Consider the following 57,671-nt stretch of genomic DNA (forward strand, 5'->3'; position numbering starts at 1 on the left):
CGTGTCGGCCGCTCGGATTAAAAATAATTAGGTAACACTATACATTATAATCCATTTATCCCAATCCACCTCTAATGCTGCCCATCTTTATAAGGAGCTCTTTTAATATATTGTATTCTTGACAGTTGTTATCTAAAATTTGAGATTCCTTACCCAATAGATGAAGAAGTATTGGTCGTGCAGTTTTCAATAGAGTATGATAAAAGTTGTTTTCGATGTTTGATTCCAGGTCAAAATTGAGATTAAGTATTTTGTTTGTAAGTTCAAAATCAACTTCATATTCTTTTCTGATATCATCAGATAGAATTCTCTTTGACACGCTGGGGTTAGCATATCTAGATGCAAATTCAAAATCACTTTTTATTTGGGGATAGAATTCCATTATTTTTTCTATTGCCCATTCTCCGTATTTGCTTTTAATCTCAATTAAAGCCCGTCCTGTTCCTAAGAATTCAGGGGGCATCCCTATGGAATACATAGATGCTGTAAATGTTATTGCTCGTGGAATTGAAGTGCTTAAATTTGTATCAATTTCTAATAATTCTTTTTTTAATTTATCATCATTAATAATTTCTATAAATCTTCTCATATCTACAAACTCTCTGTGATATGACAAACCTTTTTTAGAAGCAGCTAATCTATCACGGTTTTTGGGGATAAATAAGGATATATTAGAAACTGTTTCAGCGATTTTAATGAAGGATTGAAGATAGTGCTTTGTGAATATTCCTATGAAGTCATAAATCAGGTTAATATCTTCAGAGGTAAATTTTTTTGGCTGGTATTTGTCTATATTAGTTTTTAGATATTCAACTAATTTTTGCGTTTTCTCAAATCCATGGTCATACCTTAATGCTGATTGAATTGTTATTGTTTTTACTCCAGAATAAGTTTTTAAAAAATTATCTAAGTTTTCTAATGTAAGTTGTCCTCTAAATGGGAGGGTTCCGCATCCCATTATTGGATAAACTTTAATAGAACTTTTTTCTGACCATATATTAGACTTGTATAGAGATAATATGACGGTTAGCACACTAGATACTATTCCGTAAGAAAGAGCAGAATCAGATCTTCCTATCATGTATCGTATATATTCTGGCTTATAATCTAATGCCTTTGTGTAATCTTCTAGTAGTTTATCAACGTTTATAAGTGATGATATATCTTCGAAAAGGGGAATTATTCCTATGGAGCTTTCATCAAAGTGAATATTGAAGTTCTTGTTTCCAAGTTCAATAACTGATTTTATACGGGAGTTAACATCGATTAAATCCTTTGATGATTCACACATGGGGATGATAACTTCTTTAATTGCCTGAAGTTTTGTCTTTTCATAAATAGAGATATTGGTTTCAACCACAGCCATAATACACATTATTTGTCTGAAAATGGTTTCTTTATCGGCACTTGAAAGCCTAGGAGTAATAAAAACATCCTTTCCTGGGACTAAGTCATTGTTTAATAATTCAAGTGCTATCTGTAGTGGCTGGTGGTAAGGGGTCAATTTTCCTTCAAAATCTATCATAACCTCATCGATTCCTAATCCACCGCTGTCCTGCTTTATCAGGGAAAATACAGCCTCTTCGGGTTCCTGTTGAACAGATATATATTCCTTTGCGTTATCTGGGTGCTGAGTCATCATAGTTAGAGGTATTCTCATAAAATCACTCCTAAAAACTTTATGTTATATTATATTCAATAATGAAAGAAATGATAACGAAACTTGCAAATTTAATTTAATAATATCATTTTTGCACTTTGAAATCAATTATTTATGAAAAAAATATTTTGCTAAGATTCATTATTCGATAAGTTGTCGTTGGTTCATAAGTCAAGTTCAAATTAATTTAGAAATTGATTGATATGGTGAGATTAGGATAAATTATATCTAAAATTCTTTGATTTATAAAATTATTTAAATTTGACAAAACTATATATAGTATATAAACTTTAATAAGTGCACTAAATATTGTGTTTATTTTACATAAGAAGGGGAGAGAACGATGCTTACACAAATCAAAAAAAGAGATGGAAGAGTAGTAGGGTTTAGTAAAGAAAAAATTACAAGAGCTATTTTCCTTGCCGCGCAAAACGTTGGTGGAACGGACTACACGAAGGCTGAAGAGTTGACAGAAAAGGTAATGGGTTATATGATGAACAATCTTCCAGAAGAAGAAATTCCCACTGTAGAATTTATTCAGGATTGTGTAGAAAAGGTGTTAATTGAGCATGGGCATGCAAAGACTGCAAAGGCATATATACTTTATAGGGCAAAAAGAACAAGATATAGGGAAGCAAAGACGGAACTTATGGATGTTGTAAGAGAAATTTTAGTTGAAACAAATAGAGAGAATGCAAACATAGGAAACTCCCCATCAGCAAAGATGCTTCAGATTGCATCGGCTGCAAGTAAACAATATTATTTACATAATGTAATTCCTGAAGATATGGCTAAGGCACATGTTAAGGCAGATATACATATACATGATTTGGACTTTTATGGCAAAACTCTTAACTGTTTACAAATAGATTTAACAAAGTTAATGCTTAATGGATTTAATACTGGTTATGGTTATATAAGACCGCCAAAGAGAATATCATCAGCAACAGCACAGGCAGCTATAATTCTTCAGAGCAATCAAAATGATATGTTTGGAGGTCAAAGTTTTCCTCATTTTGATAAATCAATGGCAGAGATAATTAGAACATTTAAAGAAAAACCTTCATATGAAGAAGTATTCCAAGCAATGGAGGCGCTTGTTTATAATCTAAACAGCATGCATTCAAGAGCAGGAGCACAGGTTCCATTTAGCAGTATAAACCTTGGAACGGATACAACTGAAGAAGGAAGAATGGTAATTAGGGCTATGCTTGAGGCATTTGACAAGGGACTTGGAAGAGGTGAAAGCCCAATATTTCCTAATCTAGTTTTCAGAGTGAAAAAGGGAATTAATTTTGATGAAGGTGACCCTAACTATGATTTGTTTAAACTTGCAATGAAGGTTGCATCACATAGAATGAATCCTACTTTTAGCTTTATGGATTCAAGTTTTAACGCAAAATATGGTGATGAAATTTCTTATATGGGATGCAGAACAAGAACTATCCAAAATAGAAATGGACTCGAGATTTCTGCTGGAAGAGGAAATATAGCACCTGTTACACTAAATCTACCTAGACTTGCACTAAAGGCTGGTTATGGGAATATAGATGCTTTCTTTAAAAATCTTGATGAAATGCTTGATTTAGCAAAGAGACAACTTTTACATAGATTTGAAGTTATAGCAAATTTAAAGGTAAAAGATCTCCCATTCCTTATGGGACAAAAACTCTATATGGGTTCAGAAAACTTGAAGGATGAAGATACTATAAGAGATGCTATTAAAAATGGAACTCTCGGAATAGGATTTATTGGTCTCGCAGAGACTTTAAAGGCTCTTGTTGGTAAGCATCATGGGGAAGATAAAGAAACCCACGAATTAGGATATAGAATTATAGAATATATAAGAAAATATACAGATGCAACTTCAGAAGAAACTGGCTTAAACTTTGTTTGTTACGCGACACCTGCAGAAGGAACGGCAGGGCGATTTGTACCTTATGATAGAAATACATATGGTTTAATAGAAGGTGTTACAGATAAAGAATATTACACCAATTCATACCATGTTCCTGTATCTTATGAGATTAGCATATTTGACAAGATAGAAATAGAAGGAAGATTCCATAAGTTATGTAATGGAGGACATATAAGTTATGTTGAATTACCTTCGACTGTTGAAAACAATATAGAAGCATTTGAAAAGATACTAAGATGGATGGCAAAATGTGATATTGGGTATGCAGGAATAAATTTCCCAATAGATGAATGCAGAGTCTGCGGCCATAGAGGAATAATATACAACGAATGCCCGGAGTGTAAAAGTGAAGATATAAGAAGAATCAGAAGGATTACGGGATATCTTTCGACCATTGATAGATTTAATGATGCAAAAAAGACTGAACTTAATGAGAGGGTTAAACATAACTGGCAGTAATGAAGAGTCTTTTCACTGAAACATACTTGTTTTAAGTATATAGTTTTATTTAACTCATTATGGGAAGATGTAGAAATGTCAAAAAGTCAGGAGGCTGGCACTTATGAGAATAGCTGGCGTTGTTAGGGAAAGTTTTGTAGATGGCCCTGGTATAAGATATACTATCTTTGCTCAAGGCTGCAGCCATAGATGTGATGGCTGCCACAATCCATCAACCCATGACTTTGAGGGTGGGTATGAGATTAGCGTTGATGAGATATTTGATGAAATACTAAAATACAAACATATAGATGGTGTTACGTTTTCAGGAGGAGATCCATTTTTCCAAGCGGACGAATTTAGCCTCCTTGCAGAAAAGGCAAACGAAAAAGGGTTGAACATTATTGCTTACTCAGGTTTTTATTATGAAGATTTATTAAACAACGAAAAATTTAAAAGACTTCTTGAAAACATTGATATATTGATAGACGGACCATTTGAAAGGGATAAGAGGGATTTAAGGCTAAAATTTAGAGGTTCAACAAACCAAAGAGTTATTGATGTTAAAAGAAGCTTAGAAGTGGGAAGTTTAGTTGAGATGGAGTTTTAATATACTATTTTTGGACATTGAATTAGAATAAATATTTAAAAGTTTAATTTTAAGCCCCATGAATGATTATATTATGAAATCGCTCATGGGGCTTTGTCCTAATTGTCAAACAACTCAAGAAGTCAAGAAATCAAGTGACAGGCACCAATATATAAAATACTACGCCGTTAGGAGTGTTATTTACCCCATAGCTACCTCCGTGCATCTCTATAATGCTCTTTACAATTGAAAGGCCAACACCGGTGCCGCCAAATTTTCGATTTCTTGATTTGTCGATTTTGTAGAATAGGTCCCATATTTTATCTATTTCATCTTCAGGAATATGCGAGCCTGAGTTTTCTACTTCTAATTTTATCTTGTTGTCTTGTCTTAGCATGTTTATTATTATTTGGCCATTATCATTTGTGTGCTTTATTGCATTTGTTAAAAGGTTTGTAATAACTTGACCTATCCTGTCCCAGTCGGCATATACTTCACAATTTTCAATTAAATTAAGTTGAAGGTCGATTGATTTTTCCTGTATAGGACCAATAAATTTCTTTACTGTTGAATCAACTAATTTATCTAAGTTAAATTTTTCTTTAGAGATTTCAAGCTTTCCTGACTCCAATTTTGAAAGCTCTAACATGTCTTCTACAAGTGAAGCCATATTTTTGGTTTCGTCTAGTATTATATCTAAATAGTAATCTTTATTCTTGTCATCAAATATATCATCTTTTAAAGCTTCAGCATATCCTTCTATAAGAGCTATTGGAGTTTTTAAGTCATGGGATGCTGCGGCAATAAAGTCTCGCCTCATTTTATCCAATTTTTTTTCTTTTTCAATGTCTTCTTCAAGTTTAGCATTTGCCTCTTTAAGAGAGGTTAATGCATTATTAAGATTTTCAGACAAAACATTCAGGCTATTTGCAAGGCTGCCAATTTCATCTTTGGACTGGACAGAACATTTTTCAGAAAAGTCCAAGTTTGCCATCTTTGTTGCAACTTTATTCATTTGAACAAGAGGTTTAGTAATTATTTTAGAATAAAAATAGGAAAGTATTAATACAACAGCAAGAGCGAGAAAAATAAAGTATAAAAATATTTTATTTATTATGAAAACTGCTTCGTTAATTGGTTGAACTGATGTAGCTGATATAATAATTTCACCTTTTTCGTTGTAGTTATAAACACTGACAATTCCTTTTATAGGGCCCTGGTTATCAGATAAGAAAAAGGTTGCAATATCATCGCTTTTTCTAACAAATCTCATTTCTGAATCGCCAATGTTTTTTACAACATCAATAAGAAGTCGGTTCCTCAAAACTTTATCTCTTCCGTCAATTCTGAATATTTTGGGAACTAAATTTGAATTTAGAACAATTATCTTTGTATTGCTGTTTTCTTCAGATTCAAGCAAAACCTTTTCAATTTCATCTAATGTTTTTGCCTTTTTGTAACCCGCCACAAATTCGTTAAGAGTCCTTTCGGTTTGATAAATTTTTTGTTTTATATAAAATCTTTCAAAAAATAAGGATAAGAATAACATTGTAGAGATTATGAAAGCAACGAATATTGCTGCGTTGATAATAAATAATTTTCTACTAATGCTATTAATCTTTCTCATGTTTCACCTCGAATCTATACCCATATCCCCTGACGGTGGTTATTAAATAGCCCTTTGAGCAGAGCTTTTCTCTAAGTCTTTTAACATGGGTATCTACCGTTCTTGCATCTCCATCATAATCAAAACCCCATATAGCATCTAGTATCTTTTCACGAGTAAGCGTAATTCCTTTGTTCTTAAAAAGATAAAGCAATATTTCGTATTCTTTTGGAGATAGGAATACCTCTTCTCCATCAACTAAAACTCTGTGGGCATCTTCGTCTATTAACAATCCGTCATATGCAGCATTATTAATTATCTCTTGTGAATAGTATGTCCTTTTTATCAGAGCCTTTATGTTTGCTGAAATAACCTTTGGACTTACAGGTTTTGTAAGATATATATCTGTTCCAAGTTCAAAACCCAATAACTTATCATCATCATCGGATTTTGCTGTTAACATAATAACTGGTATTGAAGAAGTTTTTCTAATTTCATTTAAAAGACTCCAACCGTCCATGATAGGCATCATAACATCTATTACAGCAAGATGCATCCTTTGATTTTTGATTATCTTCAAAGCTTCATATCCATTTTCGGCAGTTAAAACTGTATACTTATCCCTTATTAAATAAGCTTTAATAAGTTCTCTTATCCTTTCTTCATCATCGACAACAAGAATAGTTTCGTTCATATGACCACCTCATTTAGCAGTTTTTATTTTATTATATCTTTTTTGTTTAGTTTTGAAGTTACAAAAATATGAATAAATTGTTAACTACAACTTTGATTTTAAAATCTCTTAAAAAATGATTGTAATGATGTTTTGTTGTATAATATAATTAAGCAACTTAAACTTAAGTGCCTGGCACTTTAAAGTGAGGGATAATATGGAACAAAATTGTATGCAAAAGATTAGGGATATTTTCAGTAGTTTGAAAGGAGCTGAAAAGAGAGTAGCAGAGTATATTTTGAAGCACCCTAAGGATATAATACACTTTTCTATTACAGAACTTTCAGAAGCTGCTGAGTGTGGAGAAGCGACAATTATAAGGTTTTGTAAGAAGTTGGGTTATAAGGGTTATCAGGAATTAAAGATTAAAATGGCAAGCGAAGTTATATCTCCAATTGAGGATATTCATGAAGAAATTAAAGAGAATGATGATGAGCTTGTTATAATGCAAAAGGTTTTTAACGCAAATATATATTCTTTAAACCAAACCTTGAAGTTAAACGATTATAAGCTAATAAAAAAGGCTATTGATATATTATATAATTCCGAAAGAATAGTGTTTTACGGGATGGGGGGTTCAGCTGCACTTGCATATGATTTTTATCATAAATTTCTAAGAACAGGCAAGTGGGTTGAGTTTGCTTCAGATAGCCATGTTCAAGCTATGATTTCTTCAAGACTCAATGATATGGACTGTATTTTTGCTATATCTAATACGGGAAGCAATAAAGATTTAATAGAAAATATTGGGATTGCCCGAAAAAATGGAACAAAGGTTATAAGCATCACTGCAAATAGTAAATCTCCAATTTCAAAGGTATCAGATGTTGTTTTAATATCCTATGGAAAGGAATCAAATTTTAAAAGTGAAGCAATGGAGTCAAGAATAAGTGCATTAAGTTTAATTGATACTATTTTCGTAGGATATTGTTTAAAGGATAAAGAGGAGTATCTTGATAATCTCCATAAAGTAAGAAATGCTATTGCTGTAAAAAGATATTAATCTGCCAATTTTGGCAGATTTTTTGTTATATTATATTGTATTTTTACATATAATGTTTTATAATTAAGGAGAAAAGTTTCAAAATTATCAAAAATATTTACGAATATCATTAAAAGTGAAGAAATTTTTCAAAAAAAGGGGTAAGGTTATGGGAAACTACTACATAGGATTGGATATCGGAACTACAAGCACAAAGGGTATTTTGTTTAGTGAAAAGGGGGATGCAATTAAAAAACATTTTAAAGAATATCCTATTATATCTAATGAAAAAGATTTTAAAGAACAGGATCCGGATGAAATTTTTAATGCAGCAATCATTGTTCTTAAAGAGTTAATTAATGGCAATGAAGAAGAAATAAAATTTATATCTTTTAGTTCAATGATGCATAGTATAATGGCTATTGATAAAGATGGAAATTGTTTAACTAATTGTATAATATGGGCTGATAACAGAAGCAACGAATATGTTAAAAGATATAAAGAAAATGGAATAGGGATTAAATATTATAAAAAAACAGGAACGCCAATACATCCAATGTCACCTTTATATAAGATTATGTGGCTAAAAGATAAACAAAAGGATATATTCGATAGAGCATATAAGTTTATTTCAATAAAGGAATATGTTTTTTATAAATTATTTAACGAGTTTATCGTAGATTATTCAATTGCCTCCGCAACAGGGATGTTTAATATATTTGATTTAAGGTGGGACGAAGAAATTCTTGATGATTTGGGATTGAATCAAAGTATGCTTTCGAAGCCTGTTCCAACTACGTCCTATGTTTCAGAATTGAAGGAAGAGTATAGTAATATACTCGGGCTAAAAAAGAAAATACCATTTATAGTTGGTGCAAGTGATGGATGTCTTGCAAATTTGGGTTCCGGAGCAATATTTAATAATACAGCTGCGGTCACAATTGGAACAAGCGGTGCAATACGAGTGGCTTTTGAAAAACCCTATGTTGATGAAAAGGCAAGGGTATTTAGCTATATTTTGACGGAAGATAAATACATTGTTGGGGGCGCAATAAATAATGGTGGTATTGTTTATAGATGGTTTAGAGATGCTTTTGCTGCTGAAGAAAAATCATTGGCAGACAAATTAAATATAGATTCGTATGAACTACTAAATGATTACGTGAAAAGCACACCACCTGGTAGTAATGGAATTTTGTTTTTACCATTTTTATCGGGTGAGAGAGCTCCATATTGGAATTCAGAGCTAAAGGGTGCATTTTTAGGAATAAAAAATACTAACGATAAAAAGGATTTTACAAGAGCAATATTAGAAGGTATTTGTTTTGACTTAAGGGATGTATTTGAAGTAATTAAGGGGTTTGGCGAAATAAATAGAGTATACGCCAATGGTGGCTTTGTAAGAAGCAGAGACTGGGTTCAAATGTTATCAGATGTTATGAATGTTGAGATTGAAGTATCTGAAAATTACGACAGCTCAATCACAGGTGCTTTTTTGCTTGGCCTATTGGCTATAAATAAAATAAAGAATATTGAAGAAAGCATAGATTATATAAAATTAGATGAAAAGTTTGTGCCAATAAATTTGAATAAAAAAATATATGATGATTTATTTGTGATTTACAGAGATGCTATAAACAGGCTTATGCCTGTTTTAGAAAAATTATAATTTTAAAGAGGGGGATTAAAATGACAAACGCTACTTATTTAACACTTGTAGTCATCGTAGGGGTTTTGGCGCTGTTGTTCCTTGTAATGAAACTAAAGGTTCAAGCCTTCGTGACACTCCTAATAGTCAGCATGGGGGTTGCTCTTGCTGCAGGCATGCCGCTTGATAAAATTATGGGCTCAATTCAAAACGGTATGGGAGGCACGCTTGGATTTATAGCAGTAGTAGTAGGACTTGGTGCAATGTTTGGACAAATGCTTGAAGTTTCTGGCGGTGCAGAAAGATTAGCAAGAACGCTTATTAAATGGTTTGGGAAAGAAAGAGCTTCTTGGGCACTTATGATTGCAGGTTTCATAATATCTATACCTGTATTTTTCGATGTTGGTTTTATAATCTTGGTTCCAATTGTATATTCGCTTGCAAAAGAAACAAAAAAATCATTGCTCTTTTATGGGATACCATTACTTGCAGGGCTTGCAGTAACACATACATTTGTTCCACCGACTCCTGGACCTGTTGCAGTTGCTCAGCTCTTAAATGCTGATATTGGAAAGGTAATCTTTTATGGATTAATTGCTGGTATTCCAACTGCAATCATAGCTGGTCCAGTGTTTGGAAAATATATTTCTGATAAAATTTATGTAAAAGTTCCAGAATATATATTAAAAGAAACTGAGAATGAAATAAGGGAAGATAAAGATTTACCAAGCTTTGGATTTATATTATTCACCATTCTTCTTCCGATAGTATTAATACTTTTGAATACTTGGTCAAGTGCATTTCTTCCAAAGGAAAGCTCAACAAGAATTTTATTTGGATTTATAGGACATCCTTTTGCAGCATTATTATTAGCAACACTTGTTGCTTTTATAGGACTTGGAACATATAGAGGAATGTCTAAGGAAAAAATAAATGAGATAGCAACTTCTGCATTAGCTCCTGCAGGGTTGATTATACTTGTTACTGGTGCTGGTGGTGTATTCAAGCAAGTTTTGATTGATAGTGGTGTTGGAAAACTCCTTGCTGAAAGTGTTGCACAATCAAACGTCAGTCCAATTTTCCTTGCTTTCTTAATTGCTGCAGTAGTTAGAGTTGCTCAAGGGTCTGCGACGGTTGCAATGATGACAGCAGGTGGAATTATGGCTCCAATGATGACATCATTTAATATCGATCCTGCATGGATAGTAATATCGATAGCAGCAGGTGCAACTATTTTATCACATGTTAATGACAGCGGATTCTGGTTAGTAAATAGATATTTTGGAATTTCAGAAAAGGATACGTTAAAATCCTGGACAATGATGGAAACAATTATCGCTGTCGTAGGTGTTCTTTGTGTATTTATATTTAGTTTATTTATATAATCTTAAGGGGCGGAATACCGCCCCTTAGTGACATTCACTTGACTTCTTGACTTCTTGAATTGTTTGACAATTTAAACTTATAAAATAAAATTATAATTAATATTTTGGAGGTGTTGTAAATGGAAATTGGTATCATTGGACTTGGAAAAATGGGGTATAATCTAGCACTAAATATGAAAGACAAGGGGCATAAGGTTGTGGCATATAATAAAACTCCGGACAAAACAAAAGATGCTGAAAATGAAGGAATAATTGGAGCATATAATCTTGAGGAACTTGTCAAAAAATTAAGTAAAAGAAGAGTAATTTGGCTTATGGTTCCAGCTGGGGAGATAGTAGATGAGCTTATTGAAGAACTAGCGCCACTTTTAGACGAACATGATATTATAATAGACGGTGGAAATTCATACTATAAGGATAGCATAAGAAGACATGCATTGTTAAAGAGTAGAGGTATTGATTTTCTTGATGCAGGAACAAGCGGTGGAATGGAAGGAGCAAGATATGGGGTCTGCACTATGATTGGCGGTGATGAAGAAGTATTTAGGTTTGTTGAGCCAATATTTAGGGATATTAGTGTGGAAAATGGTTATTTATATACTGGTAAAGCAGGTTCTGGTCATTTTGTTAAAATGATACATAATGGAATTGAATATGGAATGATGCAGGCCATAGCAGAGGGGTTTGAAATACTTGAAAAAAGCCAATTTGATTTGGATTTTAAGGAAGTTGCAAGGGTTTGGAACCATGGCTCTGTTATCAGAGGGTGGTTAATGGAATTGACAGAGAAGGCCTTTGAAAAGGACCCAAAACTTGATGGTATAAAGGGTGTAATGTTTTCGTCAGGTGAAGGTCTATGGACTGTTCAGGAAGCTCTTAGTTTAAAGGTTCCTGCGCCTGTTATAACTGAATCATTATATATGCGCTATCGTTCAGAAATGGAAGATACTTTCTCTGGAAAAGTTGTTGCAGCATTAAGAAATGAATTTGGAGGACATAAGGTAGTTAAGAAATAATATTATTTGGAAATTACTTAAAGAAAGTGGTGATAATGAATTGAGTGAAATATCATCAATTTTAGTTATATTTGGTGGAAATGGTGATTTAACAAAGCGAAAACTTTTTCCTGCTTTATATAATTTATTGTCTCAAGAACTGCTATTAAATAATTTTGCTGTAGTTTCAGTTTCAAGGACAAAAATGACTGATGAAGATTATATAACAAAAATGAAGGAATCAATTAAAGAGTTTTCACGTTTTGAATACGATGAAAGCGTCTTTAAGGAGCTAAAAAAGAGGGTTAAATACATCTCGTTTGATTTTTCTTCAGATGAAGGCTATAAGAATCTAAAACTTGAACTTGAAAAATTAGACAGTATATATAAAACCGATGGTAGAAGAATTTACTATTTAGCTGTTGCACCAGAATATTTTAGAATTATAGTTGAAAAATTGAAACTTCATAAAATGGCTGATGATAGTGGGAAATACAGAGTAGTTATTGAAAAACCATTTGGAAAGGATTTGCACTCAGCTAGGTGTTTGAATGAAACTATAACGGAAGCATTTTCAGAAAAAAACATTTATAGAATAGACCATTATTTGGGAAAAGAAATGATACAAAATATTATGGTTCTTAGATTTGCGAATTTTTTTATTGAATCTTTATGGAGCAACAAATATATTGATAATGTTCAAATTTCAGCTCTTGAAACCGTAGGGGTTGAAAATAGAGGAGGTTATTATGATTCCGCTGGAGCTTTGAAGGATATGGTTCAAAATCATATATTACAGCTTTTAACATTAGTAGCAATGGAACCACCTGTTAGACTCGATACAGAAAGTATAAGGGATGAAAAACTTAAGGTTTTAAAATCTCTTATGGAATTAACTCCGGAATACATAAAAGATAATGTTGTAAGAGGACAATACGATGAAGGATATATTAATGGCGTGAAGGTCCCGAAATATAGAGATGAATATAGGGTTAAACATAATTCAAATACAGAAACATATGTTGCATTAAAATTATTTGTGAATAACTATAGATGGGATGGAGTTCCCTTTTATATAAGAACAGGAAAAAGAACTAATAGAAAATTAACTGAGGTTGTTATTCAATTTAAAAATATGCCAAAGATTCTATACTATAATGAAAATAAGAATATAGTTCCTAATGTTCTGGTGATTAAGATTCAACCTGATGAGGGCATATATTTTCAGTTTAATGCGAAGGAACCAGGAAGTGTAAGTCAAATTATACCTGTAAAAATGGACTTTTGTCATAGTTGTATATTCGGTGGGAATACTCCTGAAAGTTACGAAAGGCTGCTTCTTGATAGTCTAAAGGGCGATTCAACTTTATTTACAAGGTGGGATGAGGTTGAGTATTCATGGAAATTTGTTGATGCGATCTCAACGCTCTGGTTAAATGAAAGCATTGATTTCCCAAATTATAAGGCAGGCAGCATCGGACCTAAAGAAGCAGAAAATTTGATTAAAAGAGATAATAGGGAATGGTGGTCAAGATGATAATTGATATTTCAATGGACATACATCCTGATATGCAGGTTTATAAAAATTTAGAAGCAAAAAAGCCTAAGATAATAATTCAAAATGATTTTGAAAATGACGATATGTTTGAGTCGAAAATTGAAATGAATTTGCATACTGGAACGCATATTGACGCACCACTGCACTTTATTAAAAATGGAGAAACGATTGATAGAATAAACTTAAACAACTTAATAACAAAATGCAAAGTGCTGGATTTTACTAAATGTGAAGAAAAGATTTCAATAAATGATTTAATAAATAAAGAAATTAATAAAGATGATTTTATTTTACTAAAAACCAAAAATTCATTTGGCGATGAATTTGATTTCAATTTTGTTTATTTAGATAAAAATGCAGCAGAATATTTAAGTGAAATTGGAATAAAAGGTATAGGAATTGACGGTCTTGGAATCGAAAGAGCACAACCTGGACATGAAACACATAAAATTCTTCTTAGTAATGGAATAATAATTATAGAAGGGTTAAGGCTTAAACAAATTGTGGAAGGAGAATATCAACTAATTGCCCTTCCACTAAAGATACTGAAAGCCGAGGCTTCCCCTGCAAGGGCATTATTGGTGACATTCACTTGATTTCTTGACTTCTTGAGTTGTTTAACAATTAGGACATGATAAGAATTATTTATGTTAGCTATTTTAATTAAAAAGCCGCATGAGATGATTATTATGGCATCTATAAGAAAGCATGTGCCATTATAACCATTCATGAGGCTTTGTGAGTATATTAGGTTAACTTGTCCACATAGATAGGTGGAACTCTTATATAAGGGTAATTTATTTTTGAAATTTTAATTTTTATCTGTAAATGGGTGTTTTTCTCACTGATTTTTCATTATTTGCAAAAATATTTTAGTTTTTGCAAATGATTAATTTATAGATAAATCAACACTATCGTTTTCAAATGCTTGTCTATCAAATTCATTTTCGCTTGCAGCAACTATGAGAGACGATACGGCTGCACCTGTAACATTAGTCATAGTTCTTGCCATATCAACGATTACATCTATACCAAGAAGAATAGCAAGACCTTCAACAGGGAGACCTAAGGTTGTAAGAACTACAGTTGCAGCAAGTGAAGCTGTGCCAGGAACTCCAGCAATTCCAATTGATGAAAGCGTTGTTGATGCTACAAGTAAAACGTAGTGATTGAGGGAAAGGTCAACCTTGAACATATTAGCAACAAATATTGCCACTAAAGCAGGATAAATACCTCCGCATGCGTTCATACCAGCAGTTGCACCTAGAGGGGCAACAAAACTTGCGACCTTGTCTGAAATCTTAACACCTTCGGTTAATGATTTAATTGTTACTGGTAGCGTTCCAAAACTGCTTTGAGTTGAGAATGCGACAACCTGTGCTGGGTAAATTTTCTTGAAAAATTTCAATGGATTTATTTTAGCAAATATTGCAATAAGGCTGGAATGAACTATTGCAATTTGTAACAAGCAAGCTATATAAACAGCTAATATAAAGGTAAATAAAGGAGTTAATGATGCAATACCATATTCAGTTGAAATTGAAGCAATAAGTCCAAATATACCATAAGGTGTTAATTTTAGAACCATTTTTGTAAGCCTTGACACAACTTGATTTAGTCCAAAGAAAAATTCTCTTACGCTTTTAACCTTTTCATTTCCTTTTGCAAACTCAAAGGACAATGCTACACCTATTAGAATTGAGAAAACAATTACAGGCAGTATCTTCCCATTAGCCATTTCATTTACTGGGTTTTTAGGTATCATATCTAATAATACTTGAGTCAAAGTTGGAATTTCCTTAGCTTTAAAACTTTCATCAGGAACAAATGTTGAATTAATACCTAAGTTAAATATATTTCCAATGAAAATCCCAATGATTGTTGCAATTGCAGTTGTGGATAATAGGGCTGTAACGGCCTTTAATCCTATTCTTTTTAATTCATTAGCATCATTTAATGAGTTTATGCTTGCTATTATTGAAGTAATAACCAAGGGCAATACAAGCATTTTAATTAAATTCACATAGGCTGAGCCTATGAAACTGAAAATATATTGTTCATTTTTAATTATAGCTCCAGCAAGAAGTCCAAGAATTAATGCAGCTAGAGAAATCATTGAAAAGGATAATTTTTTATTCTTTAAAAACTTAATTATTGAAAATGAAATAATTGTTGCTATTAAAGCAAGTAAAATTGACATACTATCACCTCATCAAAATTTATTTATTTTACTGCGCGCAGATTTTAACAAACAAAAAAGCCTTCTACCCCTTATTCAGAGGCAGAAGGCTAACTTCCACGGTCCCACTCTGATTAGGCAAAAAATGCCCATCTCATCTATTCTGGTGCTAACACACCATATCTCTATAACGGGAGATCCCGTAACAACCTACTTGATTTCGGTATAACACTCTCAGGCGCACTTCAGATATACTACATCATAGAATTCTCTCAGCCTTGGAATTCCTCTCTGTATGATTCATATAACCTACTTTACCTGGTCATTGTGTTTAATTCATACTATTTAACTCTGATTTGTTTTTATTATAAACAATTATTTTATTTCTGTCAACAAAAATTTTGTTTTTTGTTATAATTAATTATAACGAATTTTATTTGGAGGTTAATATGCAAACAATAAAGAAGAAGGAACCGTGTTGAGTGGTTGAAAAGAAAGAGTTCAGTTTGAACAGTGATGATTATTTGAATATTAATTTGATTGACGAGACAACTAGCGATAAGCATGTTAGACATCTTTTTGATGGGGATGTTAGCATTAATAATTTTAAAGTAAAAAGGATTAAAACTAAAATTGAGACTAAAGATAAATTAGGAACAATTAAAGTAAGGTTAGATATAGGTAGAAATGATTATGCGATTCCACCAGGATTATACGCTATAGGTAATCCGGATGAAAATTCTCTGGTTTTAGCTACTGCCAATTATAAATTGACTATTGATTCTTTAAGAAAAGAACTAGAAGGGTTGAACCTTTGGATATTAGTTTTAGATACTAAAGGAATTAATGTATGGTGTGCTGCAGGCAAAGGAACATTTGGGACAAAAGAGATGATAAACAGAATAAACAAAACTCATCTTAAGGAATTATTAAAAAGCAGAACAATTATACTTCCACAACTTGGGGCATCGAGCATGATAGCACATATTGTAACTAAAATAACAGGGTTTAAACTTATCTATGGACCTGTCAGGGCTAAAGATATTAAAAAATTTTTAGAAAATAATTTTAAAGCTACTGAAGAAATGAGAAGAGTAACTTTTAATATGTATGAAAGACTAGTACTAACACCTATAGAATTTGTTCATACTTTAAGATATTATCCATTTGTTTTTATTTTATTAATAATTTTGAACACGATTATAGGTAAAAGCAATATAGGTAAAATAATAAATGTTTCTTTTTTAAATAGTTTTGCATACTTGATAGCAGCATTTATTGGAACAATTATTTTCCCCATATTGTTACCTTATTTGCCTTTCAAAATGTTTTCTTCAAAAGGCTCGGTTTTAGGAATACTTTGGTCAGTTGTATTTTGTTTGGCATCAAATAAATTTTTGTTTAGCGGTGATGTTATAAATTTATTAGGTCACTCACTGATTATGACCACAATCGTTAGCTATTTATCGATGAATTTTACCGGCTCGACTACATTTACATCGTTTTCAGGTGTTCAAAAAGAAACGACTGTTTCAGTTCCAATAATGATTGCAACTTCCGTCGTAGGATTAATTTTAGTAATTTTAGGCATAATCATTTGAGGTGGTGATATTATGGGACTTAGTTATTTGAAAAATGTTGCTAAAATTAAAATTGATGAAAAGGAATGCGTAGGCTGTGGAATATGCAAAATAGTTTGTCCACATAGAGTTATTGATATTGTTGATGGAACAGCAATTTTGAAGGATAAAGATGCATGTATAGAGTGCGGTGCTTGTGCATCGAATTGCCCGACAAGAGCTATTACTGTAGATACAGGTGTAGGGTGAGCCTATGCCATATTAAAAGGCAAGTTTACCGGTGGTAAACCATGCTGTTAAATTATGTCACTTTACTTTTAAAAGAGGTGATTATAAATGAAAATTTATACTAAAAAAGGAGATAAGGGAACAACAAGCAACGTAATAGGAATGTCTCTTTCGAAAGCAGACATTTTTATGGAACTTCAAGGGGGAATTGACGAAATTAATGCAAATGTTGGGCATTTGAGAAGTATAATTAAAGATTCCAAAATTAAGGAAGCAAATTATATAGATGAAAAGCTCAAGAAAATACAATTTATATTATATAAAACTGGTGTTGATGTTTCGTCTCAATTTAGATATCAGCATATATCAGATGAAGATGTAAAATTTATTGAAATCGAAATAGATTATATGACAGAAAAGATGCCGATTCTTAATAGCTTTATACATTATAGTGGTTCAGCATCTTCAACATATTCACATGTGATAAGAACGATAATTAGAAGGGTAGAGAGGGTCTTTGTTAGAGTTTTGGAGGGTATGGAATACCCAGTCGATTATCAATTTATAAATAGACTTTCCGATTATTTTTTTACTTTAGCAAGATATATTAATTTTTTAGAAGGAATAGGCGATGAAGCAATGAATATGAACTAGTTTAACCAAAGACAGTTAGGAGGTTCAAAATGAGAGTAGGTCACGGATACGATGTTCACAAATTAGTAGAAGGAAGAAAACTTATTCTAGGTGGAGTTGAGATACCTCACGAGAAGGGTTTATTAGGACATTCTGATGCTGATGTTCTTGCACATGCGATAATGGATGCAATTTTAGGTGCTGCAGCCTTAGGAGATATTGGCAAGCACTTTCCGGATACAGATGATAAATTTAAAGGAGCAGATAGCATTAAACTTTTAGAACATGTTGGAATGCTTATTAATGAAAAGAAATATACAATATCAAATATAGATTCAACAATCATAGCACAAAGGCCAAAACTTGCACCGTATATTGAAAAAATGAGAAAAAACATTGCAAACGCGCTTAATATTGAGGAAGACCAAGTAAATATTAAGGCAACGACCGAAGAAGGCCTTGGATTTACAGGCAAAGGTGAGGGTATAGCTTCACATGCAGTAGCTTTGATTTTTAAAGCAAACTCTTAAAAGTAATTATTTATATGGGAAAGAGGTAAGGGTATGCGAAGGTTTGAGTTTGATATAATGCCTGAAATAAAAGAAAGATGGTCGCCCAGGTCTTTTTCAAATGAAAAAATTTCACTGGACGATGTCAAAGCTCTAATTGAAGCGGCAAGGTATGCACCTTCATGCTATAATGAGCAACCATGGAGATTTATAGTTGCTTACAATTATAAAGAATTGGAATTGGTAAGAAGTATTCTTGTTGAACAGAATAGGATTTGGGCGGATAATGCACCAGTATTATTGGTTATATTATCTAAAAAGTTCTTTGAGAATGGCAAAGAGAACCCATGGCATATGTTTGACGCAGGAACTGCCTGGGGATATTTAAGCCTGGAAGCTCAAAGAAGAGGCCTCATTACTCACGCTATGGGTGGATTTAAACGTAAGGAAGCAATGGATAGATTAAATATTTCCGATGACTATGAAATTGCTGTTGTTGTTGCTATAGGTAAAATGGGGGATAAAGAAAAATTGCCAGAAGAGCTTAAAAAGCGAGAAAATCCTGGAGAGAGAAAAGATGTTAAGGATTTAATTTATAATATATAAGAATACACCCGTGAAATGATTTGTATTATATTTCATAAGAATGATGTATTAACGAAATTGATAACGAAAACATTCATTCACGGGTGCTTTATTTTAATAATTTATATTTATTATCCGTGATTAAATAGTATATTCCTTGATAAGATTTAAATACAATAAATTTTTCTTTTGAAATGTGATTGGTAAATTCTTCTAAAGCCCAGTTATTTCGATATAACAGTTCTGCAAATGGTTCTCCAACATATCTTAAGTGCCATGGTTCAAATGAGATACCAGTAATTTTTGTTTTGTCTTTTGGATATCTTATAATAAAACCATATTTCCAGGAATTTTGCTTTAACCATTTATAATGGTTTGTTTGTTCAAAGGATGAGTAATTATTCCTACTTTTTGAAGAAATATCAATAGCAAGACCAGTTTGATGTTCGCTCATTCCAGGTTTTTGAACGTATTTTGCTGTAATAATCCTATAATCATTTGGATATATCTTTTTAAATCTGTTTAAATATGAAGTGTATATATTGGTTTGGTCATTGTAACTTCTATATGCACTTCTGATAACAAAATCTCTCACTCCATTTCTATTTGCTTCTTTTATCATGCTTCCTAATTGCATAGCTGCGTTTCTTTTTAGCCTCATGCTATTTGTAACTTCTGCATTTATCTTTCCCTTTAAATAAACTAAATCCTTTGGAATAAAATTAGAAGCCAAGGGGTTATTTTTATTTACAATTTTCATATATTGTGAATTGTCCAAAATTATTTTTTTACTGTTTATTATAATTATTTTATTTTTTAAGGAAATATTGAGGTAAAAATAATCTGTTTTATTTAGAGAAGACTTATTAATAATCAACTGATTATGTTTTATTTCACATATTGCATTTGATACTGATAATATTGCAAATGGTTCTTTATCATTTATTAATTCAATATAAAAATTTATACCATCAAAATTTATTAAGAACTTATTATTACTAATAGCCTTTGTGCTTGTATTTTTTGCTACAAAACGACCATCCTTATATACAATATAATTGTTTACATCTATAATTTTATTGTTAACTTTAACTATAAATTTTTTTGAGACTTCATTGGCAAAAACAGGAATTTTTATTAAAATAAATAATAAAAGATAAAATAGTAAAATTTTAAAAAATAGTCGACGCAAGATACCACCTCTATGTTATGGAAAGGTTTATTTTGTTTTAATTTATTTTATATTAAAATAAACAATACTACAAATCCAAATCATGCCGATTGGTAGGTGAATAAATGAAAAAAGTTTTGATTTTATTATTATTTTTCTTTATATATCTATTATTTGAAATTTCAACATTGGCTATAAATAGTGTTGAAATTAAAACAGAAAAAATAAATGGCGAGGTAAAAATACTTCAAATTTCTGATTATCACGATAGTAAATTCCACAGTAAATTTATCATTAATGCTATTAGAAGATCAAAACCGGATATAATTGTAATAACTGGGGATTTAATAGACCAAAGCACCAAAAGTATTGATAGAGTAATGAATTTAATAGATGAAATTGTAGCGATTAATAAAAAGATATATTACGTTCCTGGTAACCATGAATATTACAGCGGGTTAAAAATAAAACTCTTAGGAGAATTGCAAAAAAGAGGCGTCATAGTTTTGATAAATAAGAACACTAAAATATCAGTTGGAATGGAAAATATAAATTTATGTGGAATTGATGATTTTCTTACTGGAAATTATGATATAAAATCAGCACTGTTTAATATAGACAAAAACAATTTTACTATTCTTTTATCGCATTCACCTGATGTGATTATTAAAAACAGAAACATAGATGTTGACCTTATATTAAGTGGCCATACACATGGTGGGCAAATAAGACTTCCTTTAATTGGGGCTTTAGTTGCACCTGGACAGGGATTTTTACCTGAGTATGATAAAGGACTGTTTAAAATAAATAATACTTTATTATATATTGATAGTGGTGTTGGAACAAGTCACTATCCTATAAGATTCCTAAACAGAAGTCAAATAAGTTTAATAAGAATTTGTAATAAAGACAAATGAATATTGACAACTATTATAGATAAAAATATAATTATGTAAAGAATTAAATAGTGAAATGCTGTGAAAAAGAATAGTAAGCATATTCAACAGAGAGAAAACCCCAGGCTGAAAGGTTTTCAACGTGCTGAACCCGCTTTGGAGCAGTTAGCGAAGAGCTATACCGGCATTAGCCGTTATCCATAATGAGTTAAAATTTAGGTGGTACCGCGGAGTAAGCCTTCGCCCTATTGGGTGAGGGCTTTTTTTCATGCTGTTTGAAATTGTCAAACAATTCAAGAACTCAAGAAATCAAGTGAATGTCACTAAAAGGAGGTTTGATTATGAGACTTAGCAATTTGTTTATGCCAACATTAAGGGAGGTTCCAGCAGAAGCTGAAATAGCAAGCCATCAGCTTATGCTAAGAGCTGCGCTGATGAGAAAATTAGCATCGGGAGTTTATAACTATCTGCCATTAGGGCTAAGGGTTTTAAGAAAGATTGAAGAAATAGTAAGAGAAGAGATGAATAGGGAAGGAGCACAGGAGATACTTTGTTCTGCTCTTTTACCATCTGAGCTTTGGAAGGAATCAGGAAGATGGGAAGTATTTGGACCAGAGATGTTTAAACTGCTCGATAGAAATGGAAGAGAGTTTTGTTTAGGGCCAACGCATGAGGAGATTTTTACAGACATAATTAGAAATGAAGTAAAGTCATACAAGGATATGCCATTAAATATTTATCAGATTCAAACCAAATACAGGGATGAAAGAAGACCTAGATTTGGTGTAATGAGAAGCAGAGAATTTACGATGAAGGATGCCTACAGCTTTGATACTTCCTGGGAAGGACTTGATGAATCCTTTAATAAGATGCACAGGGCATATACAAGAATATTTGAAAGATGCGGACTTGACTTTAAGGCAGTGGAAGCTGATACAGGCGCTATGGGTGGAACCGGCTCAATGGAATTTATGGTTAAATCCGATATTGGTGAAGCTGAAGTTGTATTCTGCTCAAGCTGTGACTATGCAGCAAATATAGAAAAGGCACCAACATTTGATAAAGAAATTGAAAGAAAAGAAGATGCAAAGGCTTTAGAAAAAGTTGAGACACCAAATGTAAGAACAATTGAGGAATTGGTTGGTTTCTTCAACACAACTGCAGAAAAATTTGCAAAAACGTTGATATATAAAGCAGATGATAAAGTTGTTGCAGTTATGGTAAGAGGAGATAGAGATGTCAATGAAACAAAGGTAGTAAACCACTTAAAATGCATCAACTTTGAACTTGCTGACGCAGAAACAGTAAAGAAGGCTACCGGTGCTGATGTTGGATTTGCCGGACCGATTGGAATAAAGGTTGATGAGCTTTTAATAGATTTTGAAGTTAAGAATATAGAAAATATGATAATTGGTGCTAATAAAACAGGATATCATATAATAAATGCAAAATATGGAAGAGACTTTGAAGGAACTCTTGGAGATTTTAGAAACATAGCAGTTGGAGATAAATGTCCAAAGTGTGGTGCCGAGATTACAATTAACAGAGGCATTGAAGTTGGACATATTTTCAAGCTGGGCACAAAATATTCAAGCGCCATGAATGCAACATTTGTCGACGACAAGGGAGAAGAAAAGCCAATAATAATGGGTTGCTATGGTATAGGTATAAACAGAACTATGGCAGCAGTAATTGAACAAAACCACGACGAAAAAGGGATTATGTGGCCACTTTCAGTTGCTCCATATCATGTAATAGTTGTTCCCGTTGTTATGAAGGATGAATTTGCAGTTAATGCTGCAGAAGAAATCTATTCTAAACTAAATGAAATGGGAATTGAAACATTAATAGACGATAGAGACGAAAGAGCAGGTGTTAAATTTAATGACGCCGACCTTATTGGAATACCTATAAGAATTACTGTAGGAAAGAAGATAAAGGATGGAATCGTTGAATTTAAACTTAGAAATTCTAGTGAAGTTAAAGAAATAAAAGTTGAAGAAATCTACGACGAAGTTTTAAAAGTGTTCAAACAAAACAATGTAAAAATTAAGAGGCTGGTTTAGTCCAGCCTCTTTTGGTGACATTCACTTGATTTCTTGAGTTCTTGATTTGTTTGTCAATTTGGACAATTAATTTATATACTTCAATCCAATAATTTCAATTCATTTAATATATTTGAAAGAGAATCATTTATAAATTCAATTCTATTTTGTAATAGAATAAGGCTTTCTGAATAAATATCATCTACTTCTATACTAACGATATAATTTTTAAGCAATTGAAAATTTTTATATGCAGGTATAAATAATTTGTTTATTAAAAAATTTCTGCTTGTATAGGAAAGATTTCCATCGATATATTGGGATTTCAAAAAACCTGTGCATTGGAAAAAGTAAAATGATGCCTCTTGAAGTGTATTAAAGCAAATGTTATATGTTTCGATAGATTCTTTCACAGGTTTAATTCCCTTTAAATGCTTAGTGGCATTTAATATAGCCTTTTGTAGGTTTTGCATTTTAAATAATACTGAAACAATTTCAGCATTTTTACGCATTTCCAATAAAATCCCCCCAAGGTTTTTCTTATTATATAAATATGCTAATGACCAATATTATATAATCTATAAAAAGGTTTAATGTATTTAAAGTGAATTTAGTTTTCAACTTAAACTTGTTAAAAAAATGGCAAACACTATTATGAAAATTAATTAATGGATAAAAAATAATTTAAATTTTCAATTAGACATTAGAAAGAAATTAGTGTAATAATATCTATATACCCTGTATAGGTATATGAGGTTAGATATGTCAAGCGAAATGATTAAAATGATGAAGGATTTTTTTATTAATTATTTTAAGTATCATAAAGAATTAAAAAAGCAGGATGAATGGATTAAAAAGTATGCAAAGCACAAGAATTATAAGGTTAACCCCCACTGGATGATGTACACTAACTTAAAATTATGGCTAATTGAAACACAAAAGATGTTTGGGAAAAGGGTATTACCTGGTTATTATAGGTAAACGATAAAATTTTTTATTGTTAAAAAATATATTGACAATTGAATTTAATGTGGTATAATCTTGCATAAAGAATTTAATATGGAAAATAACTCATCGCGAGTGGTGGAGGGACTGGCCCTATGAAGCCCGGCAACCGGTGGTTTAACCACAATGGTGCCAAATCCTGCGGTAATTTGTTTACCGAGAGATGAGAGAGAAGACAACCTCTTTCATCTTGAAGGAGGTTTTTTTATTTTAATTTTTTGTTGATAAAAAACATTACATAACAATGAATATGAAAGGAGATTGGTTATGATCCAAATAAGGAATTTAAGTAAATCATATTTTGTCGAAGGGAAAAAAATAGAGGTATTAAAAAAAATAAATCTTGAAATTGAGGACGGCGATATTTTTGGAATCATTGGACCAAGCGGTGCAGGAAAGACAACACTGATAAGATGTCTCAATTTATTGGAAAGACCGGATGAGGGACAAATTTTAATAGATGGGGAAGATATTACTAAGATGAAGAATAGCAAGTTGAGGGATGTAAGAAAAAGAATGAGCATGATATTTCAACATTTTAACTTATTACAAAATTCAAATGTTTATAAGAACGTTGCATTCCCACTTGAAATATCAGGTTATAAAAAGGAAATGATTGAGAAAAAAGTTGATGAATTGCTAAAAATTGTTGATTTAGAGGAAAAAAAATTCTCATATCCTTCGATGCTATCAGGTGGTCAGAAACAGAGGGTTGCAATAGCAAGGGCACTGGCGAATAATCCAAGATATATACTTTCTGATGAGGCTACGTCAGCACTTGACCCAGTTACAACTACATCTATATTAAATTTACTAAAATCATTAAATGAAAACTTTGGAATTACTGTTATACTGATTACCCATGAGATGAGCGTAGTCAAGCAGATTTGCAACAAAGTTGCTTTTATTGAATACGGGCATATTGTTGAATCAGGAAAGACAAATGACATTTTGTTTAACTCTGAATCAGATAATATAAAAAGATTTATAAATCCGAGCCATGAGTTAAATTACACAGATAAAAACTTAATTTCAGGTTTGAATTTTGCATAATTACATGATGAGGTGAGACTAGTGAGCATTACTTTTGAGATTTTTGAACTGGTTTTTAGTTCTTTCTTAGAAACAATATATATGGTTTTATTATCAACTGTTTTTTCGCTTATTTTGGGACTTCCTATAGGAATTATTCTTGTTCTTACACAAAAGAACGGGCTTGTTGAGAATATTCAGCTTAATAGATGGTTGAATTCTATTATTAATACCACAAGGTCAATACCATTTATTATTCTTATAATAGTGTTATTCCCCCTTTCAAGAATTGTCGTTGGGACGAGCATAGGCTCAACAGCGGCAATTGTTCCTTTGTCTATTGCAGCTTCACCATTCGTTGCCAGGGTAATTGAATCTTCACTGAACGAAATAGATAAAAGGGTTATTGAAGCTGCAATATCCTTAGGAGCGACTATACCTCAGATTATTTTTAAAGTGATGCTGAAGGAGGCACTTCCTTCTTTAATACTTGGCATTACTTTAACAATTATAAATATTTTAGGATATTCTGCCATGGCAGGAGCAATAGGAGGAGGTGGTCTTGGAGATTTAGCTATTAGATATGGATATCAGAGATTTAGAACGGATGTTCTGATTATCACAATACTTATTTTGATTTTGTTTGTTGAATTAATTCAGCGAACAGGTAACTTTTTAGCCAGAAAATTTGATAAGAGATGACGGAGGTGTTTAGAATGAAAAGAATATTAACAATTCTTATTGCTTTTATTATTGCATTATCATTGACTGCCTGCAGCAAGTCTGCAAAGGCTGAAAACAAATTACTTGTAGGAGCGACACCGCTACCTCATGCAGAAATTCTAAATTTTGTTAAACCTAAACTTGAAGAAAAGGGAATAAAACTTGAAGTTAGAGAATTTACAGACTACGTGACACCTAACGTTGCATTAAATGATAAGCAAATAGACGCAAACTTTTTTCAACACGTTCCATACATGAACACATTTAATAAGGAAAAGAGAATGAACTTGATTGCAGTTGCCAACATACACGTTGAACCGATGGGAGCATATTCCTTGAAATATAAGAATAAAGACGAGATTAAAGAAGGTTCAGTCATTGCACTTCCTAACGATGCAACTAATGAAGGAAGAGCGCTGATACTTCTTGAAAAACAGGGGTTAATAAAACTAAAAGATTCTAACAACTTAACATCAACACCAAACGATATAATAGAAAATCCAAAAAAACTTCAATTTAAAGAATTAGAAGCAGCGCAACTTCCGAGGGTGCTTCAGGATGTTGATTTAGCGATAATAAATACAAATTATGCACTTGAGGCAAAATTGAATCCGCTAAAGGATAGTCTGTTTATAGAAGATAAGGACTCACCTTATGCAAATGTTATCACAGTAAGACCTGAAGATAAGGATAATCCTCTTATAAAAGAATTAATAAATGTTCTACAAAGTGAAGATGTAAAAAAATTCATAGAAGAAAAATATAACGGTGCTGTAGTTCCAGCATTTTAACAGGGGTTGCCTCACGAAAGTGGGGTTTTTTTTATTCTATCATGTTCAAATAAACTTATCAATACATGAAAAATTGGAAGGAAAACATATAATAAATTGAATAATTGATAATAAAAACAAATAATTTAAAAGAAATATTTTTTAATTTATGATAATATTATTTTGAATGAATAGAAGTAGGGAGGCAAAAATGAAGACAAAAGGTTTTATTTATGCAATTTTATCGGCGATATTCTTTGGCTCTGCTGGTATTTTTGTGAAGAATGGATATGAGCAGAATTTTTCACCTGTTGATTTGCTTATGCTGCAGTATATTATAGCCGGAATTATTTTACTTTTTTATTCAATTATTAGATACAGAGAAAAAATGAAATTATCAAAGGAATTACTTAAAAAACTACTAATTCAAGGTGCAATTTTCAATACATTAATGACGGTTTTCTTTTATTCCACATTTAAATATTTAGACGTTGCAGTTACTACAATACTTCTATATACATATCCAGTTATGGTTGCTTTATATAGTTTTATATTTTTAAAGGAAAAACTATCTAAAATAAAAGTGTTATCAATAATTGGAACTTTAGCCGGATGTTATCTTGTTTTAAACATAAATCAAATCAGCGCAGGGAATAATTACACTATTGGAATCATATTTGGTATTTTATCTGCGATATTTTATGCTGCCGTAAATATTTATGCAAAATACATAGTTGAAGATGTTCCGGAAGTTTTGATTACTTTTTATACAACTTTGTTTTCACTGATAGTTCTATTAATATTTAATTTTGAATTCGTATTTAAACTTTCAAACGTGAGCTTTGAATCAGTTAAAAATGCTGCACTACTTGCATTCTTCTGTGAAATAATTCCATTGACTTTGCTTTATTCTGCGATTAAATACATTGGACCTGTTACAACTTCAATAATTAGCACAATAGAAATACCATCAGCAGCAATTTTATCCTTCGTTTTTATGAAGGAATACATTGACTCTGTTCAAATGATAGGAATTTTTTTGGTTGTAGCATGTGTGATTATGTTGAAAAAAGAAGCAAGCTAAACAGCCTGCTTCTTAATTAACATAAACTATTGTATTGTTAGGGATGTTTTTATATATCCAATATGCATCGGATAAACTTAATCTAACACATCCATGGCTTGCCTTTTTACCAAGGGTGTAGTCAACAATTTTTCCGCCCTTATCCATGGGGAGAGAGTGGAAAAGGTATGGACCGTTAAATCTTACCCAATATTTAAATCCTTGTCTATAATAGCTTGAATAAAACCATTTTCCCCTTTGATTTATTCTAAAAACGCCTCTTGTAGTTGGTGCTGTGTTAATTCCTGTCGAGCAGGGCATTGTTTTATACAATTTATAAGCATTATTATTTCTAACCAAAACATATGTTTTTTGATTTACTATATCTACCCATAACAAATACTTAGAAACATTTTTAAAATTTTTACTGTTGATATATCCTTCTATAACTTCTTTATCAAGTTCTCGAGCATAAATTTCATCATCAGATTCAATTGCAAGTGCTGACCTGTCAACCCAAGCAACTTTCCCGCTTGATAAACTTTTTACTTTGAATTTTTTTTGCTTTTCACCCATCAATATCTCTACTACTTCACCATTAGAAAAACCATTTACGTTTTTAATCATAACGCCCGTTACCATGCCGGTTCCAACAATCTGGCTATAGTTAATATTTGATTTGGCTAAAACAGATGATATTAAAACAAAATTTAATAATACTATAAATGCAATAGTTTTTGCAAAAAGCCTCATCAATTTTAACCCCCCTTTAATAAAACAAAACCTTGCAATATTATATCACTATTTGAAGCAATATGTAAATAGATGTAGAATTCATGTATATAATTAGCAAAGATTGTTGTTATTAAATTTACTATAATTAATACTTGATTTAGCTATGATTGAAAGTGATATAATAGGAATATATTAATGGAGAAGTTAGTAATTTTGTTATATACAAAAATAAGTTGAATGATATATTTTCATAAATAATTGAAAAAATATGAACAATTAGTTTGGAGGTGATATTAATGGGGATACCAAATAAAGCAAACATAAATAAATTTACTTATAATGATTATTTGAATTGGCCGGAAAACGAACGATGGGAGATAATAGACGGAGAGGCATATAATATGAGCCCAGCACCATCCAGATTGCACCAGGATATATTAGGAGCCCTTTTTAGTGTATTTTATAATTATTTAAAAAACAAACAATGTAAAGTTTACCCTGCTCCTTTTGATGTAAGACTTAATTTGGAAGGTGAAGAAGATTCGAATTGCAAAAACGTTGTTCAACCTGATATATCAATAATTTGTGATATTAGCAAGCTTGACGAAAGAGGGTGCAAAGGAAGTCCAGATTTGATAATTGAAATAATTTCTCCAGCTACAATTAAAAGAGATTTGAAGGATAAATTTTATCTGTATGAAAAAGCACAGGTTAAAGAATATTGGATTGTATATCCTGAAGAAAAGACAATTATTATTTATAAATTAGAAAATGGAAGATACGGAAGACCTGAAATTTATTCGGAAGAGGATAAAATAAAGGTTGGAATCTTTCAAGAATTGAATATTTGTTTAGGTGAAATATTTAGTTAACCTAAATATATTATTCAACAAAATTTGACATGAAACTTATTTTAAAGTAAAATAAAGTGTTACTCAAAACAGGATACCTGAGGGTATCCTGTTTTTATGAGAAAAACTTTATGGAAATTTATGGAGGTTGTTATGGATAGATTTGTAAGGGAAGATATAAGAAATATAGCGATTATTGCCCACGTTGACCATGGAAAGACGACTTTGGTTGATGGGATGCTAAAGCAGAGCGGAGTTTTTAGGGCTAATGAAAAAGTTGATGAAAGAGTGATGGACTCAAATGATATCGAAAGAGAAAGAGGAATTACGATTCTTTCAAAAAATACAGCTGTTTACTATAAAGAAACAAAAATAAATATAGTCGACACTCCAGGTCATGCGGATTTTGGCGGCGAAGTTGAAAGAGTTTTAAAGATGGTCGACGGAGTTTTGCTGCTTGTTGATGCCTTTGAAGGGCCAATGCCACAAAACAGATTTGTTCTTAAAAAAGCGCTTGAGTTAAAACTAAAACCAATTGTTGTTATAAACAAAATAGATAGGTCAGATGCAAGGCCAAATGAAGTTATCGATGATGTGTTTGAGCTATTCTTAGAACTTGGTGCTGATGACGAGCAGCTTGACTTTCCAATAGTTTACTGTTCAGCAAGGGATGGAATTGCAAAAACAGAACTTGAGGATGAGTCTATAAGCCTTGAACCATTGTTCAACACAATAATTGAACATGTTCCAGCACCACAAGGTTTTATAGATGAACCACTTCAAATGCTTGTAACCACAATCGATTCAAACGAATACGTAGGAAGAATAGCTATAGGTAAAATAGAAAGAGGAAGAATAAGAAAAAATCAACAGGTTGCAGTATGCAGCACTGACGGAAATATAAGAAATGGTAAAATAGTTACTTTGTATACATTCAATGGTTTGAAAAGAGAAGAGGTTGAAGAAGCAAATCTTGGAGATATAGTAGCCATTTCTGGAATTGCAGATATTAATATTGGTGAGACAATTGCTGATGTTCAAAACCCAGAGGCGCTACCTTTTGTTGAAATAGACGAACCTACTATTTCTATGACATTCAGTGTCAATGACAGCCCATTTGCAGGCAGAGAAGGAGATTATGTTACTACAAGACACTTAAGGGACAGGCTATTAAAAGAATTAGATACAAATGTTAGTTTAAGGGTCAACGAAACTGACTCAACAGATGCCTTTGAAGTTTCTGGAAGAGGAGAACTGCATCTTTCCATCCTTATTGAAACTATGAGAAGAGAAGGATATGAGTTTCAGGTTTCAAGACCAAGGGTTATTTATAAGGAAATAGATGGGGTTTTATGCGAACCAATTGAGTATTTAACAATAGATGTTCCTGAGGAATTTGTCGGTGTGGTTATTGAGAAACTTGGTTCAAGAAAGGCTGAAATGGTTAATATGGCATCAGCTATAAATGGTTACTCAAGATTGGAATTTAAGATTCCTGCAAGGGGTCTTATTGGCTATAGAAGTGAATTCTTAACAGATACAAAGGGTAATGGAATTATGAACCATATATTTTATGGATATGAACCTGCTAAAGGGGATATACCAGAAAGAAGCAGAGGAGTGCTTGTAGCTTTTGAAACGGGTGAGGCTGTAACCTATGGTTTATACAACGCTCAGGAGAGGGGAACGCTATTTATAGGTCCTGGAACTCCTGTGTATCAGGGAATGATTGTAGGGGTATGCTCGAGGGCTGAGGATATAGATGTAAATGTATGCAAGAAAAAGCATGTAACAAACATGAGAGCAGCAGGCTCAGATGAAGCACTGCGTTTAACTCCACCAGTTGAACTTTCGCTTGAACAATGCCTTGAATTTATTGCAGGTGATGAACTTGTGGAAGTAACTCCTAAAAACGTTAGAATGAGAAAAAGGATACTTGATTCTCAGCAAAGAAAAAAAGAAGCAAAAAAGAAATGAAATCAGGCTTTTGCCTGATTTTTTTATGGAAATTTTTGAGGATAAATGTTAAAATTGTTTAATAATGATGTGTGGGGGGATGTAAATGAAAAAGGAGACTAAAATTTGGGTTGCATTTATTGCTGTATGTATTATATGGGGTTCTACATATTTAGCAATTAGAATTGGTGTATCAAAAATGCCGCCATTTATGTTTGCAGGAACGAGATTTTTAGCTGCAGGAACATTAATGCTTCTGTTTGCGAAAATTAAGGGTCTTGAGTTTCCAAAAAAATTTATCGATATAAAAAATATTGCGATTGTTGGATTGTTCTTACTCTTAGGAGGGCATGGACTTGTTGTTTGGACTGAGCAGTGGGTAGCTTCGGGGATAGCATCTATATTAGTAGCCACAGTTCCTCTTTTTATGGCAATTATTGAATTTATAAAACCAAATGGGATTAAATTATCAATAAAAGGATGGACTGGTCTTTTAGTAGGTTTTTTAGGAGTAGTTTTCCTGACGCTTTCTAAATCAAGTGCAGTCATTGATATAAAAGGGACAGTGTTTCTTTTATCAGCATCACTACTTTGGGCTATGGGCTCGGTTTATCAAAAGACATTTGAAGCTACAGGCTCTACTGTAACACATATTGGGATTGAGATGGTAGCAGGTGGAATTTCTCTGCTGATACTTGGCTTATCAATTGGCGAGGCAAGTAGATTTGCTTTCTCCACAACTGGATTGGCAGCTATGCTCTATTTAATATTCTTTGGCTCGATTATAGGATATAGCAGCTATATCTATGTCCTTCAAAACTGGCCATCATCCAAGGCTGGAACATATGCATATATCAATCCAATAGTTGCAGTAATACTTGGTGCGCTGATTTTAAAAGAGCCGTTGAGCCTTAGGATGATTTTTTCAACAGTTATTATTTTATTTGGAGTTATTTTAGTTCAAACATCAAAAACTAATCAATAGAAAGGAGACATAATATGATTAAAGCAGTAATTTTCGACATGGATGGAGTGCTAATCGATAACTATGAGTATCACTGCATAGCGTGGAAGGAGTTTGCAAGAAGAAGGAATATTAACCTTTCGGATGAGGAGATAATCAAGAATTTTGGTAGAACGAACAAGGAAATTTTTGCTCAAATATTTAAGAGAGAACTAAACGAAGATGAAGTTATAACTTTAGGAGAAGAAAAGGAAAGGGTATATAGGGAGGTTTATAAGGAATATGTAAAGCCAGTAGATGGCTTGGTTGATTATCTTAAATTCTTAAAGCAAAAGGAAATAAAAACAGCAGTGGCATCATCTGCGCCAATTGAAAACATCGATTTTATTTTAGATGAATTAGACATAAGAAATTATATCGATGCAATAGCTCATGCAGGTATGATTAAAAATGGAAAGCCGGACCCTGAAATATTTTTAAAGGCTGCTGAAATTCTTGGAGTGGAACCAAGAGATTGCATTGTTTTTGAAGACAGCCTTGCAGGTATTGAAGCAGGTGTTAGGGCAGGAATGAAGGTGTTTGGAGTTGCAACAACCTATCCTAAGGAAAAGCTAACGATGGCACACGAAACTATAGATAATTTTAAAAAGGGCAATCACTGGAATATATAAGGGATGGAGGATTAGTGTGAAAAGACTTTTGCATGATGTATATAGAGCTTTAAGATTCTTTTCTTTAACTATTGCCTTTATATCGACTGCAGCTGGAATACTGCTTGCATTTAGGTTTGGATATCTATTTAAAAATGGATTTAATGCATTTGAATTAGTAATAGTAAGTTTAACATTAATTGCAGGGCTGTCAGTTCAGGCAGGCGTAAACCTTGTTAATGATTATTTTGAAGGCAAAACCGATAAAAATATAAATAATGAGAAAAAATATAGATTTTTAGGAGTTGAAAGAACGTTCACAGAAATAATAATATTTTTAGCAGGGATGGCATGCTTTGGGCTTGCAGGGCTGATAGGATTGTTTTTGGTTTTTTACTTTAGGAATATAAATTTGCTTATAATTGGAGTGATGGGTTTAATAGGTGGTTATGCGTATACAGGATACCCTATAAATTATAAGGATAAAGGCCTTGGGGCTGTTCTTTCTTTTATTTTAATGGGACCATTGATGGTGGTTGGAAGCTATGTAGTTTTTTCAAATCAAGGGATTACAGACGTTGTATTGCTTTCGCTTCCGTTCAGCTTTTTAATTCCAGCGCTTCTTTTAAGCAATGAAATAAGGGACTACGAAAGCGATGTTGTTAACAATATTAAAACCTTTAGCGTAAGGTTCGGACTTGAAACGGGAAAATTTTGCTATAAAGCTTTAGTTGTTTTATCTTACATTTTCATTCCTCTTTTGATACTACTAAATAAACTTCCTATTTTTTCTCTGTTAACTTTTATAACAATTCCATTTGCAATTAAAACTCACAAATTACAATATACAAATAAAAGAGCATTTGTTCCAAACACGGCATACCTTCACCTATATTATGGTATAATATACTTATTAAGTTTAATATAGAAGGGGTGTTAATATGGATGCAGTTGACATTTTGATAAATGAGCACGTATACATAAAAAAGGTATTAGCAGCGATAAGAAGAGACTGCGAGGAACTTGTTGAGGGGAAGTCTGTTGATGTTGAATTTTATAGAAAGGTTATTGACTTTGTTAGGAATTTTGCTGACAAGTATCATCACCAAAAGGAAGAAAATAAGCTTTTTAACATAATGGCTGAGAAGAATGAAACACTTAAATCAGGGGCTATAGCAGGGATGCTATTAGAACATGACCTTGGCAGAATGTATATAAGAAATCTTGAGGAAGCGCTAAACAATTATGAAAAGGGAGATAAAAAGCAAAAGGCTTATATAGTTGCCAACGCAATATCCTATACAATGCTGCTCGAAGGCCATATAGATAAAGAGGATAATGCTATTTACATGACTGCAAGAAGGGTTTTAGACGAAAATATTCAGGAAAGATTAAAGGAAGAATTTGAAAAAATAGAAGGCGACCAAGAAAATACTAAGATTAGAAACAAATACATAGATTTTGCAAATAGCCTGTAATGGGGGGATAATTTTGAGAAGTTTTGCAAGCGATAACAACGCAAGGGTGCATCCTAAGATAATGGAGGCAATTGTTAAAGCTAATGAAGGCGATGTTGTATCTTACGGGGACGATATATACACCGAAAGGGCTGTTAATAAGTTTAAAGAAATTTTTGGAGAAGATATAGACGTATACTTTGTTTACAACGGAACAGGGGCAAATGTATTAGGGCTTGGAACAATTACAAGACCATATAATTCAATTATTTGTTCATCCTGGGCACATATAAATACTGATGAGTGTGGAGCGCCTGAAAAGAATACAGGCTGCAAGATAATCTCCTTACCAAGTGCAGACGCAAAAATACAAGTAGAGGATATAGAAAAGCACCTTCATGCTTTAGGAGTTGAACACCATTCACAGCCTAAGGTGATTTCAATTACTCAATCAACAGAACTTGGAACTGTGTATACTGTGGATGAAATTAAGAAAATTTCTGATTTTGCCCACAGAAATAACATGCTTGTTCATATGGATGGTGCAAGAATTGCAAATGCTGCAGCTTCATTAAATAAAGGCTTAAGAGAAATTACAAGAGATGCTGGGGTTGATGTTTTGTCCTTTGGAGGAACTAAAAATGGAATGATGTTTGGGGAAGCTGTTGTGTTTTTCAACAAGGAACTTTCAAAGGATTTTAAGTTTATAAGAAAACAAAGCATGCAGCTGCACTCAAAGATGAGATATATTTCAGCACAGTTTGAAGCTTTATTAAGCGACAACCTGTGGTTTGAAAATGCAAAACATGCAAACGAAATGGCAAAATACTTAGAAAGTAAAGTAAGAGAGATAAAGGGCATTGAAATAACCCAAAAGGTTGAGGCAAACGCAGTTTTTGCAATACTCCCTAGACAAACTATAGAAAAACTTCTTAAAAAACACTTTTTCTATATTTGGAACGAGGAAACAAATGAAGTTAGGTGGATGACGTCCTTTGACACTACCAAGGAAGACATAGATTCCTTTGTGAGTGACATTCACTTGATTTCTTGACTTCTTGAATTGTTTGACAAATTTAAATTAGGGTAGGTAAACCTACTCCAGGTTATGTGAGGTCTACAAATGGATATAATTTTATTACTTCTTTTAGCTATAAATATATTTGCTCTTTTAATTATGTTTATCGATAAGAGAAGAGCAAAAAAACACAAGTTCAGAATTTCTGAAAAAACTATTTTCATTATTGCGGCAATCGGTGGAAGCATTGGAATATATTTAGGAATGTTTCTGTTTCATCATAAAACAAAGCATTTAAAATTTATTATTGGAATTCCGATTATTATAGTTTTACAAGGCTTTCTTATTTATTATTTAAGATAAATATCGTTTTAATGAAAAAATAAATGATTTTTGATAAATTTTATAGATATAGAACATACAAAATCCCATGAATGCATTTAAATCATTCATGGGATTTATTCTTTTTATCTTTTCTTGGCTTAAACTCAATAACCTTTGAATTTAATTCTTCCTCTTCTGTTATATGCTCGTGATTAAATATATGCTCGGAACAATATGCATGCCTTCCTGCACATTTTGAGCAATACCTAAACTCCATCTTTGGATCATCAGCTTCAGTTATTCCGCAAACTGTGCACCTATGACGATAATTCTTTGTTGAATTAAAGTTTTTCTGAAATTTTCTCCTCCTTGAAAATGATTTTCTTCTCAAATTAGTATTTAGAATTAAATCTCTACCGAAAAATACCAAGAAGTTAACTACAGACAATATTGAAAGTGCTTTTAATGGGAAGGGCAAAAACAAAACAGTGTAAATAATATAAGCCCACTCTAAATAACCTAGATATTTAACCTTAACAGGAAAGAAGAAGAACATCAATATTTCTACATCAGGAAAAAGATAAGCAAATGCAAGAAACATAGATGTATTAATGTAATTTCCTGTTGCATCTATGTTTGTAATCATTGATCCTATTATTGTTGCTAATACGCCTATCAAATAATACAGATTAAATTTAAAGCTTCCCCAATGATGTTCAAGATTTAATCCTATCCAATAGTAGAAATATAAAATGATAAATAAAAATAGAACACTGGAGGAAGGTGGGATAAAAAGAAAAGTTATAAGCCGCCAAACTTGACCTTTAAAGACTAATTCTGGGTTTAGAATCAAATAGTCTATAATTAATGGATTTACAATAGATGCTATGAAAACAAATCCAGTTATAGCAACTATATAAAACATAATATTTTTTATAGTAAATTTTTTAAACCGGGATTCTAATCTATATATCCATTTCATTTCAATCTTCCTTTCAATGTGTTTTATATTATTATATAGGTTTTGCTAAAACTTGACAATTAGATTAATATAATAAATAATAGGGTTAATCCTTTGGATTGGAGGGGGACGTATGGAACGAAAAATAGTTAAAGATATTATTATTCCACAACTGAATAGAAATCGGAAGATAAGAGTTTATTTACCTTATGATTACTTTATTTCAAATAAAAATTATCCCGTTTTGTATATGCACGATGGACAAAATTTGTTTGATAAGAGTGAACATTCAGGATACTCATGGGAAGTGGATAAAACACTTGATAATCTTCAAAGGGAAGGGGTAACAGATGGAATAATTGTTGTGGGAATTGACTGCAATAGGGAAGGATTTAAAAGATTAGACGAGTATTCACCTTGGAAAAACTTTGAGATACCTAAGATGCTTGATAAAAGTGAACTAGAATATGTTGGCGGTGAAGGAGAAGAATATTCAAAGTTTATCGTAGAGACATTAAAACCTATGATAGACAGTGAATTTAGAACATTAAAGGATAGACAAAATACTATGATTGCAGGAAGCTCAATGGGAGGAGTAATTTCTCTATACATAGGAATAAAGTATCAAGATATATTTTCAAAAATTGGAGCATTTTCAACTGCTGCATGGTTTGCAGAAGAGGAGTTAATCGATTTTATTGAAGAGAATCTTACAACGGTCGAAATGAGGATTTATCTTGATATTGGGACAAATGAAACCAGCAACGATAAAATAAAAGAGTTTCCAGATATATATGTAAATGGAACACTTAGGTTAAACGAAACTATATCAAGAAAAATTTCAATTGAAAATGTAAAGCTTTTAATTGATGAGGGAGCAACACACAGCGAAAAATACTGGGCAAAAAGATTTCCTGAATTTATTAAATTTATATACAACAAATAAAAGGGTGCACGGTTGCACTCTTTTAATATATTTTTGTTGAAAAATAGGGAAAATATAATTAAAATTAGTAATTGAGCGTAATATTTTTGGAGGTGTAGTGATGGAGAGAGTTAGATTTGCCCCAAGTCCAACAGGGCATTTGCATATCGGAGGAGCTAGAACAGCACTATTTAACTATTTATATGCTAGACATACAGGCGGAAAATTCTTGGTTAGAATTGAGGATACTGACCTTAACCGTTCAACAGAAGAGTCAGAAAAGGTTATTCTTGAAGGATTGAGATGGCTTGGAATCGATTGGGATGAAGGAATTGAAGTTGGAGGAGAACACGGACCATATCGTTCGACAGAAAGAGTTGGAATATATAATCCGTATGTAGAAAAATTATTGGCTGAAGGTAGAGCGTATCTTTGCTACTGCAGTGAAGAAGAACTTGAAAAGGAAAGGGAAGAGGCTTTAAAAAGAGGTGAGATGCCAAGATATTCTGGAAAGTGCAGACACCTAACTAAAGAGCAAAAGGAGGCCTATGAAAAAGAAGGAAGAAAGCCAGTAGTTAGATTTAGAGTTCCAGATGATGAACTTATAGTTGTTGAAGATATAGTAAGAGGAAGAGTTGAATTCAATTCAAAGGATATAGGCGATTTTATTATAGTAAAATCCGATGGAATTCCTGTATACAACTTTGCGGTTACAATTGATGATTATTTAATGCAGATTACAACTGTTATAAGAGGAGAAGAGCATCTTTCAAATACTCCAAGGCAAATACTAATATATAAAGCTCTCGGATTTGAAGTTCCAAAGTTTGCCCATGTTTCACTAATTCTTGGAAAAGACAGAACAAAGATGAGCAAGCGCCATGGTTCTACGTGGGTTGAACAATACAGGGATGCGGGATATCTGCCAGAAGCAATTGTAAACTTTTTAGCACTTCTTGGATGGTCGCCAGAGGGTGAAGAAGAAATTTTCTCACTTGAGGAACTTGTTGAAAAATTTGACCTTAACAGAGTTGTTAAGAATCCTGCTGTATTCGATATCGACAAATTAAACCACATAAATGGAATATACATAAGAAAGAGCCCAATAGAGAGAATAGTAGAGCTTGCTATTCCACATCTTGTAAATGCAGGATTTATAACAGAAAACGATATCAATGAAAAGAAGGAATGGTTAACTAAGGTTGTTGAAACAGTTAGAGATGGACTCTCATTTGTTGGTGATATAGTTAACCATGTTAATATTTTCTTTGGAGAAGAAGTTAAACTTGAAAATGAAGAAGCAGCAGAAGTTTTAAAACAAGAGCATGTTCTTGGTCTTATAAATGAATTTGAAACTATGGTAAAAGAAGCAGAAGCGATTGATTCAAACTTTGCACAAAACGTATTTAAAGAATTAAAGAATAGAACTGGAGCGAAGGGGAAAGCACTCTTTATGCCAATTAGAGTTGCATTAACAGGCCAGGTTCATGGACCAGAACTTGTAAATATAATAGAAATACTTGGAAGAGAAACAATAATAAAAAGACTTGGTTTTGTAAAGGAAAACTTAATGTAATGATTTGATTGTGTAAGATTTTTTTGATATAATATTTTCTAACAATAATCTGTATAGGCATTGATGGGAAGGAGTAGGAAGGTTTAGCTTTTAGAGAGTTGCTGTCGTAGGCTGAAAGCAGCAGCAGTGAAACTTCTGAAGGTGCGTCCCGGAGCTTTCTTGCCGAAAGAAGTAGGCAAGGACGGTAAATCCGTTATAATTTTGAGTGAGGTTTATCCTAAGTAGAGTGGAACCGCGAAGTCCCCTTCGTCTTTACAAGATGAAGGGGTTTTTAGATGCAGTTTAAGATAATCGACATAGAATAATAATAGTAGATAGAAAGGAGATATTGATATGGCTATTAAGATTTATAATACCTTGACAAGGCAAAAGGAAGAATTTAAGCCGATTACAGAAGGCGAGGTTAAAATGTATGCCTGCGGTCCAACTGTATATAACTACTTCCATATTGGAAATGCCAGAACATTCCTTGTATTCGATACGATTAGAAGATATTTTGAATACAGAGGATATAAGGTGAATTTTATTCAAAACTTTACTGATATCGATGACAAAATGATTAAAAGAGCTAATGAAGAGGGAGTAACAGTAAAGGACGTAGCAGAAAAATATATAGCTGAATATTACAAGGATGCAGATGGACTTAAAATTCAAAGAGCGACATACAATCCAAGGGCTACTGAATATATGGATGAAATAATAAAGTTCGTAAAGGACTTAGTTGATAAGGGGTATGCCTATGCTGTTGATGGGGATGTATATTTTGATACAACTAAATTCGAAGAATATGGGAAACTATCGCATCAGAGCATAGAAGATTTAGAAGCGGGTGCAAGAATAGATATAGATGAGAGAAAGAAAAATCCAATGGACTTTGCCCTTTGGAAGGCACAAAAGCCAGGTGAACCTGCATGGGAGAGCCCATGGGGAATGGGCAGACCTGGCTGGCATATTGAATGCTCAACAATGGCGTGCAATCTTTTAGGTGAAACAATAGATATTCACGGAGGTGGGGCAGACCTTGTATTCCCACACCATGAAAATGAAATCGCCCAAAGTGAAGCAAGAAATGAAAAACCGTTTGCTAATTACTGGATGCATGTTGCATACCTTAACGTTAACAACCAGAAGATGTCAAAGTCATTAAACAACTTCTTTACAGCTAGGGAGATACTTGAAAAATATGATGCAGAAGTTGTGAGACTATTTATGCTCTCAGGACATTATAGAAATCCAATAAACTTTAGCTTGGACTTACTAGACCAGGCAAAATCAGCCCTTGAGAGAATGTATAATGCTATAGGAAATCTTGAACATGTAATTGAAGTTGCAGAAGATAGAGAACTTAATGGGGCAGAAGTAGAATTATCAAACAATCTCGATAAATTTAGAGAAAGATACATCGAAGTTATGGATGATGATTTCAATACCGCTGATGGAATATCAGTTATATTCGACTTAGTTAGAGAAGTCAACACAAATATAAAGGAAACTTCAGCGAAAAAACTTGCTGAAAAGGCATTGAACCTTATAAGGGAACTTGGAAAACCTCTTGGAATACTTGAAAAAACAACAAAGGGAAATATTGATGAAGAAATAGAAAGGCTTATAGAAGAAAGGCAAAAGGCAAGAAAGGAAAAGAATTTTGCCCTTGCAGATAAGATAAGAGACGATTTGAAGGCGATGGGAATAATACTTGAAGATACTCCACAGGGAGTTAGATGGAAGAGAATGTAAAAGTGAAACTTGGGTGCCTGGCACCTAAGTTTCACTTTTTTGTTGCATAAATTTATTAAAATGGGTAAAATATAAACATATGATTAATATATAAGCAAAAGTTAAGGTGATTGTATGACGAATAGGGAAAGAGAAATATTAAACATTATCAAAGACAATCCTTTGATTTCACAGGAAGAAATGGCAAGCATGTTAGGTATTACACGGTCATCTGTTGCAGTTCATATTACAAACCTTATGAAAAAGGGACTTATTAAGGGCAAAGGTTATATTTTATCAGATGAGGATGAATATGTTGTTGCAATTGGAGGAGCTAATATAGATTTATTAGGTTTTCCAAAGGGTAAGCTTAATTTGAGAGATTCCAATCCAGGAAGGATGAAAATTTCAATAGGTGGAGTTGCAAGAAATATAGCTGAAAATTTAGTAAGGCTTGGGGTAAATACAAAGCTATTAACGTTGGTTGGTGATGATTTGTATGGGAAAAAGATAATCGAGCACTCTAAAAAAATTGGATTGGATATGAGTTTATCAAAGGTTTTAGATATATCCCAAACATCAACATATTTATCTATTCAGGATGATAAAGGAGATATGGCAGTTGCACTTTCCTGTATGGATATTTATGACGATTTTAAAGTAGACTATATTAAAGAAAATGAAGGAATGATAAAAAAATCTAAATGCATAGTTCTAGATACTAATATTCCTGAAGAAATTATAAAATATATCATAGAAAATTTTAATATTCCTGTATTTTTAGACACAGTTTCAACTAATAAAGCAATGAAGGTTAAGAATTTTATAGGAAAGTTTTACTGTATAAAACCAAACAAGTATGAAGCAGAAGTGTTGTCAGGAATTAAGATAGAATCTGAAAACGATTTGAAAAGAGCAGCAGAATATTTTTTAAATAGAGGAGTAAAGAAAGTATTTATAACCCTTGGCGAGGATGGAATTTACTATGGAGACGAATCAAGACTAAACTTATTTAAAACCCCTAAAGTAGAAGTTAAGAATGCAACTGGGGCAGGAGATGCATTTGTAGCAGGGCTTGTTTTTGCCTATTTAAATGATTTTGATATACACTCAACCGCTAAGTTTTCTACAGCTGCATCGGTGCTTGCGCTGTTATCAGAGGATACAATCAATCAAAATATGAGCATAGAAAATATAAACTATATAATAAAGGAGATGGGATTATGATGAATTATATTGAAATTGGTAAGGAAGTAGAAAAGGCACTAAAACTTGGCAAACCGGTTGTAGCACTTGAATCCACTATAATCTCACACGGAATGCCTTATCCACAAAATGTAGAAACTGCACTTAATGTCGAAAGAATAGTAAGAGAAAATGGAGCAGTTCCAGCTACTATTGCCATTATCAATGGAAAGCTCAAGGCAGGATTAACTCCAGATGAAATAGAATACCTCGGCAAAAAAGGTAGAGAAATAGTAAAGGTTTCAAGGCGTGATATACCATTTATTGTTGCAAAAAAGCTTGACGGTGCGACTACTGTAGCTTCAACGATGATTATTGCGGCTTTAGCTGGAATTAGAGTGTTTGCAACTGGTGGAATCGGAGGAGTTCACAGAGATGCTCAGGAAACATTTGACATATCAGCAGATTTGCAGGAACTTGCTAACACAAATGTTGCTGTAGTTTGTGCAGGTGCAAAATCAATACTTGACTTGAGACTTACATTAGAATACCTTGAAACATTCGGTGTTCCTGTAGTAGGATATAAGACCGATGAGCTTCCAGCATTTTATACAAGAAAAAGCGGATTTAAAGTTGACTACAGGGTTGAATCACCAGAGGAACTAGCAAAGGCTATTTATGTGAAATGGCAACTTGGATTAAAGGGCGGGGTAGTAGTTGCAAATCCAATCCCAGAGGAATTTGAAATGGACTATGATGCAATAAACAAAGCAATAGAGGATGCACTTTGCGAAGCAAAGGGAAAGGGCATAAAGGGAAAGGAAACAACTCCATTCCTTCTTGCAAAGGTTAAAGAAATTACTGGTGGAAGAAGCCTTGAATCTAATATCCAGCTTGTTTACAACAATGCAAGATTAGCATCACATCTTGCGGTTGAACTAAGCAAAATAAGTTAACTGATTATCAGTAAACTTATTTTGGAGGTTTAATCGTGAAACTTGAAAATCTAAAAAAAAGAGCAGAGGATTTAAAAAACAATCTTTATGTTTTGTATCTTGCTTATAGGCACCCTAAAACTCCAATCTACGCTAAACTTTGGGCGGTATTAGTTATAGCCTATGCTCTTAGCCCGATTGATTTAATACCTGATTTCCTTCCTGTTTTAGGGTATCTAGACGATTTAATATTAATTCCTGCTGGTATTACCATTGCCATAAAACTAGTCCCCAAGGAAGTATGGAATGAATGCAAGGAAAAAGAGGTTGATTTAAAGGAGGCTAAGAAAAAGGGTATTGTTGCAGGAGTTATTATAGGTTTGATATGGGCGTATGCATTGTATTTAATTATAAAGTTCCTTTTAGGGTGAGGAAAACGAAACAGGATATTAAGGAGGATTTAGCGATAGAACAAACGATGGAAGTAAATATTGGGTAAAAGAATAACTTTTTTAGAAGGAATTTTATGTTTTTTATAGAATATACTATTAAATGAATAAATGATAGAAATCAATAAATATCTATGCTAAAATAAGATTAAGTTAATATTTTAACAATATTCTCCGAGTTCATAATCCTAAGGCACAGCTATGGATTATGAACCGATAGGGTAGAATTGGAAACGGTTCTGCCTCCCGATGGAAAGGAGAAGCTGAGCAATAGTATGTATGGGATTTAAAAGAATTAGATTCTTTTAATATCTTAACACTAGTTTAACTTAGCTCAAAAATTCTCCTTTCGCAAATTTAATTTACGAAAGGGGTTTTTTTATTATGAAAAAGTTTTTAGCAATTTTACTTATATTATTTTTATTCTTAACAGCATGTTCGAATGAAATTAAATCAATTACTCTTGCAACAACAACCAGCACCCAGGATTCGGGTCTTTTGGATTATCTTTTACCATATTTTGAAAAGGACACAGGAATAAAGGTTAAGGTAATTGCAAAGGGAACAGGAGAAGCACTAGAAATAGGAAAAAGAGGAGACGCAGACTGTTTATTGGTTCACTCAAAAGCAAAGGAGATAGACTTTATAAATCAAGGGTATGGAGTTAAAAGATACGAAGTTATGTATAACGATTTTGTTATTGTAGGACCCAAAGATGACCCGGCAAAAGTAAAGGATAATGCCAGTGACGATCCCATTAAAGCATTTGAACTTATTTACAAGTCTAATTCAAAATTCATATCAAGAGGGGATGAGTCGGGAACTCATCAAAAGGAAAAGGATATATGGAAAAAGGCTAATATTGAACCTAAGTGGAAAAATTACATAGTAACAGGACTTGGTATGGGACAAGTTTTAAATATGGCTAATGAAAAGAATGCTTACACATTAACCGATAGAGGAACTTATCTTTCTATGAAGGATAAGGTTGAACTGAATGTTTTATGTGAAAAAAATTCTGTCCTAATAAATCAATACAGCTTAATAATGTTAAATCCAGAAAAAATTAATTTCAGACAGCATGAGGCAAAAATATTTATCGATTGGATGATATCAGAAAGAGGACAAAAATTGATTGGCGAATTTGGAAAGGAAAAGTATGGGCAATCTTTATTCATACCTAATGCAGGCAGGTGAATATATGGAATTAACTCAAATAGTTTTAACTTCATTATTTGTTTCAACAACAGCAACACTCATTGCTTCAATTATATCTTTAATAATTGGTATACCTTTTTCAATTAATCGGTTTAAGTATAAAAACAACATTTTAAGAATAACAGATACTCTTATGAGCATACCTCCAGTTTTAATGGGGCTTGTTGTTTTTATGCTTCTTTCAAAAAAGGGTCCACTTGGACATTATAATCTTTTGTTTACACCAACTGCTATGATTTTAGCTCAAACCTTATTAGTGCTACCAATTATTTTTAATCTTATAGTTAAGCAGATTCAACATAGCGCAGTAAAGATTCAAAAAACATGCATTATGTTGGGTGGAAGAAGTTTTGATATTTTAATACTTATAATCAAAGAATGTAAAAACGAGATAATAACAGCTATAACAACTGGATTTTCGAGGGCAATTTCTGAAGTTGGTGCAGTTATAATGGTTGGAGGAAACATAAAGGGCTACACAAGGGTAATGACAACCTATATAGCTCTTGAAACCAACAAGGGAAACTTCGAGGGTGCTATAAAAATTGGGATAATTCTTTTATTAATATCCTTTGGAATTAACACACTTTTGCACCTATTGAAAGGAAGAGACACCAATGAATATATATATTAATAATTTGGTTAAGGAATATGAAAAAAGAGTGTTGGATATAGAAAGTCTTCACATAAAAAAAGGAGAAATAGTTGCAGTCCTTGGTTTAAATGGCAGTGGAAAGACAACTCTAATAGAGTGTATTGCAAACATAAAAAGGCACGATGCTGGAAAAATATTATTTGATGACTATGAGTTCGATGAAGTTAAGGATAAAATAAGCATAATGCAGCAAAGGCCATACATATTCAACATGTCAGTAAAAGACAATATTTCCTTAGGATTAAAATATAAAGGGATGAAGGATGAAGATATAGATAAAAAATTAAATGAATACACTTCATATTTTGGGATTAATTATCTAGAAAAAAATGCTAAAAGGTTGTCTGGTGGAGAATCTGCAAAGGTGGCACTATTAAGGGTAGCTGTTCTTGAAAGGGAACTTTTACTACTTGATGAGCCTACTGCAAGCATGGATGTCGAGAGCACATTGATTGCAGAACGTCTTATAAAGCACATAAATAAGAAAGGAACGACTGTTGTATTAATAACCCACGACCTTTATCAAGCACAAAGGATAGCAGATACAGTTATATTTATGGACAAAGGGAAGATAATTGAGATGGATTCTAAAGAAGAGTTTTTCAAAAATCCTAAAAGTAGTCTTGTTAGAAAAATAATTTCAAGGGGTGATTTGATTGATTAGAGTAGGGATTTTAACAGTGAGCGACAAGGGTTCAAGGGGAGAAAGGGTTGACACCACTTCTGTGGCAATTAAAGAAACGCTTGATAGTTCTTTATACAGTGTAGAATACATAAAAATTGTTCCAGATGAAATTGATGATATTAAATGTGAACTTATAAAACTTTGTGACGAAATGAAATTAGATTTGGTATTAACAAATGGTGGAACTGGTTTTTCAAAAAGGGACGTAACTCCAGAGGCAACGATGGCTGTAATAGAAAAATTAGTGCCAGGTATACCGGAGGCTATGAGGGCAAAGTCATTGGAGATAACTCCTAAGGCGATGTTATCAAGAGCTGTTGCGGGAATACGAAAGGAAACGTTGATAATAAACCTTCCTGGAAGTCCAAAGGGAGCAGTTGAAAATTTGAATATTGTTTTGCCAGCACTAAAACATGGTATTGAAATACTAAAGGGTGAAGCTTCAGAGTGTGCAAGAAAGGATGATTAATATGGAGTTATTAAAGCTTGTTACAGTAAATGAGGCAAAGGAAATTATTAAGAATAATAAAAGTTACAAAATTGAAACCGAAAAGGTGAGCATATTAGATGTTCTTGAAAGGGTTTTAGCGGTCGACATATATTCAAATGAAAATGTTCCTGAATTTGTTCGTTCGACTGTAGATGGTTATGCTGTGTCATCAAATGATGTGTTTGGAGCAAGCGAGAGCCTGCCGGCTATTTTAAAACTTGTTGGAGAAGTAAAAATAGGCAGTGTTCCTCCAAGTGACATTAAAGATGGTGAATGCATGTATGTTCCAACTGGCGGTATGCTTCCTAATGGTGCTGATACGGTTGCCATGATTGAATATACTGAAAAGTTGGATGATGAAACGATACTTATAAACAAGCCAGTTGCACCGCTTCAAAACATAGTTGAAATTGGAGAAGATGTAAATAAGGGAGAACTTGTTTTAAAAAAGGGGACAAGAATAAGGCCATACGAAGTAGGCGTTTTAGCAAGCCTTGGAATTTTAGAAGTTGAAGTTTATAAAAGAATAAAGGTGGGAATTATTTCGACGGGCGATGAGGTGGTTCCACCAACTGAGAAAATTGAACTTGGGAAAGTTAGGGATATTAATAGTTATCTCTTATATTCACTTTGTATTGAAGAAAGTGTTGAACCTGTTCTATATGGAATAATTAATGACGATTTTGATAAGTTAAGGGAGGCAGTTGAAAGAGCACTTGGCGAATGTGATGTAGTATTGATGTCGGGTGGAAGCTCTGTTGGAACAAAGGACGAGACTGTAAAGGTTATAAAATCATTTGAAGGGTCAAATATTTTTATCCACGGAATTGCAATTAAGCCTGGAAAACCAACAATTGTTGGGAAAGTGAATGATAAGTTTATATTTGGACTTCCGGGACATCCACTTGCATGTGCAGTTATTTTCAAAAATTTCGTTGCTCATTATTTGGATTTGATTAGGAATTTCGAAAGGGAAGAATACCCAATTGAATGCATATTTTCAGTCAATTATCATAAAGCACCAGGAAGGGCAGAATTTCTGCCTGTTCAAATAAAGGAAGAGGATGGTGTTTTAAAAGCATATCCAACCTACTATAAATCAGGGCTTATATCATGTTTTGCAAAATCCTTTGGGTATGTGTATATCGAAAAGGAGCTTGAAGGTCTTTACGCTGGGCAAAATGTGAAAGTAATTAAGTTCTAGGAGGTCATCATGGGACAAAATATATATCTCTCAAATATAAATTTGGAAAAAGCAATAAATACATATTTTGAAAAATTGAGTGAATTTAGACTAAATAGCGAAAAGATAAAGACACATGAAGCAAACGGAAGAATTACTGCAGCTCCAGTATTTGCAAAAATTTCTTCGCCATTTTACAACAGTTCAGCAGTTGACGGAATTGCAACGACTGCAAAAAAAACTTTTACTGCTACGGACAGAAACCCAGTAAGATTAAAAGAAGGTATCGATTACTTAGTTGTTGATACTGGAGACCCTGTTCCAGATGAATTTGATACTGTGATAATGGTTGAGGATTTGATTAAAGCTGGTGAGAACGAAATTGAGATTATTAAGCCATCGATTCCATGGCAAAACATAAGACAAATGGGTGAGGATATAGTTGAGGGACAGTTAATTCTCCCTCAGAGCCACAGAATAAGACCTGTTGATATAGGTGCCCTAATTGCAGGAGGAGTTTTTGAGATTGAAGTGTATAAAAAGCCAAGGGTTGCAATAATCCCAACAGGAACGGAGATTGTCGAACCAGGAACAGAACTAAAGGTTGGGGATATTATTGAATTCAACTCAAGAGTGTTTGCGGCACAGGTAGAGGAATACGGAGGGATTCCTGTAAGATTTGATATCGTAAAGGATGATTTTGAAAGACTACTAGAAGTTGTAGATAGAGCCTCTAAAGAATTTGATTTGATTTTATTGAATGCAGGTTCTTCTGCAGGAAGGGAAGATTATTCTAAAAAGGTCATAGAAACATTAGGACAAGTATTTATCCACGGAGTTGCAATTAAGCCAGGAAAGCCTGTTATTTTGGGTAAAATAGCTGATAAACCAATAGTCGGGATACCAGGATTTCCTGTTTCAGCATTTTTTATAATGGAGAACATTGTCAAAAAGCTAATAGGCTTTATTCAAGGATATGAAATTATGGGTAAAAAGTATATAGATGCAATGCTTTCAAAAAGGACGATGTCTTCTTCAAAATATCTTGAATTTGTGAGGGTTAAGCTTGGATATATAGATGGCAAATATATTGCAGCACCAATTGAAAGGGGTGCGGGTGCTACGATGAGCCTTGTAAGGGCTGATGGAGTTATGGAAATTCCAGAAGAGCTGGAGGGTTATGAAAAGGGAAGTGTTGTTAAAGTAAATTTACTCAAGAGTGAAGACGAAATAAAGAATACTGTCCTATGCATAGGAAGCCATGATTTGATATTAGACATTGCTGCAGATTTACTCGCCAAAAAAGGCAAATATAATCTATCTTCTGCTCATGTTGGCAGCATGGGGGGAATACTTTCGCTTAAAGATAGGGAAACTCATTTTACGACTTTACATCTATTAGACACAGAAACTGGTGAATACAACAAATCCTATATAAAAAGATATGTTCCAGGTAGAAGAATTGCTCTTATTAAGTTTGTCAAAAGGATTCAGGGTCTTATGGTGAGAAAGGGAAATCCTTTGGGTATAACAAGGCTTGAGGATATAGTTAACAATAATGCGAAATTTGTAAACAGACAAAAAGGGTCTGGGACAAGAATACTACTTGATTATGAACTGAAAAAATTAGGTATAAGCCCTAAAGATATTAATGGATACGAGAGAGAAGATTATACACATATTTCTGTTGCAGCTCAGGTTGCAAAGGGAAATGCAGATGTAGGGCTTGGGGTTTTTTCAGCAGCTAATATAATGGGGCTGGATTTTATTCCAATAGCTAACGAGGAATATGATATTGCACTTCCTTTAGAATATTTAGAACATGACGGCATTAAGAAATTTTTAGAAGTTATTAATTCGGATGAATTTAAGAGAGAATTAGACTATCTTGGAGGATATGACTATAGCGATTTAGGCAATATAATAATCGAATAGGAGAATTCATATGAATGATAAATATGGGAGAACCATAAATTATTTGAGGGTTTCTGTAACGGACAGGTGCAACTTAAGGTGTGTATACTGCATGCCTGATGATGGGATTCAAAAGCTTGAACATGAGGAGATTTTGAGCTTTGAGGATATATTAAAGATTATAAGAGCATCAGCTGAGCTTGGAATAAAGAAAATAAGATTTACAGGTGGAGAACCCCTTGTAAGAAAGGGTATTGAAAATTTAATTTATGAAACTTCAAAAATAAATGGGATTGACGATATTGCTATTACAACAAATGGGACAAGGCTCTATGATATGGCAGGAGATTTGAAAAGGGCAGGGCTTAATAGAGTTAACATTAGTCTTGATACTTTAAAGGCAGACAGATTTAAAAATATTACAAGATTAGGGAATATTGATGATGTTTTTAGGGCAATCGATAAAAGCTTGGCGATAGGGTTAGAGCCTATAAAAGTCAACATGGTAGTGATTAGGGGCGTTAATGATGATGAGGTTTTTGATTTTGTAAAGCTTGCTGATGAAAATCCACTCCACATTAGATTTATTGAAGTTATGCCTATTGGAGAAGGTGAGAGGTTTAAGGATGGTTATATTTCCTCGGATGATTTGATAAGAAGCATTTCAAATTTAACAGAAATTGAAACAGGACAAAATAGCACAGCAAGGGTTTTTGAAAGACAAGGTGCCAAAGGAACGATTGGATTTATATCGCCATTAACATGCAAATTCTGCACGGGATGCAATAGAATAAGGCTTACGTCAACAGGAACTATAAAACCATGCCTTCACTCAAAAGAAGAGATTGATTTAAAGGATTTTTTGAGGGATGAAAGGCACTTAAAGGCTATATTGGAACATACGATTTTTAATAAACCGTTGGAACATCACCTTGAAGAGGCGATAAGCCAAAGCCAAAAGAAAATGTTCCAGATTGGAGGGTAGTATGGATTTGACTCATATAAATGAAGAAGGAAGAGCTAAGATGGTCGACGTCAGCGACAAAGACATGACAAAAAGGGAGGCAGTTGCAATAGGAAGCATATACATGAAAAAAGAGACTCTCAATAGGATTTATGAAGGAACAATAAAAAAGGGGGACGTGCTTTCGGTTGCACAGGTTGGAGGCATCATGGCAGCTAAAAACACATCACATTTGATTCCTATGTGTCATCCTATTATAACTACAGGCTGTGATATTAGTTTTAAACTTGACTTTGAAAACTCAAAGATTGATATTAAGGCTACTGTAAAAACTATCGGGCAAACAGGGGTTGAGATGGAGGCACTTACAGCTGTGTCTGCAGCTGCACTAACTATTTACGATATGTGCAAAGCAATAGATAGAGACATGATGATAACGGATATAATGCTTATAAGAAAAAGCGGTGGGAAATCTGGATTGTATGAAAGGGAGGTTTGAAAATGGCAAAGGTTGTTTCTATAAATATTAGTGAAAGAAAAGGAACTATAAAAATGCCTATTGAAAAGGGATATTTTAAAGAAAATCATGGCCTTGAGGGAGATGCCCACGCAGGAAACTGGCATAGGCAGGTAAGCCTTCTTGCAAAAGAGAGCATAGATAAGATGAAGGCCATCGGGCTTGAAAATTTAAAGACGGGAGATTTTGCAGAAAACATTACAACAGAAGGTATAGAACTTTATACTCTACCTATAGGAACAGTGCTAAGAGTTGGAGAAGAAGTAGTTTTAGAGATATCGCAGATTGGAAAACAATGCCATACTGGCTGTGAAATAAAAAATATAACTGGCGACTGCATCATGCCAAGGGAAGGTGTGTTTGCAAAGGTTATAAATGGCGGTTTTATAAAGATTGGAGATGAAATTGAGATAATAAAAAGTTAGACGCCACTGAGGAGCAATATAATGAGCCACATTGAAAATTTATCAATATGGCTTAATTTTTATATTTTTTATAATTTTCACACTGTGTCGATTTATTTTTTAAGAAAATTCTGAAAAACAATTGTTTTAATATTAATATTGACATATAATTGATATTAATACAATATATTTCTAGCAAAATGTTAATTCTGTGAATAATTTAACATTAATAAATTTATAACTTTAGAAATATATTGTATTGAAAAAATGTGAGGGGGTTTTGTTGTGTTTGGGTATGCTGGTAAGATTTTAAGAATTAACTTGACTGAAAATTTAGTAAAGACAGAAGGGTTTAATAAAGAGCTTGCTAAAAAATACATAGGAGGTAGAGGCTTAGGAAGTAAAATATTCATGGATGAGGTTAATCCAAAGGTTGAACCATTAAGTCCAGAAAACAAGCTAATAATAGCTACTGGCCCTCTATCTGGAACTCCCGTTCCAACAGGCGGTAGATATATGGTTATCACTAAGTCACCTTTAACAGGAACAATAGCTTGCTCAAACTCAGGAGGATACTTTGGGGCAGAACTAAAGGCTGCTGGCTATGATATGATTATTTTTGAAGGTAAGGCAGAAACACCGGTTTATGTTTCAATTGAAGATGATAAAGTTGAAATTAAAGATGCTTCAAATCTTTGGGGTAAATTGGTTTCAGAAACGACTGATGAATTGAGAAAAGAATATGGAGAAAAGGCAAGAGTTCTTTGCATTGGACCTGCTGGAGAAAAATTATCAAAGGTTGCAGCAGTTATCAATGACTATGATAGAGCAGCAGGACGTTCTGGTGTCGGTGCTGTTATGGGTTCAAAGAATGTTAAGGCTGTTGTAGTAAAAGGAAGCAAAAAGGTTGAACTTGCAGATGAGGAAAAGGTAAAGGATGTGGTAGCTGCTAAGATTAAGATGCTAAGAGAAAACGGAGTAACAGGACAAGGATTACCAACTTACGGAACAGCTGTTCTTGTAAATATAATCAATGAACATGGTATTTTCCCAGTTGCAAATTTCCAAAGGGCTTATACGGAAAATGCTGATGAAATAAGCGGAGAAACAATGACAAGAGATATTCTTGTTAGAAAGAATCCATGCTATAGATGTCCAATTGCTTGTGGAAGATGGGTAAGATTAAAAGACGGTCGTGAGGTAGGAGGACCAGAATACGAAACATTGTGGGCATTCGGAGCAGATTGCGATGTTTATGATATAAATGCAATTGCAGAAGCTAATTTCTGGTGTAATGAATACGGACTCGATACTATCTCAGCAGGAACTACAATTGCTGCTGCGATGGAACTTTATGAAAAGGGATTAATTAAGGATGAAGAAATTGCAAACGATGGATACTCACTAAAATTTGGTGATGCTGATGCAATGGTTGCATGGACAAAAAAGATGGGGGCAAGAGAAGGTTTTGGTGATAAATTGGCTGAAGGTTCGTATAGATTGTGTGAAGCTTATGGAGTTCCAGAACTTTCTATGTCAGTTAAGAAGCAGGAATTACCAGCTTATGACCCAAGAGGAGTTCAAGGTCATGGACTTGAATATGCAACTTCAAATAGAGGTGGATGCCACGTTAGAGGTTATATGATTTCACCTGAAATACTTGGTGCACCACAAAAACTAGATAGATTCTCACTTGAGGGCAAGGCTGAATGGGTAAAGGTATTCCAGGATCTTACTGCAGTTATAGATTCTCTTGGACTTTGTCTATTTACATCATTTGCTCTTGGAGCATCCGATTACGCTGAACTTATTAACTGTGTTTGTGGAGAAGACTATACAGCTGAGAGCATACTCGAGGCAGGTTCAAGAATTTATACTCTTGAAAGAGTATTTAACTTAAAAGCAGGTATAGACCCAAAAGAAGATACTCTTCCAAAGAGATTGTTGGAAGATGGAATCCCAGAAGGTCCATCAAAGGGACATGTTCATAGATTAAGCGAACTACTACCAAAATACTATGAAGTTCGTGGTTGGGGACAAGATGGTATTCCAACGGAAGAAACATTAGCTAAGTTAGATGTTTAATTAATTTATTTACTCAGGCAGGAGATTGATTTATAAAATATGTTAAGCATAGTTACACCCTAAAAGGATAGCCTTTTAGGGTGTAAATCTAATTAAATTGAGATAATGGCAGAATACTAAGGATTAATGTGAAATATATCGGGAAATTATGTAAATTGACAAACAATTCAAGAAATCAAGTGAATGTCACTTAATGGGGGGATATCGTGAGTATTAGTAAAGTGTATATAGAGTTGACTGATAAGTGCAATTTGAATTGTAAAATGTGCTACAGACGAGCATGGAGCGAAAAGCCTATTGATATGGATGAAAAGACTCTTGAAAAAATATATAATGATTTACAAGGTAAGGATATTAAAGAGGTTGTATTAGGCGGGATTGGAGAGCCGACTTATTCACCGCTCATAAAAAAGGCACTTAAAATGTTTTCAAGATATAATCTTACGTTGACAACAAATGGAACGATTTTAGATGAAGATATAGTAAATATAATTATTGAAAGTGTGAATAAAATTGTTGTTTCTATAGATGGGCTCGAGGAAAAATATAAGGATATTAGAGGGTTTGAACTTGTGAATGTTCTGGGGAATTTAAATAAAATAGTTGAAAAGAAGAAAAAAAATAATCTTGAATTTCCGTATATTGTTATACAGTTTGTAGCTTCAAAGGGGAATATTGATGATATATTTAATGTTTTAGATATTGCAGCTTCTTTGGATGCTTTCCAGGTTATTATCTCAAACGTAATCCCTCAAACAGAGGATTACAAGGATAAGATACTTTATAAAAGATATGAAAATAAATTTATAAAGGATTTATTTGAAAAATTAAATGTTTATTCTTTTAGAAAGGGTTTGAATCTTGTCTTGCCTAATTATGAGCTAAAGACAGAGAGATATTGTCCTTTTATTGAAGAGGATGCGGTTGTTGTGGGGGCCGACGGTGGAGTCTATCCGTGTTATAGATTTTCCCACAGCATAAATGAATATATTTTTGGCCGAGAAAAGAAGGTTTTGAAATATCCCTTTGGAAACATCAATGAAAAAAGTTTAGATGAAATTTATTTTAACACTGAATATACAAATTTTAGAAACAGGGTGTATAATAATAGATATCCATCATGTCTTGATTGTGACTTGGTAGATGGATGCGATATTGTAAAAACAAGCGATTATGATTGCTATACTGTAAAGCCATCCTGTGCAGACTGTTTATGGAGCAGGCGTTTTGCAATATGCCCATAAATTGACAAACAATTCAAGAAGTCAAGAAATCAAGTGAATGTCACTAAAGGGGGGATAAGATGATTAAGGTTAAGCTTTTTGCTACGTTTAGAAATGGACGACAAAAGGAGGTTGATTTTGACTATTTTGCTGGAATAAATGGAAGGTTTATAATCGAAAAACTGGGCATTAAAGAGGAAGAGGTAGCAATTTATATTGTTAATGGAATTGACAGAAAATGGGATGAACCTTTAGAGGATGGAGTAACAGTAGCCTTGTTCCCGCCTGTGGGCGGAGGTTGATTTGACATTTGGAGGTGCACTATGGGAAGATACGATAGAAATATGAACACATTGTCAAAGGAAGAAAACGATAGATTGAGAGAATTTAAGGTTTGTGTTGTTGGTTGCGGAGGAATTGGAGGATATATAATAGAGATGCTGGGTAGACTAGGTATTGGATATATCACAGCAATTGATAAGGATGTTTTTGAGGATTCAAATTTAAACAGACAAATACTATCCAATTCTGAAGTATTAGGAAAGAGTAAAGCTTTAGTAGCAAAAGAAAGGATGGCTATAGTTAATCCTGATGTTTATGTAAATGCAATAGTGGGGGAATTTAATTTTGAGAATGGGGAAAAGCTTTTAAGAGGGCATGATTTGGTAATAGATGCTCTTGATAACATTGAAACAAGACTTATACTTCAGGATATATGTGAAAGGGTGAATATTCCTTTTGTTCATGGGGCAATAGCAGGATGGTATGGACAGGTAACTACTGTATTTCCAGGCGATAGGACGCTTGATTTTATTTATAGGAAGAAAGTTTCAAAAGGAATAGAAAAGGAACTTGGAAACCCATCCTTTACACCCGCACTGATTGCTTCAATTCAAGTAAGTGAAGCGTTAAAGGTTCTTATTGGAAGAGGAGATGTTTTAAGAAAAGAGATTCTTTATATCGATACTTTTTCACAGGAGTATCATAAGGTATCGATTAAATAAATTTGAAAGGAGAATAAATATGTTAGTTACAACAACTCCTTCGATTGAAGGAAAAAGAATAATTGAATATAAAGGTATAGTTTTTGGAGAGGTTATCAGCGGAGTAAATTTTGTAAAGGATTTTATGGCAGGACTTTCTGATTTTCTTGGTGGAAGGTCAAAGACATACGAGGAAGAATTAATGTATGCAAGGGAAAGGGCACTTGAGGAATTAAAGCAAAGGGCAGCGGCGATGGGGGCAAATGCAGTTGTTGGAATTGATATTGATTATGAGGTTCTCGGCCAGGCAGGAAGTATGTTGATGGTTACTGCTTCAGGAACTGCTGTTGTTGTCGATTAATAGGTTTAGTTGCTGGAAAAATAAAACAACGTGTATAGTAAGATGTAATATTTAAAACCCCATGAAACGAGAAAACATAAGTAAAAATCTTCATGGGGTTTTTAAAATATTAATTTAATCTGGTGGCTTATTTGAGATTAAATATACATTGCTATTGGGATTGCTTGAATTGCAGGATACATCACTTCACATGAAAACATTTCCGGAACTAATATATTGTTTTGATTTAGTATATCAAGAAACTGCTTGGTTTGCAGTAAAAGTTTAGTGTAGTAATCCTGCTCACATGTCTTTGATAATAAGTTTATTTTTTCATTATGGTTTAATACCTTAATAATTTTGCAGAAGACTTTGCAATTGCAGTTAACGTCATCGTAAATATAAGAGTTTTTATCTAAGAAAAAATTTGTGTTAACATTAAGTATGGATTTGAAATGGGAATTTTCAATAATCATCGTAGTTGTATTGTTTTGGCCTAGAAACTCGTTGAGTTTTTTTAGCTGCTTTGAGATGACTGTAAAGTTTGTAAGGGAGGAAGAGGGTATTAACTTATCCAGCTCTTTAGTATCAAATGATTCGATTAGGCTTACTATAGTATTAATTTGGGATTGAACAGATATTTGAGATATACGACCTTCAAACTCTAAGTATTCTACTGGACTTATGCTGTCATAGCTGCTTAGTTCATCAAATCTCTTAACTAAATTATTGTTTTGCATTATGGATTTCATATTATTGAAAAATTGAAAAGTAGTAAAAATTTTTCTGATTCTTATTTGATTTCTATCTCCATTTCTATTATCAACTAAAACGCTTCTATCCTTAGAACAATTATTTGAATTGTCTTTAACAAGATTTTTGTCGCTTGGATCAGTTCTCTTACTTCCCTGATTGGTTGTGTATTTGTTTCCAAGCTGAAGTCTAAAAGCTGTATCAATATTTTTCAGGTAAAGTTCTTCCCTGCTTTCTATATAACCGTTTATGAGTATGGAATACAAATCAAGTATTAGATTCTTGTTGATATAAATTGGAATACCAATAGGAGAATTCATATTAAATCTATCCTCAATATTGTTGTATTGTAATATTATATTCAATAATTTGTATTTGGTGATTAAAGAGTTAAAGTAATTGATTTAATTTTATATTTGTTATATAATATATATAACAAATATAACTAGGGGGGTTTTTAATGGTATCGAATTTGAAAATTATATTTATGATTATTACTCTTATCATTTCATTTGGGGTTCCAATTACGTTAGGAATTATATTTTGCAAAAAATACAATGGAACATTTAAGGCAATTTTGATTGGAGCACTTGTATTTTTTATCTTTCAAATGATTATAAGGAT

At 33.0% G+C, this 57,671-nt stretch carries 58 protein-coding genes, 2 riboswitches and 2 other annotated features (1 of these 62 running past the window's edge); of the genes, 49 read left to right on the top strand and 9 right to left on the bottom strand.

Annotation, left to right across the window (positions count from 1 at the left end; genetic code table 11):
• Positions 1–55 precede the first annotated feature (55 nt).
• A complete protein-coding gene (gene ppcA, locus ABG79_RS08670; RefSeq protein WP_057979082.1) occupies positions 56–1,660 on the bottom strand; it encodes a phosphoenolpyruvate carboxylase in 1,605 nt (534 codons plus the stop codon).
• A gap of 343 nt (positions 1,661–2,003) precedes the next feature.
• Here ppcA and nrdD point away from each other — a divergent pair, with 343 nt between their 5' ends.
• Together nrdD and nrdG are read left to right on the top strand one after the other, a co-directional pair.
• Positions 2,004–4,037, top strand: a complete 2,034-nt coding sequence (gene nrdD, locus ABG79_RS08675; RefSeq protein ID WP_057979083.1) for an anaerobic ribonucleoside-triphosphate reductase — start codon at positions 2,004–2,006, stop codon at positions 4,035–4,037.
• 103 nt (positions 4,038–4,140) lie between these two features.
• Positions 4,141–4,626: an anaerobic ribonucleoside-triphosphate reductase activating protein gene (gene nrdG, locus ABG79_RS08680; RefSeq protein WP_057979084.1), complete on the top strand. Its 486-nt coding sequence runs from the start codon at positions 4,141–4,143 to the stop codon at positions 4,624–4,626.
• A 130-nt stretch (positions 4,627–4,756) separates the two neighbouring features.
• Here the strand turns inward: nrdG and ABG79_RS08685 are convergent, their stop codons facing one another.
• On the bottom strand, positions 4,757–6,232 hold the full coding sequence (locus tag ABG79_RS08685; protein ID WP_057979085.1) for a sensor histidine kinase: 1,476 nt from the start codon (positions 6,230–6,232) through the stop codon (positions 4,757–4,759).
• Positions 6,219–6,905 (bottom strand): response regulator transcription factor, encoded by a 687-nt coding sequence (locus ABG79_RS08690; protein WP_057979086.1) that lies wholly within the window; start codon positions 6,903–6,905, stop codon positions 6,219–6,221. The genes ABG79_RS08685 and ABG79_RS08690 overlap by 14 nt, the downstream gene beginning before the upstream one ends.
• 196 nt (positions 6,906–7,101) lie before the next feature.
• On the opposite strand from ABG79_RS08690, the gene ABG79_RS08695 reads away from it, so the two are divergent.
• The 6 genes from ABG79_RS08695 to ABG79_RS08720 all read left to right on the top strand — a co-directional run bounded on the left by ABG79_RS08695 (position 7,102) and on the right by ABG79_RS08720 (position 14,108).
• Positions 7,102–7,947 carry a MurR/RpiR family transcriptional regulator gene (locus tag ABG79_RS08695; protein WP_057979087.1) on the top strand — a complete coding sequence of 282 codons (846 nt, stop codon included), beginning with the start codon at positions 7,102–7,104 and terminating at the stop codon, positions 7,945–7,947.
• A gap of 148 nt (positions 7,948–8,095) precedes the next feature.
• The gene (locus ABG79_RS08700) at positions 8,096–9,595 is read left to right on the top strand and encodes a gluconokinase (RefSeq protein ID WP_057979088.1); all 1,500 of its coding nucleotides are present in this window, start codon (positions 8,096–8,098) and stop codon (positions 9,593–9,595) included.
• 20 nt (positions 9,596–9,615) lie between these two features.
• Positions 9,616–10,959, top strand: a complete 1,344-nt coding sequence (locus ABG79_RS08705; RefSeq protein WP_057979089.1) for a GntP family permease — start codon at positions 9,616–9,618, stop codon at positions 10,957–10,959.
• A 119-nt stretch (positions 10,960–11,078) separates the two neighbouring features.
• Positions 11,079–11,975 carry a phosphogluconate dehydrogenase (NAD(+)-dependent, decarboxylating) gene (gene gnd, locus ABG79_RS08710; RefSeq protein ID WP_057979090.1) on the top strand — a complete coding sequence of 299 codons (897 nt, stop codon included), beginning with the start codon at positions 11,079–11,081 and terminating at the stop codon, positions 11,973–11,975.
• A gap of 40 nt (positions 11,976–12,015) precedes the next feature.
• On the top strand, positions 12,016–13,491 hold the full coding sequence (zwf, locus tag ABG79_RS08715; RefSeq protein ID WP_057979091.1) for a glucose-6-phosphate dehydrogenase: 1,476 nt from the start codon (positions 12,016–12,018) through the stop codon (positions 13,489–13,491).
• Complete coding sequence (locus ABG79_RS08720; RefSeq protein WP_057979092.1) at positions 13,488–14,108, top strand: cyclase family protein; 621 nt, start codon at positions 13,488–13,490, stop codon at positions 14,106–14,108. Before zwf ends, ABG79_RS08720 begins: the two co-directional genes overlap by 4 nt.
• A gap of 293 nt (positions 14,109–14,401) precedes the next feature.
• Here the strand turns inward: ABG79_RS08720 and ABG79_RS08725 are convergent, their stop codons facing one another.
• Positions 14,402–15,712, bottom strand: a complete 1,311-nt coding sequence (locus ABG79_RS08725; protein ID WP_057979093.1) for a dicarboxylate/amino acid:cation symporter — start codon at positions 15,710–15,712, stop codon at positions 14,402–14,404.
• A 74-nt stretch (positions 15,713–15,786) separates the two neighbouring features.
• Positions 15,787–16,026: a binding site (T-box leader), on the bottom strand.
• A gap of 114 nt (positions 16,027–16,140) precedes the next feature.
• Here ABG79_RS08725 and hgcA point away from each other — a divergent pair.
• The 5 genes from hgcA (at position 16,141) to ABG79_RS08750 (ending at position 19,247) form a co-directional block, all read left to right on the top strand.
• Positions 16,141–17,292: a mercury methylation corrinoid protein HgcA gene (gene hgcA / locus ABG79_RS08730; RefSeq protein WP_252989020.1), complete on the top strand. Its 1,152-nt coding sequence runs from the start codon at positions 16,141–16,143 to the stop codon at positions 17,290–17,292.
• 12 nt (positions 17,293–17,304) lie between these two features.
• Entirely contained in the window at positions 17,305–17,520 is a 216-nt protein-coding gene (locus ABG79_RS08735; protein ID WP_057979095.1) for a 4Fe-4S binding protein, read from the top strand.
• A gap of 87 nt (positions 17,521–17,607) precedes the next feature.
• On the top strand, positions 17,608–18,153 hold the full coding sequence (locus tag ABG79_RS08740) for a cob(I)yrinic acid a,c-diamide adenosyltransferase (RefSeq protein ID WP_057979096.1): 546 nt from the start codon (positions 17,608–17,610) through the stop codon (positions 18,151–18,153).
• Between the two features lie 29 nt (positions 18,154–18,182).
• Positions 18,183–18,662 (top strand): 2-C-methyl-D-erythritol 2,4-cyclodiphosphate synthase, encoded by a 480-nt coding sequence (ispF, locus tag ABG79_RS08745; protein ID WP_057979097.1) that lies wholly within the window; start codon positions 18,183–18,185, stop codon positions 18,660–18,662.
• A 33-nt stretch (positions 18,663–18,695) separates the two neighbouring features.
• On the top strand, positions 18,696–19,247 hold the full coding sequence (locus ABG79_RS08750; protein WP_057979098.1) for a nitroreductase family protein: 552 nt from the start codon (positions 18,696–18,698) through the stop codon (positions 19,245–19,247).
• Between the two features lie 88 nt (positions 19,248–19,335).
• On the opposite strand, the gene ABG79_RS08755 is transcribed toward ABG79_RS08750, so the two are convergent.
• Positions 19,336–20,418 (bottom strand): M15 family metallopeptidase, encoded by a 1,083-nt coding sequence (locus tag ABG79_RS08755; protein WP_057979099.1) that lies wholly within the window; start codon positions 20,416–20,418, stop codon positions 19,336–19,338.
• A 104-nt stretch (positions 20,419–20,522) separates the two neighbouring features.
• Here ABG79_RS08755 and ABG79_RS08760 point away from each other — a divergent pair, with 104 nt between their 5' ends.
• Both ABG79_RS08760 and ABG79_RS08765 read left to right on the top strand, forming a co-directional pair.
• The gene (locus tag ABG79_RS08760; protein ID WP_057979100.1) at positions 20,523–21,314 is read left to right on the top strand and encodes a metallophosphoesterase; all 792 of its coding nucleotides are present in this window, start codon (positions 20,523–20,525) and stop codon (positions 21,312–21,314) included.
• Between the two features lie 320 nt (positions 21,315–21,634).
• Positions 21,635–23,359 (top strand): proline--tRNA ligase, encoded by a 1,725-nt coding sequence (locus ABG79_RS08765; RefSeq protein WP_057979101.1) that lies wholly within the window; start codon positions 21,635–21,637, stop codon positions 23,357–23,359.
• A gap of 80 nt (positions 23,360–23,439) precedes the next feature.
• On the opposite strand, the gene ABG79_RS08770 is transcribed toward ABG79_RS08765, so the two are convergent.
• Positions 23,440–23,856, bottom strand: a complete 417-nt coding sequence (locus ABG79_RS08770; RefSeq protein WP_057979102.1) for a hypothetical protein — start codon at positions 23,854–23,856, stop codon at positions 23,440–23,442.
• A gap of 244 nt (positions 23,857–24,100) precedes the next feature.
• On the opposite strand from ABG79_RS08770, the gene ABG79_RS08775 reads away from it, so the two are divergent.
• From ABG79_RS08775 to ABG79_RS08795, 5 genes are all read left to right on the top strand, one after another.
• Positions 24,101–24,319, top strand: coding sequence for a hypothetical protein (locus tag ABG79_RS08775; protein WP_057979103.1), 219 nt, complete (start codon positions 24,101–24,103; stop codon positions 24,317–24,319).
• Positions 24,320–24,406: 87 nt separating this feature from the next.
• A riboswitch (SAM riboswitch) is annotated at positions 24,407–24,513 on the top strand.
• A 97-nt stretch (positions 24,514–24,610) separates the two neighbouring features.
• On the top strand, positions 24,611–25,396 hold the full coding sequence (locus ABG79_RS08780; protein WP_057979104.1) for a methionine ABC transporter ATP-binding protein: 786 nt from the start codon (positions 24,611–24,613) through the stop codon (positions 25,394–25,396).
• 39 nt (positions 25,397–25,435) lie between these two features.
• Positions 25,436–26,077, top strand: a complete 642-nt coding sequence (locus tag ABG79_RS08785) for a methionine ABC transporter permease (RefSeq protein ID WP_341408914.1) — start codon at positions 25,436–25,438, stop codon at positions 26,075–26,077.
• A 14-nt stretch (positions 26,078–26,091) separates the two neighbouring features.
• Positions 26,092–26,889 carry a MetQ/NlpA family ABC transporter substrate-binding protein gene (locus ABG79_RS08790; protein ID WP_057979105.1) on the top strand — a complete coding sequence of 266 codons (798 nt, stop codon included), beginning with the start codon at positions 26,092–26,094 and terminating at the stop codon, positions 26,887–26,889.
• A gap of 190 nt (positions 26,890–27,079) precedes the next feature.
• The gene (locus ABG79_RS08795) at positions 27,080–27,952 is read left to right on the top strand and encodes a DMT family transporter (protein WP_057979106.1); all 873 of its coding nucleotides are present in this window, start codon (positions 27,080–27,082) and stop codon (positions 27,950–27,952) included.
• Between the two features lie 12 nt (positions 27,953–27,964).
• Here ABG79_RS08795 and ABG79_RS08800 read toward each other — a convergent pair whose 3' ends face one another.
• A complete protein-coding gene (locus ABG79_RS08800; protein WP_057979107.1) occupies positions 27,965–28,684 on the bottom strand; it encodes a L,D-transpeptidase in 720 nt (239 codons plus the stop codon).
• A gap of 278 nt (positions 28,685–28,962) precedes the next feature.
• On the opposite strand from ABG79_RS08800, the gene ABG79_RS08805 reads away from it, so the two are divergent.
• The 8 genes from ABG79_RS08805 to ABG79_RS08840 all read left to right on the top strand — a co-directional run bounded on the left by ABG79_RS08805 (position 28,963) and on the right by ABG79_RS08840 (position 35,925).
• The gene (locus tag ABG79_RS08805; RefSeq protein ID WP_057979108.1) at positions 28,963–29,538 is read left to right on the top strand and encodes a Uma2 family endonuclease; all 576 of its coding nucleotides are present in this window, start codon (positions 28,963–28,965) and stop codon (positions 29,536–29,538) included.
• 132 nt (positions 29,539–29,670) lie between these two features.
• Positions 29,671–31,494: a translational GTPase TypA gene (gene typA, locus ABG79_RS08810; protein ID WP_057979109.1), complete on the top strand. Its 1,824-nt coding sequence runs from the start codon at positions 29,671–29,673 to the stop codon at positions 31,492–31,494.
• Between the two features lie 85 nt (positions 31,495–31,579).
• The gene (locus ABG79_RS08815; protein ID WP_057979110.1) at positions 31,580–32,458 is read left to right on the top strand and encodes an EamA family transporter; all 879 of its coding nucleotides are present in this window, start codon (positions 31,580–31,582) and stop codon (positions 32,456–32,458) included.
• Between the two features lie 14 nt (positions 32,459–32,472).
• Positions 32,473–33,108 (top strand): HAD family hydrolase, encoded by a 636-nt coding sequence (locus ABG79_RS08820; RefSeq protein ID WP_057979111.1) that lies wholly within the window; start codon positions 32,473–32,475, stop codon positions 33,106–33,108.
• A 16-nt stretch (positions 33,109–33,124) separates the two neighbouring features.
• A complete protein-coding gene (locus tag ABG79_RS08825; RefSeq protein WP_057979112.1) occupies positions 33,125–34,015 on the top strand; it encodes a prenyltransferase in 891 nt (296 codons plus the stop codon).
• Positions 34,016–34,028: 13 nt separating this feature from the next.
• Positions 34,029–34,565, top strand: coding sequence for a hemerythrin domain-containing protein (locus ABG79_RS08830; protein ID WP_057979113.1), 537 nt, complete (start codon positions 34,029–34,031; stop codon positions 34,563–34,565).
• Positions 34,566–34,578: 13 nt separating this feature from the next.
• Complete coding sequence (locus tag ABG79_RS08835; RefSeq protein WP_057979114.1) at positions 34,579–35,598, top strand: threonine aldolase family protein; 1,020 nt, start codon at positions 34,579–34,581, stop codon at positions 35,596–35,598.
• A 69-nt stretch (positions 35,599–35,667) separates the two neighbouring features.
• Positions 35,668–35,925 carry a DUF1294 domain-containing protein gene (locus tag ABG79_RS08840; protein WP_057979115.1) on the top strand — a complete coding sequence of 86 codons (258 nt, stop codon included), beginning with the start codon at positions 35,668–35,670 and terminating at the stop codon, positions 35,923–35,925.
• 82 nt (positions 35,926–36,007) lie between these two features.
• On the opposite strand, the gene ABG79_RS08845 is transcribed toward ABG79_RS08840, so the two are convergent.
• Positions 36,008–36,868: a rhomboid family intramembrane serine protease gene (locus ABG79_RS08845; RefSeq protein WP_057979116.1), complete on the bottom strand. Its 861-nt coding sequence runs from the start codon at positions 36,866–36,868 to the stop codon at positions 36,008–36,010.
• A gap of 112 nt (positions 36,869–36,980) precedes the next feature.
• On the opposite strand from ABG79_RS08845, the gene ABG79_RS08850 reads away from it, so the two are divergent.
• The 20 genes from ABG79_RS08850 to ABG79_RS08945 all read left to right on the top strand — a co-directional run bounded on the left by ABG79_RS08850 (position 36,981) and on the right by ABG79_RS08945 (position 56,315).
• Positions 36,981–37,793: an alpha/beta hydrolase gene (locus ABG79_RS08850; protein ID WP_057979117.1), complete on the top strand. Its 813-nt coding sequence runs from the start codon at positions 36,981–36,983 to the stop codon at positions 37,791–37,793.
• A 100-nt stretch (positions 37,794–37,893) separates the two neighbouring features.
• On the top strand, positions 37,894–39,348 hold the full coding sequence (gltX, locus tag ABG79_RS08855) for a glutamate--tRNA ligase (RefSeq protein ID WP_057979118.1): 1,455 nt from the start codon (positions 37,894–37,896) through the stop codon (positions 39,346–39,348).
• A gap of 51 nt (positions 39,349–39,399) precedes the next feature.
• Positions 39,400–39,605: a binding site (T-box leader), on the top strand.
• An 82-nt stretch (positions 39,606–39,687) separates the two neighbouring features.
• Positions 39,688–41,085, top strand: a complete 1,398-nt coding sequence (gene cysS / locus ABG79_RS08860; protein WP_057979146.1) for a cysteine--tRNA ligase — start codon at positions 39,688–39,690, stop codon at positions 41,083–41,085.
• Between the two features lie 114 nt (positions 41,086–41,199).
• Positions 41,200–42,291, top strand: a complete 1,092-nt coding sequence (locus ABG79_RS08865) for a carbohydrate kinase (protein WP_057979119.1) — start codon at positions 41,200–41,202, stop codon at positions 42,289–42,291.
• Positions 42,288–43,205: a pseudouridine-5'-phosphate glycosidase gene (locus ABG79_RS08870; protein ID WP_423230096.1), complete on the top strand. Its 918-nt coding sequence runs from the start codon at positions 42,288–42,290 to the stop codon at positions 43,203–43,205. Before ABG79_RS08865 ends, ABG79_RS08870 begins: the two co-directional genes overlap by 4 nt.
• Before the next feature lie 35 nt (positions 43,206–43,240).
• Entirely contained in the window at positions 43,241–43,615 is a 375-nt protein-coding gene (locus tag ABG79_RS08875; RefSeq protein ID WP_057979121.1) for a YkvA family protein, read from the top strand.
• A gap of 178 nt (positions 43,616–43,793) precedes the next feature.
• Positions 43,794–43,910: riboswitch (molybdenum cofactor riboswitch) on the top strand.
• A 107-nt stretch (positions 43,911–44,017) separates the two neighbouring features.
• The gene (locus ABG79_RS08880; RefSeq protein WP_057979122.1) at positions 44,018–44,830 is read left to right on the top strand and encodes an ABC transporter substrate-binding protein; all 813 of its coding nucleotides are present in this window, start codon (positions 44,018–44,020) and stop codon (positions 44,828–44,830) included.
• Positions 44,831–44,834: 4 nt separating this feature from the next.
• On the top strand, positions 44,835–45,485 hold the full coding sequence (locus ABG79_RS08885) for an ABC transporter permease (protein WP_083490396.1): 651 nt from the start codon (positions 44,835–44,837) through the stop codon (positions 45,483–45,485).
• A complete protein-coding gene (locus tag ABG79_RS08890; RefSeq protein WP_057979124.1) occupies positions 45,469–46,170 on the top strand; it encodes an energy-coupling factor ABC transporter ATP-binding protein in 702 nt (233 codons plus the stop codon). The genes ABG79_RS08885 and ABG79_RS08890 overlap by 17 nt, the downstream gene beginning before the upstream one ends.
• Positions 46,163–46,660, top strand: coding sequence for a MogA/MoaB family molybdenum cofactor biosynthesis protein (locus ABG79_RS08895; RefSeq protein WP_057979125.1), 498 nt, complete (start codon positions 46,163–46,165; stop codon positions 46,658–46,660). Before ABG79_RS08890 ends, ABG79_RS08895 begins: the two co-directional genes overlap by 8 nt.
• A gap of 1 nt (position 46,661) precedes the next feature.
• Positions 46,662–47,885, top strand: a complete 1,224-nt coding sequence (locus tag ABG79_RS08900) for a molybdopterin molybdotransferase MoeA (protein ID WP_057979126.1) — start codon at positions 46,662–46,664, stop codon at positions 47,883–47,885.
• Between the two features lie 9 nt (positions 47,886–47,894).
• On the top strand, positions 47,895–49,799 hold the full coding sequence (locus tag ABG79_RS08905; RefSeq protein WP_057979127.1) for a molybdopterin biosynthesis protein: 1,905 nt from the start codon (positions 47,895–47,897) through the stop codon (positions 49,797–49,799).
• A 10-nt stretch (positions 49,800–49,809) separates the two neighbouring features.
• A complete protein-coding gene (moaA, locus tag ABG79_RS08910; RefSeq protein WP_057979128.1) occupies positions 49,810–50,763 on the top strand; it encodes a GTP 3',8-cyclase MoaA in 954 nt (317 codons plus the stop codon).
• 1 nt (position 50,764) lies between these two features.
• Positions 50,765–51,241 (top strand): cyclic pyranopterin monophosphate synthase MoaC, encoded by a 477-nt coding sequence (moaC, locus tag ABG79_RS08915; RefSeq protein ID WP_057979129.1) that lies wholly within the window; start codon positions 50,765–50,767, stop codon positions 51,239–51,241.
• A 2-nt stretch (positions 51,242–51,243) separates the two neighbouring features.
• Complete coding sequence (locus tag ABG79_RS08920; RefSeq protein ID WP_057979130.1) at positions 51,244–51,684, top strand: MOSC domain-containing protein; 441 nt, start codon at positions 51,244–51,246, stop codon at positions 51,682–51,684.
• Positions 51,685–51,948: 264 nt separating this feature from the next.
• Entirely contained in the window at positions 51,949–53,748 is a 1,800-nt protein-coding gene (locus tag ABG79_RS08925) for an aldehyde ferredoxin oxidoreductase family protein (RefSeq protein ID WP_057979131.1), read from the top strand.
• A 206-nt stretch (positions 53,749–53,954) separates the two neighbouring features.
• Positions 53,955–54,992, top strand: coding sequence for a tungsten cofactor oxidoreductase radical SAM maturase (locus ABG79_RS08930; RefSeq protein WP_057979132.1), 1,038 nt, complete (start codon positions 53,955–53,957; stop codon positions 54,990–54,992).
• A gap of 59 nt (positions 54,993–55,051) precedes the next feature.
• Positions 55,052–55,273, top strand: a complete 222-nt coding sequence (locus ABG79_RS08935; RefSeq protein ID WP_057979133.1) for a MoaD/ThiS family protein — start codon at positions 55,052–55,054, stop codon at positions 55,271–55,273.
• Between the two features lie 21 nt (positions 55,274–55,294).
• A complete protein-coding gene (locus ABG79_RS08940) occupies positions 55,295–55,975 on the top strand; it encodes a HesA/MoeB/ThiF family protein (protein ID WP_057979134.1) in 681 nt (226 codons plus the stop codon).
• A gap of 19 nt (positions 55,976–55,994) precedes the next feature.
• The gene (locus tag ABG79_RS08945) at positions 55,995–56,315 is read left to right on the top strand and encodes a putative heavy metal-binding protein (RefSeq protein ID WP_057979135.1); all 321 of its coding nucleotides are present in this window, start codon (positions 55,995–55,997) and stop codon (positions 56,313–56,315) included.
• Between the two features lie 137 nt (positions 56,316–56,452).
• Here ABG79_RS08945 and ABG79_RS08950 read toward each other — a convergent pair whose 3' ends face one another.
• Positions 56,453–57,367: a DUF6414 family protein gene (locus tag ABG79_RS08950; protein ID WP_057979136.1), complete on the bottom strand. Its 915-nt coding sequence runs from the start codon at positions 57,365–57,367 to the stop codon at positions 56,453–56,455.
• Positions 57,368–57,507: 140 nt separating this feature from the next.
• Between ABG79_RS08950 and ABG79_RS08955 the strand changes: the two genes are divergently transcribed.
• Positions 57,508–57,671: the 5' end (the start) of a YhfC family intramembrane metalloprotease gene (locus ABG79_RS08955; RefSeq protein ID WP_057979137.1), read on the top strand. Its footprint extends 622 nt past the window's final position; the window shows 164 of its 786 coding nt (coding positions 1–164); it begins with the start codon at positions 57,508–57,510; its stop codon lies off the right edge, out of view.

Source organism: Caloramator mitchellensis, assembly GCF_001440545.1.
GTDB lineage: Bacteria > Bacillota > Clostridia > Clostridiales > Caloramatoraceae > Caloramator > Caloramator mitchellensis.

Excerpts from the sequence above, each read along its gene's own strand:
- ABG79_RS08840 (WP_057979115.1), top strand. The coding sequence starts at position 35,668 with ATGGATATAATTTTATTACTTCTTTTAGCTATAAATATATTTGCTCTT.
- ABG79_RS08705 (WP_057979089.1), top strand. The coding sequence starts at position 9,616 with ATGACAAACGCTACTTATTTAACACTTGTAGTCATCGTAGGGGTTTTG.
- ABG79_RS08870 (WP_423230096.1), top strand. The coding sequence starts at position 42,288 with ATGATGAATTATATTGAAATTGGTAAGGAAGTAGAAAAGGCACTAAAA.
- ABG79_RS08690 (WP_057979086.1), bottom strand. The coding sequence starts at position 6,905 with ATGAACGAAACTATTCTTGTTGTCGATGATGAAGAAAGGATAAGAGAA.
- ABG79_RS08920 (WP_057979130.1), top strand. The coding sequence starts at position 51,244 with ATGGCAAAGGTTGTTTCTATAAATATTAGTGAAAGAAAAGGAACTATA.
- ABG79_RS08725 (WP_057979093.1), bottom strand. The coding sequence starts at position 15,712 with ATGTCAATTTTACTTGCTTTAATAGCAACAATTATTTCATTTTCAATA.
- nrdG (WP_057979084.1), top strand. The coding sequence starts at position 4,141 with ATGAGAATAGCTGGCGTTGTTAGGGAAAGTTTTGTAGATGGCCCTGGT.
- ABG79_RS08790 (WP_057979105.1), top strand. The coding sequence starts at position 26,092 with ATGAAAAGAATATTAACAATTCTTATTGCTTTTATTATTGCATTATCA.
- ABG79_RS08815 (WP_057979110.1), top strand. The coding sequence starts at position 31,580 with ATGAAAAAGGAGACTAAAATTTGGGTTGCATTTATTGCTGTATGTATT.
- ABG79_RS08830 (WP_057979113.1), top strand. The coding sequence starts at position 34,029 with ATGGATGCAGTTGACATTTTGATAAATGAGCACGTATACATAAAAAAG.
- ABG79_RS08685 (WP_057979085.1), bottom strand. The coding sequence starts at position 6,232 with ATGAGAAAGATTAATAGCATTAGTAGAAAATTATTTATTATCAACGCA.
- ABG79_RS08760 (WP_057979100.1), top strand. The coding sequence starts at position 20,523 with ATGAAAAAAGTTTTGATTTTATTATTATTTTTCTTTATATATCTATTA.
- nrdD (WP_057979083.1), top strand. The coding sequence starts at position 2,004 with ATGCTTACACAAATCAAAAAAAGAGATGGAAGAGTAGTAGGGTTTAGT.
- ABG79_RS08800 (WP_057979107.1), bottom strand. The coding sequence starts at position 28,684 with ATGAGGCTTTTTGCAAAAACTATTGCATTTATAGTATTATTAAATTTT.
- ABG79_RS08720 (WP_057979092.1), top strand. The coding sequence starts at position 13,488 with ATGATAATTGATATTTCAATGGACATACATCCTGATATGCAGGTTTAT.
- ABG79_RS08780 (WP_057979104.1), top strand. The coding sequence starts at position 24,611 with ATGATCCAAATAAGGAATTTAAGTAAATCATATTTTGTCGAAGGGAAA.
- ABG79_RS08950 (WP_057979136.1), bottom strand. The coding sequence starts at position 57,367 with ATGAATTCTCCTATTGGTATTCCAATTTATATCAACAAGAATCTAATA.
- ABG79_RS08885 (WP_083490396.1), top strand. The coding sequence starts at position 44,835 with ATGGAATTAACTCAAATAGTTTTAACTTCATTATTTGTTTCAACAACA.
- ABG79_RS08940 (WP_057979134.1), top strand. The coding sequence starts at position 55,295 with ATGGGAAGATACGATAGAAATATGAACACATTGTCAAAGGAAGAAAAC.
- ABG79_RS08905 (WP_057979127.1), top strand. The coding sequence starts at position 47,895 with ATGGGACAAAATATATATCTCTCAAATATAAATTTGGAAAAAGCAATA.
- ABG79_RS08695 (WP_057979087.1), top strand. The coding sequence starts at position 7,102 with ATGGAACAAAATTGTATGCAAAAGATTAGGGATATTTTCAGTAGTTTG.
- ABG79_RS08945 (WP_057979135.1), top strand. The coding sequence starts at position 55,995 with ATGTTAGTTACAACAACTCCTTCGATTGAAGGAAAAAGAATAATTGAA.
- ABG79_RS08890 (WP_057979124.1), top strand. The coding sequence starts at position 45,469 with ATGAATATATATATTAATAATTTGGTTAAGGAATATGAAAAAAGAGTG.
- ABG79_RS08700 (WP_057979088.1), top strand. The coding sequence starts at position 8,096 with ATGGGAAACTACTACATAGGATTGGATATCGGAACTACAAGCACAAAG.
- ABG79_RS08775 (WP_057979103.1), top strand. The coding sequence starts at position 24,101 with ATGTCAAGCGAAATGATTAAAATGATGAAGGATTTTTTTATTAATTAT.
- ispF (WP_057979097.1), top strand. The coding sequence starts at position 18,183 with ATGAGAGTAGGTCACGGATACGATGTTCACAAATTAGTAGAAGGAAGA.
- ABG79_RS08740 (WP_057979096.1), top strand. The coding sequence starts at position 17,608 with ATGAAAATTTATACTAAAAAAGGAGATAAGGGAACAACAAGCAACGTA.
- ABG79_RS08880 (WP_057979122.1), top strand. The coding sequence starts at position 44,018 with ATGAAAAAGTTTTTAGCAATTTTACTTATATTATTTTTATTCTTAACA.
- ABG79_RS08820 (WP_057979111.1), top strand. The coding sequence starts at position 32,473 with ATGATTAAAGCAGTAATTTTCGACATGGATGGAGTGCTAATCGATAAC.
- ppcA (WP_057979082.1), bottom strand. The coding sequence starts at position 1,660 with ATGAGAATACCTCTAACTATGATGACTCAGCACCCAGATAACGCAAAG.
- ABG79_RS08805 (WP_057979108.1), top strand. The coding sequence starts at position 28,963 with ATGGGGATACCAAATAAAGCAAACATAAATAAATTTACTTATAATGAT.
- ABG79_RS08900 (WP_057979126.1), top strand. The coding sequence starts at position 46,662 with ATGGAGTTATTAAAGCTTGTTACAGTAAATGAGGCAAAGGAAATTATT.
- ABG79_RS08750 (WP_057979098.1), top strand. The coding sequence starts at position 18,696 with ATGCGAAGGTTTGAGTTTGATATAATGCCTGAAATAAAAGAAAGATGG.
- ABG79_RS08865 (WP_057979119.1), top strand. The coding sequence starts at position 41,200 with ATGACGAATAGGGAAAGAGAAATATTAAACATTATCAAAGACAATCCT.
- ABG79_RS08850 (WP_057979117.1), top strand. The coding sequence starts at position 36,981 with ATGGAACGAAAAATAGTTAAAGATATTATTATTCCACAACTGAATAGA.
- ABG79_RS08795 (WP_057979106.1), top strand. The coding sequence starts at position 27,080 with ATGAAGACAAAAGGTTTTATTTATGCAATTTTATCGGCGATATTCTTT.
- moaC (WP_057979129.1), top strand. The coding sequence starts at position 50,765 with ATGGATTTGACTCATATAAATGAAGAAGGAAGAGCTAAGATGGTCGAC.
- ABG79_RS08765 (WP_057979101.1), top strand. The coding sequence starts at position 21,635 with ATGAGACTTAGCAATTTGTTTATGCCAACATTAAGGGAGGTTCCAGCA.
- moaA (WP_057979128.1), top strand. The coding sequence starts at position 49,810 with ATGAATGATAAATATGGGAGAACCATAAATTATTTGAGGGTTTCTGTA.
- gnd (WP_057979090.1), top strand. The coding sequence starts at position 11,079 with ATGGAAATTGGTATCATTGGACTTGGAAAAATGGGGTATAATCTAGCA.
- ABG79_RS08845 (WP_057979116.1), bottom strand. The coding sequence starts at position 36,868 with ATGAAATGGATATATAGATTAGAATCCCGGTTTAAAAAATTTACTATA.
- gltX (WP_057979118.1), top strand. The coding sequence starts at position 37,894 with ATGGAGAGAGTTAGATTTGCCCCAAGTCCAACAGGGCATTTGCATATC.
- ABG79_RS08735 (WP_057979095.1), top strand. The coding sequence starts at position 17,305 with ATGGGACTTAGTTATTTGAAAAATGTTGCTAAAATTAAAATTGATGAA.
- typA (WP_057979109.1), top strand. The coding sequence starts at position 29,671 with ATGGATAGATTTGTAAGGGAAGATATAAGAAATATAGCGATTATTGCC.
- ABG79_RS08935 (WP_057979133.1), top strand. The coding sequence starts at position 55,052 with ATGATTAAGGTTAAGCTTTTTGCTACGTTTAGAAATGGACGACAAAAG.